Genomic DNA, 51288 nt, shown 5'->3' on the forward strand with positions numbered 1-51288 from the left:
TATATCGGTATCGCCGACTCTCCAAGGACTATGAATGCCTCACCCTATCCAGCGAAACATTTATTCATATCGCCATGATCAATTTGATGCTCAACAGATTGGAAAAATAACTTTTAAAACACGCTATTAGTGGTGTCGGTATCTTCTATGCAGATGCCTAGCATCTTGGGGGCAAGGCGATGAATACAGACTTCAAATGACGGCACTTCGAAGGAGAAATCATTCTCTGGGCCGTCCGCTGGTATTGCCGTTACGGGATCAGCTAGCGCGAACGCCAGGACATGCTGGCTGAACGCGGTGTCCATGTTGATCACACAACCCTTCTATCGCTGGGTCTAGCGTTACGCATCTGAGATCGAGAAACGGTTGCGCTGGTCTTTGCGGTTGGCATTCGTGGCGCGTGTAATATCAGGGAGATGCGGTCAACGCATAGGGCTTCAGAATATTAGCGACTTCACCTGATTGCTTCATTTCTTCCAACGTCTTAAAGAAGCGAGTGAGCGTCTCCGAATCGACGCTTTTCTTAGAGAAGAGATTGGAGAGCTGCAGAACATCGGTCGTCAGGATGGGCTCGACTTCGATACCGAGTTTCTTGGCTTCAAACTCTAACGTTGAAATCACTCCAAAAATTGCACCCTTCTCGCCATAACGCCCTGCTGCCAACTTCTTCAGTGTTGTAACGATGTCTGTTTCTTCGTCAATCGTCAATTTTTCGATAGCGGAGGTATGGTTCTGAACCATCTTCAAGGAAGTTGATCCTCGCACTACACCAATTTCGTAACCGCTAAGATTGGAGAGGTTGGTCATCTTAGTGGCCCCTTTCAATCTTAAGTACCCAAATTGCACAGTGATCAATGCAGGACTTAACACTGAAAAAGCCTCCCTATCCTTATTTGGCGCAAGGGCAAGGAATCCATCAATATGTCCAAGCTCTAGTTCCCGCATGCCGCGAACCACAGGCGCCATGTTAAACCTGCACTTGATATTTTGCTTTTGGCATGCAGCGACCATAATATCGTACATGCCTCCCCTCACGACGTTGTTCTCCTCCCAAGTGATAGGAGGCAACTCCTGCCACATGAAGAACAAGTCCTTGGCGGATACGGAAACACTAAAAAATGTCAGAATAATGAGTAAAACACGCACTCTGGGCTCCTCCTTCGGTTCCATTAATAAAGGGTATGCCGCTTTCAGATGCACGTCGACTTTGCACATTGACGCAGTTTTGGCGCGCTGTTTTGAAGCGAAATAACCAGACCGACTGACGCCCAATAACCGGCATGCCTGCATGATGGACGCCTTCTGTTGCCACTGATCAACCAAGGCGTAAGTCATTTTAGTTCGTGGGCAAAGAAGGCCGATGCTTTTTTTTAACAGGGCATTATCCGATTTGAGCTGAGAAACCTCCGCCTCTAGCTGGCGAATGCGTTGCTGTTCAGCAGTCAGTAGTTGGCCAATGCCGGCGCCATTTGGGAATCGCAGCATAAATTAGTCCAAGTTTTCTGCCGCCCCCACGTTTTGAATGCGGCAAAATCCTGCGCTTTGTCCAGCCATGGTGAGCCAATGTAACACCCCCGACAAAACAGAGATTATGCGTTTCGGAGTCGTCAGCCCTCGCGCCGCACCTCCGGTCGAAGCCGGCATTTTACCGCGGCCAGTCGGCGACCTGTCGTGGGTTCGTGGAAGCGGTGCTGTGGGTTCTCCGAGTCGGTGGGCAATGGCGCTCACCCCCGGGAGATCGGGGCAACTGAAACAGTGTTTTCAAGCGATCGAGCTTGCCAGGCTGTGACCTCCGCCATGACCTCATCGGTAACCGAACTGATGAACGCCGGCGAGACTTCCGTGCCATATTGCTCGCGCAGGAAGCCTTGAATGTCACGTACGGTTATACCTCGGGCATACATGGCGACAATCTTATCGTCGAAGCCAGTAAAACGGCGTTCATGCTTGGGAATCAGCCGCGGTTCAAAACTGCTGTCGCGATCGCGAGGGATTTCGATTCGGATTGGACCATCCTCAGTCAGGATATGCCCAGAACAAGAAATTACTGACAGGCGCCTTCGCTTGGCTATATCGGTATCGCCGACTTTCCAAGGACTATGAATGCCTCACCCAATCCAGCGAAACATTCATTCAAATCGCCATGATCAATTTGATGCTCAACAGACTGGGATAGCAACTTTTAAAACACGCTCTAAGGGCGCTGACGATGAAGTGGAAATACGCAGGGAACTGGCAGAAACTAAGTTGGCCTTGGAAAAATCAGAGCAGCAACGCCAAGAGCTTTCAACCGCGATGGCCGCTTTGCAATTGCCATCCCAGGCCAGGCTGTCGTGGTGACCAACAAGATCAGCCATGCGAGACGAAAAGCAGAACGAGCAGCTCGTCGCAAAGGCAAGCGGGTAAGTGTTTATCGGCTTGTTCTGGCGGGGATAGCGGCACCTAGTGCACGCTGGCATGACACTCAAAGCGTCTTACTATAAGGAATCATTCGGAACGCAATAGACACCAAGGTCCACAAGATACCTAGGGCAATTTCTTGTCGGGGCATTTGTCGGGGCATTTTGGCGTTATGTGTCAAAAAAACAAAAAAGGCTTACAGCAAAAATACCGTAAGCCTTTGATGTTTTTGGTCGGAGCGAGAGGATTCGAACCTCCGACCCCTTGCACCCCATGCAAGTGCGCTACCAGGCTGCGCCACGCTCCGACTCGAAGGAGGCCGGATTATACCCGACTTTCCCCACCTGACAAGTGATTGTTAACTCGCCAGAAAGTCTCTTAACGCCTCCAACTCTTGCCGTATAACAACAAAGCTCGGCAACCCACGACCATCCGCCATCAATTCAGCAGGGGCCGTGTGTCCATGCTCCACAGCATCGAGCGCATGATGCTCAAGGCGATTACGCGCTCCACTAATCGTGAAGCCTTCGTCATACAACAGAGTACGGATACGCCGCACCAACAGCACCTCGTGGTGCTGGTAGTAACGGCGGTTGCCACGCCGTTTCACTGGCCGCAACTGGGTAAATTCCTGCTCCCAGTAACGCAATACGTGAGGCTTGACGCCACACAGTTCACTTACCTCACCAATAGTGAAGTAGCGCTTGGCTGGGATGGGTGGCAGCTCAGGCCTCGGCAACGAGCTTTCCATCTGCATAATTGTCTTCCACCATGCCCTTCAGTTTTTGGCTGGCGTGGAAAGTCACCACGCGACGAGCTGAAATCGGGATCTCTTCACCGGTTTTAGGGTTGCGGCCAGGACGTTGCGGTTTGTCACGCAACTGGAAGTTGCCGAAACCAGAAAGCTTGACGCTCTCTCCGGCTTCCAAAGATTGGCGGATTTCCTCGAAGAAGGCTTCCACCATGTCCTTCGCTTCGCGTTTATTGAGACCGACCTTGTCGAATAACAAGTCGGCCAGTTCAGCTTTGGTCAGTGTCATAAGTCGGTATTCTTGGTGCAGATTTTTGTCGCGGAATATGCCTAGTTACGCAGCTGGGCATCGTGGCGTTGTTGCAGCGCAGCGACAAGCTGGGAGACTGCCAGATCAATCTCGGCGTCCGAAAGCGTTTTCTGAGTATCTTGTAATATCACCTTGAATGCAAGGCTCTTTTTCCCTTCAGGCACCCCTTTACCACGGTAAACATCGAAACCTTCAATTGTCGTAATGAAAGGAGATTTAGCGGTCTCCATCGCATTCAACACATCTTGATATTGCACGGCATCATCGACAACAAAAGCAAGATCACGCCGAACAGGCTGGAACTTGGAAACAGGCTTGGCGGCAATCAAATCACGCTCACACAGCACCGCCACATCCATCTCAAACAAGACTGGTGCGGCAGGCAAGTCGTAATCCTGCACCCACTTCGGATGCAACTCACCAAGCACCCCGATTACCTGATCACCCAAAACAACCTGCGCACAACGTCCAGGGTGGAATGCCGGATGCTCTGCTTTCTCGAAACGGGCTTGGCGTGGTGCAAGCAGTGCTTCCACATCCGCTTTCACATCGTAGAAATCGACTTTGGCCGCACCATTGCCCCACTGCTCATGCAGGCGAGCACCATAGGCCAAACCGGCAAGCTTCTCCGGCTGCTGGTCAGCCTCTACACCGTGGAATACACGCGCCAACTCGAAAAGGCGCACGCGCTCCTGCTTCCGATTCAGATTTGCAACCAGCGCGCTAACCAAACCACCAATCAGGGTAGAACGCATAACGCTCATCTGGCTGGCAATCGGGTTCAGCAACTTGACCGGTGCATTGTTGGCGGCAAAGTCTGCTTCCCATTTGGCTTCAACGAAGGCGTAACTGACTATCTCCTGATAGTCCCGCGCTACCAACGCCTGCTTCACCATCATGGCAGGGCGCAACTTGCCATCCTGCTTAAGCATCGACTGCGCCGACAACGGTGATCTGGTTGGCACGTTATCGTAGCCATAAAGGCGCGCCACTTCTTCAATCAGATCCTCTTCGATATTAATATCAAAGCGGTAACTTGGCGGCACCACACGTAGCAAGTCGCCATTACGCGTTACCTGCAGACCCAGCTTCTCCAACATCGCGACAATCTCGTCTGCACCCAACTGAATACCCAGCAGACGCGCCACCCGTGCTACGCGTAAATCAACTGGCGCACGGTCCGGCAATGAGGCCAATGTTTCAGTAACTGGGCCAGCCTTACCGCCACAAATGGCCAATACCAGTTCAGTAGCTCGTTCCAAGGCTTGGCGGCAGTTACCGAAGTCTACGCCGCGCTCATAACGGTAACTGGAGTCAGAACTAAAGCCCAGGCGACGTGGTTTGCCACTGATCACGCTTGGCGCAAAGAAAGCAGACTCAAGGAAGACATCACTTGTTTGGCCTACCTGAACCGAAGTCGGCATGCCACCCATGATGCCAGCCAACGCAACAGGACCGCTGGCGTCCGCAATCACCAGCATGTCAGCCTCCAGCGGCAGTTGCTTACCGTTGAGTAGCTCCAACTGCTCCCCAGACTTGGCCATGCGCACTTCAATGCTGCCTTGCAGTTTGGCATCATCAAATGCGTGCATAGGCTGGCCCAGTTCCATCAGGACATAATTGGTGATATCCACCAAGGCTGATATCGAACGGACACCGCTACGCTCCAGACGACGCTTCATCCAAGCTGGTGTTGCCGCAGCGGCATTGACGCCATGAATTGCACGGCCTACATACCGCGGGCAAGCGCTCCCGGCATCCAGCTTCACAATACGCCGGGCTTCAATCTGCGTTGCCGCGGGGACAATAGAGATTGGTTTAAGAGGGCTCCCTGTCAATGCGGCCACTTCACGGGCAATACCGGTCACGCTTAAGCAGTCCGCACGATTCGGCGTCAACTTTAGGGTGAGGATACGATCATCCAGCTGATAGTAATCGCGGAAACTGGTGCCAACTGGTGCATCGTGCGGTAGCAGCAGCAGACCGTCGCTATCTTCGTTAACGCCGAGCTCACGGGCCGAACAAAGCATGCCAAAGCTTTCAACACCACGCAGCTTTGCTTCTTTGATCTTGAAGTCACCCGGTAAATTGGCGCCCACCAGCGCACAAGGCACCTTCACACCGGGCGCCACATTGGGTGCACCGCAGACGATTTGCAATGGCTCCCCACCCAGGCCTGCATCAACCTTGCAGACATTCAGCTTTTCGGCGTTTTCGTGCTTACGCACTTCCAATACCTGTGCCACGACAACCTGATCGAAAGCAGGCGCAGCAGGGTCGTTCTCTTCCACTTCCAAACCAGCCATAGTCAACAACTCGGCCAGCTGAGCATTATCCAAGGCTGGGTTCACCAGCTCGCGTAGCCAGGATTCTGAAAACTTCATGGCTTGATTCCTTGTATTTTCAAGTGCCCAAGGCACCCGACTGTTGCTTCAAGCATTAAGCAGGGCAACTTACCCAGCTCTCGGTTCAACACGGTTGCTTTAATGGAATTGACTCAGAAACGCCTGATCATTCTCAAAAAACAGCCGCAGATCGTTCACGCCGTAATACAGCATGGCGAAACGGTCCAGACCGAAACCAAATGCGAAACCGGTATAGATTTCAGGATCGATGCCTACATTGCGCAGTACATTCGGGTGCACCATGCCACAACCGCCAATCTCCAACCAACCGCGCTCACCTAGCACATCCACTTCCGCCGATGGCTCGGTAAACGGGAAGAATGAGGGGCGGAAACGCACTTGCAGATCGTCACGCTCAAAGAAGTTACGCAACCAATCGGTAACCGTTGCCTTCAAGTCAGCAAAGCTCACCCCTTCCTCAACCCATAATCCCTCCATCTGGTGGAACATCGGCGAATGGGTTGCATCGGAATCAACACGATAGACACGACCTGGCGCAACAATCTTGATAGGCGGCTTATGGCTTTGCATATACCGCACCTGGATAGGGCTGGTATGCGTGCGCAGGACCAATGTTTCATCGGTCTGACCGGCGACATAGAAGGTGTCCTGCATAGCGCGGGCAGGATGATCCTTGGGAATATTCAGCGCCTCGAAGTTGTGCCAGTCCCCTTCGATTTCCGGCCCATCCGCCACCTCAAACCCAATAGACTGGAACAATGCGACGATGCGCTCTTTAACCAGCGTAACGGGATGCAAACCTCCAGAACCATTCCCTCGCCCGGGCAACGTAACATCCAGTGCCTCTGCAGCCAGCTGCTGATTTAGCTTTTCGGTTGCCAGCGCATCACGCCTGCCATTTAGTGCAACCTCAAATGCCTGTTTGGCCTGATTGATGATCGCCCCCTGGCTGCGCTTCTCTTCTGGAGGCAGTGCACCCAACTGCTTGAGCAGCTCAGTCAATGCACCGGACTTACCCAGGTAGCGCGCTTTAACGTTTTCAAGCTCGACCGGGTCCGCCGTAGCAGCAAGAGCCAACAGGCCCTCGTCGAGAAGGATTTGAACATTGCTCATCGTGCATCGCTCCTAATAACGCTGGCAATACGGTCTTATCTAACCGGGCTTAGTTTTACCGTGTATTCAATACTGAAGGAGTTGGTCCTGCTTAAGGCCTCATGCACCAACGTACATAACCGGCACAAATCCTCACTACAGATACATCTGAGACTTAACAAAGAACCCAACCAAAACCGCATTGCCAGCACCCCGTTTACACAGGCACAGACTGGACAAAAAAAGGGAGGCTTACGCCTCCCTTTTTCAACTTCCTAAAGCTCAGGCTGCGAGGCTAGCCTTAGCTTGCGCAACAATTTGCGCAAACGCAGCTTTATCAAACACAGCCAGATCGGCCAGCACCTTACGATCGACATTGATCGAAGCACGCTTGAGACCGTTCATGAACTTGCTGTAGCTCAGACCCAACTCACGCGCAGCGGCGTTGATACGAGCGATCCACAGTTGACGGAACTGACGCTTCCGCTGACGACGGTCACGGTAGGCGTATTGACCGGCCTTCATCACCGCCTGTTTGGCGATGCGATAGACGTTTTTACGACGACCGCGATAGCCCTTAGCAAGAGCGAGAACTTTCTTATGACGAGCGCGGGCTGTTACACCACGTTTGACGCGAGGCATGGACTATTCCTTTCCGAGAAGATTAAGCGTACGGCAACATCGCGCGAACGGAGGCCATATTGGTCGGGTGGACCATGGTCGTACCGCGCAGCTGACGCTTGTTCTTGGTGGTCTTCTTGGTCAGGATATGGCGCTTGAACGCCTTGGAGCGCTTAACGCCACCATTACCCAACACCTTGAGGCGTTTCTTAGCACTCGATTTGGTTTTCATCTTCGGCATGACGTACTCCGTTTAGCCTAGTTATATCCGGCGGAGGGTGGTGGATAACTCCACACTTAATGCCCAACACCACGTTTTTTAAGACAAGTGTGACACCATTTGCACAGTGCCGAGGCTTGTCATCACCTCATATAACTTGATGCTCAGGCCTTTCGCTTCGGAGCCAGCATCATCACCATCTGACGGCCTTCCAGCTTAGGAAACTGCTCAACCACAGCCAATTCGCCGAGGTCAGTCTCCACCCGCTTGAGCTGGGCCATACCGATTTCCTGGTGGGCCATCTCGCGGCCACGAAAGCGTAAGGTCAGTTTGACTTTATCGCCTTCTTCCAAGAATCGGGTCACATTGCGCAATTTAACCTGGAAATCATTCTCGTCGGTACCCGGACGAAACTTCACTTCCTTGATTTGCACCTGCTTGATCTTCAGCTTTTGTTCGTGCCGCTTCTTGCTCTCACGGTACTTGAACTTACCGTAATCCATAAGGCGACATACAGGCGGTACAGCATTCGGTGCAATCTCTACCAGATCGACTTCACGCTCTTCAGCCATACGCATGGCTTCGGCCAAGCTGACAATCCCTAATTGCTCGCCGTCGTCACCAGACAGACGGACTTCGCGGGCGGTGATTTCACCATTGATCCGCGGCTCTTTATCCTGAGCGATAGCTATTACTCCCAAGTAAAAAACGAAAACCGCGCGTCCCGGTAACAACAGCCCTGCTGATTACAGGGCTATCGGGCTTAGACCTTGATGGACTCTGCGTTCCAACGCTGCATCAGCGTTTCCAACGACATCTGTCCTAGATCTTCGCCACCGCGGGATCGCACGGCAACCAAGTTTGCATCCTTCTCCTTATCGCCGATAACGAGTTGATAAGGAACCTTCCGCAAGCTATGTTCGCGTATTTTAAAACCTATTTTGTCACTTCTCAAGTCCGACTCGACCCTAAAGCCTGCCTGCTTGAGTCGAACCACCACATTCGACGCATAGTCTGCCTGATGTTCACTGATACTCATCACCACCGCCTGAGTAGGCGCAAGCCAGAATGGGAAAGCACCGGCATGGTTTTCGATAAGAATACCCAGGAAACGTTCGAGTGACCCTAAAACTGCTCGGTGCAACATTGCTGGCCGCTTACGCGCACTCTCTTCCGAGCTGACGTATTCTGCGCCAAGGCGCTCCGGCAACACAAAATCGAGCTGAAGCGTACCACATTGCCACGAACGGCCGAGCGCATCCTTGATATGGTACTCAACCTTGGGACCATAGAATGCGCCCTCGCCTGGCAACTCTTCCCACTCAATACCGCAGGCACGCAAGGCCTCTCGCAAACCGTTTTCAGCCCTATCCCACGTTTCGTCCGAACCCGCACGCTTCTCAGGGCGCAAGCTCAGCTTGACCGCCACTTTCTCAAAACCAAAGTCCTCATATACCGACATGGCCAGTTCATTGAAGGCTTTCGATTCCGAAACAATTTGATCCTCTGTGCAGAAGATATGCGCATCGTCCTGCACGAACCCACGAACCCTCATAATGCCGTGCAGCGCACCCGAAGGCTCATTGCGGTGGCACGCACCAAACTCCGCAAGCCGCATAGGCAGGTCACGATAGGAACGCAGGCTACTGTTGAATACCTGTACATGGCCAGGACAATTCATCGGCTTGACAGCGTAGTCACGCTTTTCCGACTCTGTCGTGAACATATTCTCGCGGTAATTCTCCCAATGCCCGGACTTCTCCCACAGAACCCGGTCCATCACCATCGGCGTACGGATCTCCTGATACCCTGCATGCGCCAAACGCTTACGCATGTATTGCTCAACCGACTGCCACAGACTCCAGCCCTTAGGGTGCCAAAACACCATACCTGGCGCTTCATCCTGCAAATGGAACAGATCGAGTTGCTTACCCAACTTCCGATGATCGCGCTTCTCGGCCTCTTCCAACATATGCAGGTATTGGTCGAGATCCTCCTTCTTCGCCCAAGCCGTACCGTAGATACGCTGCAGCATTTCGTTACGGCTATCACCACGCCAATAGGCACCCGCCAACTTCATCAGCTTGAATACTTTCAGCTTACCCGTAGACGGCACATGGGGACCGCGGCACAGGTCCGTAAACTCCCCCTCACGATAAAGCGACAGCGCTTGGTCAGCCGGAATGCTTTCGATAATCTCAGCCTTGTACTGCTCACCAATGCTCTTGAAGTAAGCAACCGCCTCATCACGGCTCAATTCATAACGCTCGACCGGTATATCGCGCTTAGCCAGTTCCGCCATCTTCTTCTCGATCGCAATCAAGTCTTCCGGCGTAAATGGGCGCTTATAGCTGAAGTCGTAATAAAAGCCGTTTTCGATCACAGGACCAATCGTCACCTGCGCATCCGGAAACAGTTCTTTGACCGCATAGGCCAACAGGTGCGCCGTAGAGTGACGAATCACCTCCAGACCATCCGCATCCTTGTCAGTCACGATAGCCAGCTGTACATCACGATCAATCAGATAGGAGGTATCGACCAACTTGCCATCCACCTTGCCAGCCAAAGCGGCACGAGCAAGACCAGCACCTATGCTGGCAGCTACGTCAGCGACGCGCAGGGGTTGATCGAAACTACGTTGAGATCCGTCGGGAAGCGTGATGATGGGCATTTCAGTTCCACCTTTGCGATTGGTAATGCATTACGGCCAGGGCCGCGTATCAGGCAAATATCTGCCTATTGTGTCCTTAGAACATCTTGAACAGGTCCTTAGAACCCATTCACATCCTGCTGTGCGGCTGTGACCAGGTTCTTGCTGTGCCGACAGCACAGCCAGTTAACCAAAGTCATCCAACAACTTGCCACGCACGCGATGGCAATGGACGAAAAAAAAGTGCGACCTAAGTCGCACTTTTTTTGAATAAACGAACTTCCGAAAGCCGACTCAGCCCAGATTGAGAGTGCCGGTAGTGGTAGTTCGGAAGGACATCTTCGTTTACTCCTATGTTGGTAGGCGCGATTGGACTCGAACCAACGACCCCCACCATGTCAAGGTGGTGCTCTAACCAGCTGAGCTACGCGCCTGAAGAGCTGCGCATTCTATGGACTTAAGCCAAAATTGACAAGCCCAAAATACAAAATATTTCACATACCTCGCTTGCGCCAAAAATAGCGAAGTACAAAACCAGGGTACGCAGCAACAACAAACAATGCAAATGTTGTCACGTAAAACTGCCACCGCTGGGTATGTACAGGCCCCATGCGGCATTCCAGCCAAAGCCCCAGACCACCCAGCAATACGTAGAGAACGATCAGCTCCAACAACCGCCAACCGAAGGCTTTGACTTTACCGTCCTTGGGCGGCCAAATAAACATGGCACGCTCAACCATAAACGGCAAATTGGCGGCCAAAGCCGCCAATCCGATGAATGCATATAACGCAGGGCTCACGGCATGCCCAGGCTGTGGCGAATTGACTCAACACAAAGCTGCAACAAGCTGTTAGGCATCAGGCCCAATACAAGCACAGCCAAACAGTTGACGGACAACAACACCTGCATATCCGGCTTCACAACAATTGGGCTGTTATCCACCGGGTCATCCATAAACATCAACTTCACCACACGCAGGTAGTAGAAAGCACCGATCAGTGAGAAGAGAACCGCCACCACTGCAAGCCATACCAAGCCCAAATCCACAATCGCCTGGATCACTGCCAGCTTGGCAAAGAAGCCCACAAAGACCGGAATACCCGCCATGGAGAACATCACCAACAGGAACATCCAGGCGAACCACGGACTACGTTGCGCCAACCCTTTAAGATCAGCAAGGCGCTCTGCCTCAAAGCCAGCACGCGACAACAACAACACCACACCAAAACCGGCGACAGCCATGATGGCGTAGACGATGGCATAGAACATCCCTGCCGCGTAACCCTGCGTCGTACCCGCCAGAATACCCAGCAACATGAAGCCCATATGCGAAATAGTCGAATAAGCCAGCATGCGCTTCAGATTGGTCTGTGCAATAGCAACCAGATTACCAACCCCGATAGACAGTACAGACAATACGACCAGCATACCCTGCCAGTCAGCAATCAACCCCGGCAAGGCTTGAACCAGGAGGCGCATCACAAAAGCAAAGGCAGCAAGCTTCGGTGCAGAACCGATCAACAAGGTCACTGCGGTAGGAGAACCCTGGTATACGTCCGGCACCCACATGTGAAACGGCACGTTACCCAGCTTGAAACCAATACCAGTAACGATGAAGACCAGTCCAAACACCAGCAAGGTACGGCTGGCCGTACCATTGGCAACCTTGGCAGCAATAGCATGAATATCAAGGCTACCCGTCGCGCCATAGATCATCGACATACCATACAGCAACATGCCCGAAGCCAGCGCGCCCAGCACAAAATACTTCATGGCTGCTTCTGTAGCTGGCTTAGAATCACGCGGCAGCGCAACCAAGGCGTACAGAGACAGCGATAACAGCTCCAAACCCACATAGAGTGTCAACAGGTTGGTTGCCGACGCCATCACCATCATGCCCAACAAGGCAAACAAGGACAGTGTAAACAGCTCTCCACGGTACATCTGCCTGTCTGCAGCGTAGGCTCGGCTATAGGCCAGCATCAGTCCGACAGCGGCGTACATGCCCAGCTTGAGCACATCCGACATCGCATCGGCGACGAACATGCCGGAAAAAGCCGTGCGAGAAGTCCAGGAGAATCCCTGCAACGTCAGCACTGCGCTACCCAAAAGCGCAAGCATCGACAATGCGTAAGTGAAATCGCGCTGATCATCCTTGATGAACAGATCGATCAGAAGCACGGCTGAGACCGCACACAACAGCCAGATTTCCGGCAGGGCGGTGACCAGATTCAAACTAGCGAGCGTCATTCTTGTTTAATCCCGGTTCGTCTCAAGGCAACTTGGATTGCTTAACTTGCATGATCAGCGTATCGACGCTGGCGTGCATCTTTTCGGTAAACGCCTGCGGATAAAGACCCATACCCAACACCGTAATGGCCAACACAGCCAGCACAGCAAATTCGCGCAGATTCACGTCTTTCAGTTCAGCAACATGCTCATTGGCCACGTCACCAAAAATCACCCGCTTGTACATCCACAAGGTATAGGCAGCACCGAAAATAAGCGTGGTCGCTGCAGCAAAGGCGTACCAGAAGTTGACCTTCACCGCGCCGATGATGACCATGAACTCACCGACAAAGCCGGAAGTAGCCGGCAAACCGGAGTTGGCCATGGCAAACAGTAGGAAAAACGCAGCAAACTTCGGCATGGTATTGGCTACACCACCGTAGTCGGCAATCTTGCGGCTGTGTACACGGTCGTACATGACACCAATACAGAAGAACATCGCGGCGGATACAAAACCGTGGGAAATCATCTGCACCAGCGCGCCTTCGACACCGTAGGTAGTCGGCGCACCATCAGTGAACATGTAGAAACCCAGCGTGACGAATCCCATGTGCGAAATGGACGAATAAGCCACCAGCTTCTTCATGTCCGACTGCACAAGTGCCACCAAGCCGATGTACACGACGGCAACCAAGGACAGCGCGATGATGATCCAACCCCATTCGCGCGCAGCATCCGGCGCAATCGGCAATGCGAAACGCAGGAAACCATAAGCACCCAGCTTCAGCGTGATCGCGGCCAACACCATCGAGCCGCCTGTTGGCGCTTCAACGTGGGCATCTGGCAACCAGGTATGCACAGGGAACATCGGCACCTTCACCGCAAACGCGAAGAAGAAGGCGATCATCATGAAACCCTGCGCGGTCAGCGGTAACAGGACACGCTGGAACTCGGCGATTTCAAAGGTCTTGCCGGCATGGAAGTAGAGGTAGATGAACGTGACCAACAGCAACAAGGAACCCATCAGCGTGTACAGGAACAGCTTGATCGCCGCATAGACACGATTCTGGCCGCCCCAAACCCCTACGATCAGGTACAACGGCACCAGCATCGCCTCAAAGAATACGTAGAACAGCATCGCATCCATCGCAGCAAAAGCACCATTGATCAAACCGGACATGATCAGGAACGCTGCCAGATATTGGGCAACCCGCTTCTGGATCACTTCCCAACCCGCCACGACGACCAATAAAGTAGTGAATGCGTTCAGGATGACGAAGAACATCGACAGGCCATCAACACCGAGGTGGTAGTTGATGTTGAATGCCGGAATCCACGGCATCTTTTCCACGAACTGCATGCCACCATGCAGAAGCTCAAATTCAGTATAGAGCGGAAGAGTGACGAGGAAGCCTAACAAGGCGCCTACCAAGGCAATCCCGCGCGCCAAGCCGGCACGGCTGTCGCCACCAGTCATTAGCACGAAGAGACCGGCCACGATCGGCACCCAGATCGCCAGACTCAACAGATGTTCAGACATATCCACCCTTACCTACTGAATGTGTTTTCTTTAAACGTGTACTGCGCACGATTATTGTGGATTAAGGAGACGACCCAGCCAAAAGTAACTGCCTAACCAAAAGGTCAGCAATACCAGGGCCCCGATGATCATGGCAAAAGCGTAGTGATAGATGTACCCGGTCTGGATGCGACGCACCGCACCAGCCACGAGACCCACCAACTTGGCAGCGCCATTGACCAGCAAACCGTCGATCAACACTGTGTCACCCGCCTTCCAGAACACCTTACCCAGCTTGCGGCCAAAGGTCGCAAAGCCCTGGATGTAGAGGTGATCCATGTAGTACTTGTTTTCCAACAAAGTATTCAACGGGCCGGTTTTAGCTTTGATGGCTGCCGGAATGTCCGGCCGCTTCATGTAGAAGAACCATGACAACACAACACCCGCTAATGCCAGCCAGAACGGCGCTGTAGTAAGAGAATGCAGACCCATCGCTACCGCGCCATGGAATTCCTCTTTCAACTCACTCATCACATGGTGATGACTGGTATTGATCACCCCATCGAAGAAACCGCCGTAAAGCATCGGTTCGATGGCGATGAAGCCAATCACCACTGATGGAATCGCCAACAACACCAACGGCAAAGTCACAACCCAAGGGGTCTCGTGCGGCTTGTCATTGGGGCCAAGGCCGTGATGATGTTCGTCTGCGTGTTCGTCATCGTGGTGATCGTGACCGTGGTCATGCTTGGCTTCCATCCAACGTTCCTTGCCATGGAAAACCAGGAAGTACATACGGAAGGAATAGAAAGCCGTAACAAACACACCGATAACCACTGCGGCATAGGCGAATGACGCAGCAGGCAGATGTGATGCATGCACCGCTTCAATAATCGAATCCTTGGAATAAAAGCCAGACAGGAACGGCGTGCCGATCAAGGCAAGCGAACCAATCAAGGAAGTAATCCAGGTGATGGGCATGTACTTACGCAAGCCACCCATGTTGCGGATGTCCTGATCGTGATGCATACCGATGATGACTGAACCCGCGGCAAGGAATAGCAAGGCCTTGAAGAACGCGTGGGTCATCAAGTGGAACACAGCAACCGAGTAAGCCGAGGCACCTAGCGCAACCGTCATATAGCCGAGCTGCGACAAGGTCGAGTAAGCCACAACCCGCTTGATGTCGTTCTGGATAATACCCAGAAAGCCCATGAACAACGCTGTGATTGCACCGATCACCAGGATGAAATTCAACGCGGTATCGGAGAGCTCAAACAAGGGCGACATCCGGGCAACCATGAAGATACCCGCGGTCACCATCGTAGCGGCGTGGATCAGCGCAGAAATCGGGGTCGGGCCTTCCATGGAGTCTGGCAACCAGACATGCAATGGGAACTGGGCAGACTTACCCATGGCGCCCACAAACAACAGAATGCACGCCACGCTCAGCAAGGACCACTGCGTACCAGGCAACAAGCTGATCGTTGCATCCTTCATTGCAGGTGCAGCAGCAAAGACATCGGCGTAATAGAAGGAACCGAAGTGCGCCAACACCAGGCCGATCCCGAGCAGGAAACCAAAGTCACCCACACGGTTAACCAAGAAGGCTTTCAGATTGGCGAAAATGGCCGTAGGACGCTTGAACCAGAAACCAATCAACAAATACGAGACCAGGCCAACTGCTTCCCAGCCAAAGAACAACTGGACGAAGTTGTTCGCCATCACCAACATCAGCATCGAAAAGGTGAACAGCGAGATATAGCTGAAGAAACGCTGGTAACCGGGGTCTTCTTCCATGTAGCCAATGGTGTAGATATGCACCATCAAGGACACAAAAGTCACCACCACCATCATCATGGCGGTCAGCTTGTCCACGAGGAAACCAACAGACACATCAATGCCATCAACGGTCAACCAGGTGTAAAGATTGCCGTTATAGGCTTCGCCACCATTGAGTTGGTCATATAGCACCGAAAAAGAGCCAACACAGGCGGCTGCCACACCGAGAATGGTTACCCAGTGCGCACCGGCACGGCCTACGTAACGGCCAAACAGGCCCGCGACAATAGCGCCGAAAAGCGGCAACAGGGGAATCAGCAGATAGAGCGTCGGTTTATCCATAGCGCAGTCTTGTTCTGTATTGCTTTGTTAGGTCGTCAAATTTGCTGTTATCAAATTGACTGCGATCAACCATTCAGGCTGTCGAGGTCTTCCACATTAATTGATCGGGTATTACGGAACAGCACGACCAGAATTGCCAGACCAATAGCCGATTCAGCAGCGGCCACAGTCAGAATGAAAAACACGAAAATCTGTCCACCGGTATCGCCGAGATATTTGGAGAAAGCAATAAAGTTCATATTAACGGCCAGTAACATCAACTCGATTGCCATTAACAGAACAATAATGTTCTTGCGATTCATGAAAATGCCGAATACCGAAATCGCGAACAGGATCGCGGCCAGCACGAGGTAATGGGTCAGCGTCATAGCTTATAAACTCGTCTTGTTTTCGGTTCAGGCGGCCGGTTTATCGGCTGCTTCATCTGTAACAGGTGCTTGGGGCTGTTCTACTACGGCATCCATCTTGACGATGCGCAGGCGATCATTACGCTTCACTTTAATCTGGTCAGATGGATTCACATATTTGGTGTTTTTACGGCGGCGCAATGTCAAAGACACCGCAGCAATCATAGCCACCAGGAGTAGAACTGCAGCCAATTCAAAAGGGAGCAGATATTCGGTATAGATGGGCACACCCAGTTGCTTGATATTCGATACGCCATCTGGCAACGGCGTAACTTCAAAATAAGCAACCAATCCGGTATCAGGTGCTACAAGCACCATTACCATTTCGACAGCCATGATGATCGCGACCAAAGCCGCAAACGGAAAGTAATTCCAGAAGCCTTTGCGTAACTCTTCAAAGTTGATGTCGAGCATCATCACCACGAAGAGAAAGAGCACCATCACCGCGCCGACATAAACCAGCACCAGCGAGATGGCGAGAAACTCGGCTTCGATCAGCATCCACAGTACCGCACCGGTAAAGAAAGACAGCACCAGACTGAGCGCTGCGTGTACCGGGTTCTTGGCAGTGATCACCCGAAGTGCAGAAGCAATCAGGATGGCCGAGAAAATATAAAAAATGACAGTAGTCAGGGTCATGGCTGCCGGTTCAAAGATGGACGTTTAGCGATACTTGGCATCGGCTTCGCGACTCTTCGCGATTTCAGCTTCGTACTTGTCACCCACTGCCAGCAGCATGGGTTTGGTGAAATACAGGTCGCCGCGCTTTTCACCGTGGTATTCCAATACATGGGTTTCCACGATGGCATCCACTGGGCAAGCTTCTTCACAGAAGCCGCAGAAAATGCACTTGGTCAAATCGATGTCGTAACGCGAGGTACGGCGGGTACCATCATCCCGGACTTCCGACTCGATGGTAATGGCCATGGCGGGACAGACCGCTTCACACAACTTACAAGCGATGCAACGCTCCTCACCATTGGCGTAACGACGTTGCGCGTGAAGGCCCCGAAAACGCGGTGAATACGGCGTCTTTTCTTCAGGGAACTGCACAGTGATTTTACGTTGGAAGAAATGACGGCCAGTGAGCGCCAAGCCCTTGACCAATTCAACCAACAGGAAGGTTTTGAAGAAATTCTGAATCTTTTCCATGGTGCTCAACTCACCAGAGCGAATACGGGGTTTGCATCCAGGCGGCAACCAGGACGATCCAAATAAGGGTTACCGGGATGAAAATCTTCCAACCCAGGCGCATCAGCTGGTCATAGCGATAACGCGGGAAGGTGGCACGGAACCAGAGGAAGCAGAACAGGATGAATGCGGTCTTCAATCCCAGCCAATGAAAGCCTTCGGCCCCAAAGAAAGGTATCGAGGACGGGAAGGGAGACAACCAGCCACCCAAGAACATGATTGAGGTCATGATCGAAATCAGGATCATGTTGGCGTACTCACCCAGGAAGAACAGGGCGAAGCTCATGCCTGAATATTCAATCATATGACCGGCTACAATTTCCGACTCGCCTTCAGTCACATCAAACGGTGCACGGTTGGTTTCCGCCACACCCGAGATCAGGTAGACCAGAAACAATGGGAACAGCGGGATCAGGTTCCAGGACAAGATAGAGCCGCCAGCAATACCTTGGCCTTGCTGATTAACGATATCGGTGAGGTTCAAACTGCCAGACACCATCAACACACCGACCAGGGCGAAACCCATGGCCAGCTCGTAAGAAATCACCTGGGCTGAGGCACGCATAGCGCCAAGGAAGGCATATTTGGAATTTGATGCCCAACCGGCCACGATAATGCCGTACACACCCAATGAGGTAATCGCCATCACGTAGAGCAGGCCGGCATTCACATTGGCCAACACCACACCCGGGGAAAACGGCACCACTGCCCAGGCAGCCAACGAAGGCGCCAGGACCATGATAGGGGCAAAGAAGAACAAGCCTGTCGACGCAGCGCTTGGGGAAATGATTTCCTTCAACAGCAGTTTGACGCCGTCGGCAATCGGTTGCAGCAAACCAAATGGACCCACGCGATTCGGACCGATACGGATCTGCATATAACCGATAACTTTACGCTCGGCCAAAGTCAGGTAAGCCACCGCACCAAAAAGCGGGGCAACAATCAGCACAATCTTGAGTAGGGTCCAGGCTACCAGACCCGTGGTATCACCCAGCACAGAGAGGAAACCGTTATACAGCGCGTCGATCATGGTTGCTCTCCTCTCAGGCGCGCGTCAGTTGAACAGGGGCGAACATCGCACCCAACATGGCTGTAGTCGGATGCGCAACCGGCAATCTGACCACTCCATCCGCCAGGCCCGCATCGATGGCGACAGTAAACCGTGCCTGTGCATCACCCTGCTTGACCTGTACAGCATCACCTACTGCTACAGCCAGCTGTGCCGCAGTCGCCACCGACAAACCAACTGACGGTGCAACAGCATCACGTGTCTTCTGCAATGAAGGCGCACGACGTACCAATGCATCGCTTTGATAAATCGGCACTTCACCCAACCGTACCAAGCCGGTTCCAGCAGCCTGCAACGCTACAGTTACACCATTGACTGCGTTATTCAATTTCGCAGTGACACCCGCATCGCCCTGTGGCAACGCTGCTTTACGTACTGCTTCAGCACTGTCGAAATCAAAGCCTTCGAAGCCAAGCAGATTACCCAGTACGCGCAACACCTTCCAACCAGGCCGGCTATCGCCCAGCGGCTTAACCACGCCATTGAAAGTCTGCAGCTTGCCTTCCATATTCACAAAGCTGCCTGCGGTTTCCGAGAACGGCGTGATTGGAAGCAAAACATCCGCGTACTCGATACCAGCATGCTTGAAGGCCGAAAAAGCAACGACCATCTCTGCCTGTTTGACTGTTGCCAACGCAACTTGTGCGTCATGGCTGTCAAATTCTACTTCGGTATTGAACAACAGCACGGCTTTGCGCGGCTTGACCAAGGCATTCTCGGCCTTCAGGCCCAATACCTGCGCGCCTACCGTATTCGACGCTTCGCTCATCCAACCCAAAGTAGCGCCAGTCATAGCGGCGAGCTGATTCGCCAATGCTGCAATCTCGGCAGCGCGTGGATTATGGGCAGCCAGATTGCCCAGCAATACACTGGCGCGACCGCCTTCCTCTGCCGTTGCGGCGATGAGCTGTTCGGCAATACCACGTGCAGCGTCATCCACCACCACAGCCGCCACATCAGCAGGCACTGCCTGCTGCTTAAGTTCAGCAGCGGCTTTCAATACAGCAGCCAAAGCCTCGGCCAACTGGTCGGGCCGTACAATCTTACGACCACCCAACTTGGTGAATAGCTCATCATCCATAGGATTGATGACGGATAGCTTAAGGCCACGCTTAACAGCTTGACGCAGGCGCTGCGCCAACAATGGCTGTTCTTTACGAATGGTCGACCCAACCACCAACACCGCCTTGGATTGGGCTACATCGGCAATGCCTTGCCCCAACCAGGTTGCGCCCAGCTGGTTCTGAGCCAGGCGGACATCCGCATAGCGCCCACCAAAGGTAGCGGCACCCGCACCCAGCGCGCCGCTTAGCTTGTTAAGCAGGAACAGCTCTTCCACCGTTGAATGCGGTGTACCCACAATGGCTACGGAATCTGCACCATGTTCCCGTGAAATCGACTTCAGACCATTGCCCACATACTCAAGCGCAGTCTGCCAATCAGTTTCAATCCATTGCCCGCCCTGCTTGAGCATGGGCTTGGTCAAACGTTGTTCGCTATTCAGCGCTTCATAAGCAAAGCGGTCGCGGTCGGCAATCCAGCATTCATTGATCGCTTCATTCTCCAGCGGCAACACGCGCATTACGCGGTCGCTCTTGACCTGCACAATCAGGTTGGAGCCCAGACCATCATGCGGGCTGACACTCTTACGCCGCGACAACTCCCAAGTACGGGCGGTATAGCGGAAGGGCTTTGAAGTCAGCGCACCAACAGGGCAAAGGTCGATCACGTTGCCTGAAATTTCCGAGTCGACCGTCATGCCGATAAAAGACATGATTTCGGAATGTTCGCCACGGCCAGCCATGCCAATTTCCTGCATGCCGGCGACTTCTTCGGTGAAACGGACACAACGGGTGCAGTGAATGCAGCGCGTCATGTCGGTAGAGATCAACGGCCCCAAGTCCTTGTTTGGCACCACGCGCTTCTCTTCTTCATAGCGCGAGTTGGAACCGCCGTAACCAACAGCCAGATCCTGCAACTGACACTCACCGCCCTGGTCGCAAATCGGGCAATCCAGCGGGTGGTTGATCAGCAGAAACTCCATCACACCCTGCTGCGCCTTGACAGCCATATCAGAGTGCGTAAACACCTTCATACCGTCGTTAACTGGCGTAGCGCAGGCAGGCAAGGGCTTGGGTGCCTTTTCCACCTGAACCAGACACATACGACAGTTGGCCGCGATGGACAGCTTCTTGTGATAACAGAAGTGCGGGATATGCGTACCAATAGACCGGGCCGCCTCAATGACCGTAGTGCCATTGGGGACTGTCAGTTTGGTACCGTCAATTTCTATTTCAAGCATGGTCGGGCTGCCCGAACTTTCGTTTGTTACCGCTGGCGGATGCTAGGCACCGAAACCAGCTGAATAAGGGTCTGTCAGCAAACCTGATTAGGGGGTTACCGATCAATACCCAGGCACGATGCATTTCTTGTGCTCAATATGGTGCAGGAACTCATCACGGAAGTGCTTGAGCATGCCTTGCACTGGCATCACGGCAGCATCACCCAACGCACAAATAGTACGGCCCGCGATGTTTTTACCTACCGAGTCAAGCAGGTCAAGATCTTCCGGACGGCCAAGGCCGCGCTCGATACGATCAACCACGCGATAGAGCCAACCCGTACCTTCACGGCATGGAGTGCACTGACCGCAAGATTCTTCAAAATAAAAGTAGGATAGCCGGCGCAATGCCTTGACCATACAGACAGTCTCGTCCATCACAATCACCGCACCAGAACCCAGCATGGAACCCGCCTTGGCAATGGTGTCGTAATCCATGGTGGTGTCCATCATGATGTTGCCGGGCAGCACGGGCGCCGAAGAACCGCCAGGAATAACGGCTTTGATCTTCTTACCGCCACGCATACCACCTGCCATCTCGAGCAATTCGCTGAAAGGCGTGCCGAGCGGGATCTCGAAATTGCCGGGTCGATTCACATGGCCGGACACCGAAAACAATTTGGTGCCGCCATTATTGGGCTTACCCAACTCCAGAAACTTCTGGCCGCCTTCACGAACGATGTAGGGCACCGACGCAAAGGTCTCGGTGTTGTTAATCGTTGTTGGCTTACCGTACAAACCATAACTGGCAGGGAAAGGCGGCTTGAAACGTGGCTGGCCCTTCTTGCCCTCAAGAGACTCCAACAACGCCGTCTCTTCGCCACAAATATAAGCGCCATATCCATGATGGGCGTGCAGCTGGAAGCAAAAGTCGCTACCCAGGATGTTGTCACCCAGGAAGCCTGCCCTGCGTGCCTCTTCCAAAGCAGCCTCGAAGCGCTGATAAGCTTCAAATACTTCGCCATGGATATAGTTGTAACCGACAGTGATTCCCATCGCATACCCGCCGATGATCATGCCTTCAATCAACGCGTGCGGATTATTGACGATGATATCCAGGTCCTTGAATGTACCCGGTTCGCCTTCGTCGGTATTACATACCAGATACTTCTGCCCCGGGAAGCTGCGCGGCATGAATGACCACTTCAGTCCGGTTGGGAAACCTGCACCGCCACGACCACGCAGCGAGGAGGTTTTCAATTCGGCAATGATGGCGTCCTGGGTAATACCTTCGGCAATGATCTTCTTCAGCGCTGCATAGCCACCGCGCTGCATGTAAGCGTCGATGCTCCATGAGTTCGGATCATCAAAGTCGACGCCGTCGAACACAACGCCTTTGACGTAAACGGTCATTCGCTTCGTCCCTGGCCTTAGTTAAGTTCAGCCAGCTTGCGATCGATCGCATCTGGCGTCATGTGGTTGCACATGGTGTGATTGTTCACCAGCAAAACCGGGGCATAACCGCAGGCACCCATACACTCGCCTTCCTTGAGTGTGAATTTGCCGTCCGCCGTGGTTTCGTTGTAATGAATGCCAAGCTTCTTCTGCAGGTACTCACCTGCATCAGCACCGCCCGATAGCGCGCAAGGCAGATTGGTGCAGACGGTAAGTTTGTGTCTGCCAACAGGGCTGCGATCGTACATATTGTAGAAAGTCGCTACCTCATGAGCTGCCATGGGGGCGATGCCGAGATAGTCCGCCACAAACTTGATGGTATCGGCGGATAACCAGCCCTTTTCAACCTGGGCAATACGTAAGGCACCCATGACTGCCGAACGCTTCTGGTCAGCGGGGTACTTGGCAACTTCGCGATCAATTTGCGCGAGGGAATCCGGGCTCAGCCCAACATTGAGATCACTCACCGGTCAATCTCCCCAAACACGATGTCCTGCGTACCGATAATCGCCACGACATCCGAAATCATATGGCCGCGCACCATTTCATCAAGCGCGGACAAATGCACGAAACCTGGCGCACGAATCTTCAAGCGATAAGGCTTATTGGCGCCATCGGATACAAGATAGATACCGAATTCACCTTTCGGATGCTCGACTGCAGCATAAGCCTCGCCTTCAGGTACATGCATACCTTCGGTAAAGAGCTTGAAGTGGTGAATCAGCTCTTCCATGTTGGATTTCATATCCAAACGGTTAGGTGGCGCGACCTTATGGTTATCAACAATGACCGGGCCAGGATTCTTACGCAACCAATCCACACACTGCTTAACAATACGGTTGGACTGGCGCATTTCTTCGACACGGCAAAGGTAACGGTCGTAACAATCGCCATTCACACCAACGGGAATGTCGAAATCAAGCTTGTCGTAGACTTCATACGGCTGCTTCTTACGCAGATCCCACTCCACACCCGAACCACGGAGCATTGGCCCAGTCAGACCGAGTTGCACTGCACGCTCTGGGGTGACAACGCCGATACCTACCGTGCGCTGCTTCCAAATGCGATTGTCCGTCAGCAAGGTTTCATATTCATCGACATAAGTCGGGAAACGCTTGGTAAAGTCTTCGATGAAGTCGAGCAGCGAACCCTGCCGATTCTGATTCAGATCACGGATTGCTGCGGCATTACGCACTTTGGAGGCTTGGTACTGCGGCATCGAATCCGGCAAATCGCGGTAGACACCACCAGGACGATAATAGGCAGCATGCATACGCGCGCCAGATACCGCCTCATAACAATCCATGAGGTCTTCCCGTTCGCGGAATGCGTACAGGAAGATGGTCATGGCACCGCAATCGAGGCCGTGCGCACCAATCCACATCAGATGGTTAAGAATCCGTGTGATTTCATCGAACATGACACGGATGTACTGCGCACGCACCGGCACTTCAATGCCCATCAACTTCTCGATGGCCATCACGTAGGCATGCTCATTACTCATCATCGACACATAGTCCAACCGATCCATATAGGGAACAGATTGGATAAAGGTCTTGTGCTCCGCCAGCTTTTCCGTGCCGCGATGCAATAAGCCAATATGTGGGTCGGCGCGCTGAACCACTTCACCATCCAACTCCAACACCAAGCGGAGTACGCCGTGAGCGGCGGGATGCTGTGGGCCGAAGTTCAGCGTGTAATTCTTGATCTCAGCCACCGTAATTCTCCTCGCGGATGATGCGCGGAGTGATTTCGCGCGGCTCGATAGTGACGGGCTGATAGATCACACGGCCCTGAGTCGGGTCGTAACGCATTTCCACATTGCCGGAAAGCGGGAAGTCTTTACGGAATGGATGACCAACAAAACCATAGTCTGTCAGGATACGGCGTAGATCTGGGTGATCAGTGAACACAATGCCATACAGATCAAATGCTTCACGTTCGAACCAATTCACACCAGGCCAAACGTCCAGTACCGAATTGATTACCGGCAATTCATCGTCTTCACAGAAAACACGAACCCGCAAGCGTGTATTCAAGGAAACGGAGAGCAGATGATAGACCACAGCAAAGCGGAAACCATCCCACCCGCTATCCTTATAACTGCTGTAGTCCATACCACAGACGTCAATACAAGTCCTGAACTGCAAAGCCTCATGATCACAAAGCATACGGGAAACAGCCGGCCATTCAGCCGACTTGACCACTAGAGTCAATTCACCCAATGCATTGATCAAGGAAACGGCCTTGTCACCCAAGGCCGTTTGCAGTGACTGTTGCAGTGCGTCGAGTTTGGTTGCCATGATGCGTATCTTGGTTAACGCGCGATGGTGTTGGTGCGCTTGATCTTGTTTTGCAGCTGGATAAGACCATAGAGCAAGGCCTCAGCTGTCGGAGGGCATCCCGGGACGTAAACATCAACCGGAACAATGCGGTCACAACCGCGAACAACAGAATAGGAGTAGTGATAGTACCCCCCGCCATTCGCACACGACCCCATCGACAGAACCCAACGCGGCTCCGGCATCTGGTCGTAGACTTTACGTAAGGCAGGCGCCATCTTGTTGCACAACGTACCAGCAACAATCATCAAATCAGATTGGCGAGGACTAGGGCGAAATACGATGCCGAAACGATCCAAGTCGTAACGCGCAGCACCCGCATGCATCATTTCTACCGCACAACAGGCCAAGCCAAATGTCATTGGCCACAAAGAACCCGTGCGCGTCCAGTTCACTACCGTATCGACGGTGGTAGTAATGAATCCTTTGTCCATTACGCCCTGGGTCAGGGTGTTTTCAGCTACTCCCATTCCAGCGCCCCCTTCATCCATTCATAAACGAAGCCAACCACCAGAATGCCCAGGAACACCATCATGGCGACAAACCCAGGAAAACCGACATCCTTAATTACTGCAGCCCACGGCAACAGAAAGGCGACTTCTAGATCAAATAGAATAAACAGGATGGCAACGAGGTAATACCGCACATCAAACTGCATGCGCGCATCCTCAAAAGCCTCGAACCCACACTCGTAAGGGGATAGCTTTTCCGGATCCGGGCGATTGGTCCCCAGCAATATGCTAACAGTCTTGCCCAGCGCCATAGGAGCAACACCAACCAACAAACCCACCACCATGAAAAGCAGGACAGGGAAGTAGTTCTCGAGCATGAAAGCTCCCCGGTACGATTTAGTTTATTAATATAGACGTGATTGGAAGTCTAGCTTCCATTGACATCGCCGCAAGTCTAATTCGGGAAAGACAAGCAACGATTTAGAATTTGGTGCCGACAGTGAGACTCGAACTCACACAGCTTGCGCCACTACCCCCTCAAGATAGCGTGTCTACCAATTTCACCATGTCGGCAGCGCACCAAATAATTTGAACGAGATCAGTTAGGAATACTGCTCTGATTTTCGTTTTTTGCCGGCTGAACCGGCGTGTCTTTTTGATTTTCAGCTGGCTTTGTCTTAACAACTTCAGACATTACACCCGCACCAGCGTTAGCTGCAGGCTGAGAATCTATATAGACCAAAGTAAAAAGACTACAGAAAAAAATTGTAGCACAAATAGCAGTGGAGGTACTCAAAAAATTTGCAGAACCTGACGCGCCAAATAAGCTACCTGACGAGCCACTTCCAAAGGCAGCACCCATGTCTGCACCTTTGCCATGCTGCAAAAGCACCAAGACAATCACCGCAAGGGCGGACAGCACATTGAGAACCTGAATCAAAACTTTAAATGCTTCCATTTTGCTCAACCAGACGCTCGGCAAACTCGGCCGAATTCTCTAACAAAGAGAAACGTAACTCAGCGCTACACTTCCACATTGCGACATAGGCTTCAGCCCACCTTATCCCCACTTCTTATCAAATCGGACACCCGATTCGATAACTTAAGCTGAATACAGCCAAATACTAAGCGGAAACACGGAAAAGCAAAGGCGTCGGATTCTATACGCTGCGCATCTCCCTAGTCAATCCGACCTACTGACCGCAAAGTCAGTCACAAAGTTGTCATGTTTCTGCAATATTCGATGATTACCATCTTTTGCATTTGTAGGGGCGCGCCGGGAAACCGTGGAATGGTAAGGCTTGCGCTACTCCTCTACCCGCAGTTTCGTAACACACTGGAGAATCGTATGTACTTCACGGGCCGCAAATTTCTCGCGACCATCACGTTGGGCTTAAGCTGCTACGCCACCGCCACAGATATCACCGGCGCCGGGGCCAGCTTCCCTTACCCACTCTATGCAAAATGGGCTGAAGTATATAAGCAGAAAACAGGCACTGGCTTGAACTACCAGTCAATTGGCTCTGGCGGGGGCATTAAACAGATTCAAGCAAAGACGGTGGACTTCGGCGCTTCAGACGCACCATTGAAGCCCGAAGAATTAGCTAAGAACGGCCTGCATCAGTTCCCCACCGTAATGGGCGGCGTAGTACCTGTTTTCAACCTTCCTGGTGTAGCAGCCGGCAAGCTTAAGCTGACACCAACAGTTCTTGCCGATATTTACCTCGGCAAGATTAAGAACTGGAATGACCCGGCGATTGCCGCATTGAACAAAGGCGTGTCGCTGCCTGATTTACGCGTAAACATCGTGCGGCGCGCAGATGGGTCAGGCACCACCTTTATCTTTACTAACTATCTGTCCAAAGTCAGCCCGGATTGGAAGACCAAGGTTGGCGAAGGTACCGCCGTCGCTTGGCCAGCAGGCATCGGAGGCAAAGGCAATGAGGGCGTCGCCGCTTATGTGCAGCGCTTGAAGGGTGCCGTAGGCTACGTCGAATACGCCTACGCGAAGAAGAACAAGCTGGCTTATGCCACGCTTCAGAACAAAGAAGGTGTATTCATCGAACCCAGTGAGGCAACCTTCAGAGCTGCAGCGACCTATGCGGACTGGAAAAATGCACCGGGCTTTTACGAGATTCTGACCAACCAACCAGGAAAGGACTCCTGGCCCATCGTAGGCGCTACTTTCATATTGATGCAAAAGAAGCAGGACAACGCCTCAAACGCACAGAACGTACTAAAGTTCTTTGAATGGGCTTACAGTGCCGATGGCGACAAGCTATCCCTGGATCTGGACTACATACCGATGCCCGACGAAGTCGTCGCCCAGATTAAGGCCTCTTGGAAACAAATGACCGATACCGCTGGCGCCCCCATTCTCAAGTAGAGTTTCTAACAGACCATAGAACTTGGCTTACAAATTTCACTTAGGTACCGACCACGATATGCAGCAACAGTTGTAATCCGGAACTGAAGGCCCGGCTTACAGCTGTGCCGCATAACAAGGTAGATACCATCATCAGGTGCTTCATCCCTCATACGGCAGGCATCAATCCCTGTCGTGTAGTTAAGTAACGAGCCGTGAGTAAAGCATGTCTGCCCCAGTTCGCCCGGCATATAACCATCTCGCCGATATCCTGTTCCTGAATTTGACTCGTGGCGCTGCGTTACTGGTTTTGGCGCTACTCACCGCCATCATCATCTCGCTTATTCATGGCAGCTGGGATTCAATCCACCATTTTGGTGCAAGCTTCCTGTTCTCATCGTCATGGGACCCTGTCGGCCAAACCTTTGGCGCTTGGCGTCCTATTCAGGGAACACTGATTACTTCATTCATCGCTTTGTTGATTGGTGTCCCCATCAGCTTTGGCATCGCACTTTTTCTAACGGAGCTCTCCCCCCTCTGGCTACGCCGACCACTCGGCATTGCAATTGAGCTGCTGGCGGGTATTCCCTCGATCATCTACGGCATCTGGGGTTTGTTTGTGGTCGCCCCAATTCTGATGGAAGGAAAAAAGTTAGACGCACTGGGTATTACCATTCCAGCCATTCAGCCGTGGCTTACCGATATAACCAGCGGCATTCCCATTATCGGTCGGCTTTTTGACGGCCCACCGTTTGGCATCGGCATGTTCACTGCGGGTTTGATCCTCGCCATCATGGTGATTCCCTACATCGCCTCAGTGATGCGCGATGTTTTCGAAGTCGTCCCCCCCATGTTGAAAGAGTCCGCCTATGGCTTGGGGGCGACGACCTGGGAAGTTGTTTGGAATGTGGTATTGCCTTACACAAGAACCGGCGTGGTCGGCGGCATCATGCTCGGGCTGGGGCGTGCACTCGGTGAAACCATGGCGGTCACCTTCGTCATTGGCAACTCCTACGACGCCATCGACTCGTTATTTCATGCGGGAAATTCAATCGCTTCCATCCTGGCTAACGAATTTGCAGAAGCCAGCGACGCACTTCATTACGGGGCGTTGATTGAAATGGGGCTGATTTTGTTCCTGATCACATTTGTCGTGCTGGCCTGCTCGAAACTGCTGTTACTACAGCTGAAGAAAGGCGAAGGCCGCAATGCCTGAAGCGTATGACCACTATGAGTAACAATATTTATCTACGCCGCCGCATCATTAATGCTTTCAACCTGACCATGTCCACGTTGGCCATGCTGTTCGGCCTGTTCTGGTTGGGGTGGATTCTATTTACGCTATTCAGCAATGGCTTGGCAGCTATCAGCTTGGCAACCTTTACGCAGGACACCCCCGGTCCAGATAGCGTCGGTGGTGGTCTGCTGAATGCGATTGTCGGAAGCGCGCTAATGGCACTGACAGGAACGCTGATCGGTACCCCCATCGGCATCCTGGCCGGTATCTATCTGGCCGAATACGGCCAACGTGGCTGGTTAGCGCCTGTTGTTCGATTTATCAACGACATCCTGCTTTCCGCACCGTCCATTGTCATCGGCTTATTTGTGTGGATTGCCTTCGTTCAGTATGTCGGCCATTTTTCCGGTTGGGCTGGCAGCTTTGCTTTGGCACTACTCGTGATACCGGTGGTATTGCGTACAACCGAGAACATGCTGCGTCTTGTACCTCACTCGATGCGGGAGGCTGCTTATGCACTTGGTGCGCCGCGCTGGAAAGTAGTGCTGGCGGTAACGCTACGTGCATCAAAAGCAGGGGTCATTACCGGTGTCTTGCTGGCCGTCTCTCGAATTTCTGGTGAAACCGCGCCATTGTTGTTTACTGCCCTCAATAACCAATTCTTCAGCGCCAATATGAATCAGCCGATGGCCAACCTACCGGTCACCATCTTCAAGTTCGCCATGAGCCCCTACGAAAATTGGATTTCTCTGGCCTGGGCCGGCGCCCTTATCGTGACCATGGCTGTCCTGATACTGAATATCACTGCACGCAGCCTGCTGAAGAAAGAACAAGGCTGAGCGCAATTGGGATCTAAAACCATCTTGCACTACGCATTAATCCGCCTCGCAGCGGATCTCCCAGGGCAAGCCTTTGCATATCGCCCGAAAGTGACGACATGAATACGCAAACAGTACAGACCAAAATCACGGTACGTGACCTTAACTTCTACTACGGTAACTTCCACGCACTGAAAAATATCAACCTCGATATTGCCGAAAAGAAGGTCACCGCCTTTATCGGCCCATCTGGCTGCGGAAAGTCGACGCTGCTGCGTACGTTCAATCGCATGTACGACCTGTACCCCAAGCTGCGAGCCGAAGGACAGATACTGCTCAATGGCAAGAACGTACTGGACCACGGCGTAGACCTGAATATGCTGCGCGCCAAAGTTGGGATGGTGTTCCAGAAACCGACCCCCTTCCCTATGTCGATCTACGACAATATCGCCTTCGGCATAAAACTGTACGAACGCCTGAATCGGTCAGAAATGGATGACCGGATTGAATGGGCGCTGCAAAAAGCAGCCCTGTGGAATGAGGTGAAAGACAAGCTGAAACAATCTGGGCTCGGTCTTTCAGGCGGTCAACAACAGCGCTTGTGCATTGCCCGCGCTGTCGCAGTAAAGCCAGAAGTCGTCCTGCTCGATGAACCCACGTCAGCGCTGGACCCAATCTCTACCGCACATATTGAAGAGCTGGTCCACGAATTGAAACAGGACTACACCATCGCCATCGTTACCCATAACATGCAGCAAGCTGCCCGGGTCTCCGATGTCACTGCCTATATGTACCTGGGTGAACTGATGGAAGTCGGCCCAACCGATCAAATTTTTACCAAGCCTGCACGTAAAGAGACCGAGGACTACATTACCGGCAAGTTTGGCTAAGTTGTCCACAAATAAAAAAGCGGCAGTTAAAACTGCCGCTTTTTTATTTGCAATGGGAAATCAAACCACAGATGTTGCCGCTTCCGACACCACATCGACCAGACGACTTACCCAACGCTCGGTCAACGCAAGCTCATCCGCCTCGACCATGACACGCAATACCGGCTCTGTCCCAGACGGACGCAGCAATACTCGACCCCGGCCTGCCAACTCACACTCCGCTTCTACCAATGCCGCCTGAATCGTCAAACTGGCGCGGAAATCAAACTCCTTGCGGACTTTAACATTACGCAACAGCTGCGGATAAATCGGCAAATCCGCACACGCTTGCTCCAGCGACTGCCCAGATAGCTGCAGTGCCGCCAGCACCTGTAATGCCGAGACAATCGCATCACCGGTGGAGTGTTTATCCAGGCACAGCAAATGGCCAGAGCTCTCCCCGCCTAGAAGCCAGCCTTCCTGCTTCAGCATCTCAAGGACATAGCGGTCGCCTACTTTGGCTCGAGCGAACGGAATGCCGAGCTTGTTCAAAGCATGCTCAAAGCCCAGATTACTCATCAGGGTACCAACCACCCCACCATTGAGCTGGCCTTGTTGATGGCGGAACTTGGCAATGACGTAAAGCAGATGATCCCCGTCATACAGGACACCCTTGCCATCCACGATCATCAAACGGTCGCCATCTCCATCCAGCGCAATACCAAAGTCAGCCTTTTCGGCCAAAACACGCTCGCGCAAGGCTTCAGGTGCAGTGGCACCCACCTTGTCATTGATATTCATCCCATTGGGATGGTTACCCATCGCAACAACCGTCGCGCCCAACTCATCAAAAACATGCGGCGCGACTTGGTAACCGGCACCGTTTGCGCAGTCCACCACTATTTTAATGCCGCGCAGATTCAATTCATTTGGAAAGGTGCTCTTACAAAATTCGATATAGCGCCCAGCCGCATCGTTAACGCGCCATACACGTCCCAGCATTTCGGACGAGACACAGCCCATGGCTTTGTCCAACTCGGCTTCGATTTCCAACTCGACTGCATCATCGAGCTTGAGGCCACCCTCGCCAAAGAACTTGATACCGTTATCCTGGAACGGGTTATGAGAAGCAGATATGACTACACCGGCCGACAATCTCAATGCACGGGTCAGATAAGCGACCCCCGGTGTCGGTAACGGCCCGGTAAGGTGTACATCCACACCAGCAGCAGAAAGCCCAGCCTGCAGTGCGGCTTCCAACATGTAACCTGAGACTCGCGTATCTTTGCCAATGAGCACTGCTGCATGGGTACCATCGCCACGCCGGGCTGCCAGAACCTTACCTGCCGCATAACCCAGTCGCATTGCAAAATCGGGGGTGATTGGGTACTCCCCGACCATACCACGCACGCCATCGGTACCAAAATATTTGCGACTCATTTAGACATCCTTCCTCATCTATCTACCGCTGCCGTAGTCATACTTGTTTAATGCAGCGACTCTTAACCTCAGAACCTGTTTACGATCTGTCACGAGCAGCAGTCCGCAGGGTGCAGTGCAAAAACCGGAATGTACTTGGGTACATGAGGATTTCGAGCTGCACATAAGATCCCGATCACGGCTGCAATACCTGCCAAACCTTTAATGCATCCACCGTATCCCGGACTGCATGCACACGCAGCACCGCAGCCCCCGCTTGTGCTGCTAAAAGCGCTGCCGCAACGCTTGCCGGGTCACGTTCGTCAGCCAGCCGGCCATTTAAGATCTGACCCAGCATGGATTTGCGGGACACACCTATCAACATGGGGCCGGATTGGCGGCATAGTACTGGCAGTGCTTTAAATAGAGCAGCATTGTGCGCGAAGGTTTTACCAAAACCAAAGCCGGGGTCGAGCAAAATGCGTTCCGTTGCTATCCCTGCCACAATGGCTTGCTCTCGGCGCTGATCAAGGTAGCTACCCACCTCGGTCACCACATCTTCATAGTGTGGCTCGGCCTGCATCGATTGCGGCACCCCTTGCTTGTGCATTAGGCAGACAGCAGCCTCACTATCTGCCACAGCCTCCAATGCGCCAGACGCCTCCAGTGCGGCGATATCGTTGACCAGATCAATGCCGATATCCAAAGCAGCCCGCATGACATCTGTCTTGCAGGTATCGATCGACAGCGGCACTTGCCAGCTTACCAACTCCCGCAATACAGGCATTACTCTGGCCAGTTCCTCCTCAACACTCACAGTTATCGCACCTGGCCGGGTCGACTCACCGCCAATATCAAGCACATCCGCTCCCTCATCCAGCAAGCGGCAAGCATGGGCCAAAGCCGCATCCAGATGGGCATAACGACCACCATCTGAAAATGAATCCGGCGTGACATTTACAATACCCATCACCAAAGGACGAGCCAGTGATAGTCGAAAACGGCCTGCGTGAAGCATAGTTTGCATACTAGAGCTGAAAAATAAAGCGACAGCGGCCAAGGCCGCTGTCGCTCATTAAGTAAGATCAGAGTTCCTGTGCCGGTGTCGTGCTGGGCTCAGGGGCCGGTCCACTTGGCGTATCGCTAGGCGGCGGACTGATTGAGCCGCTCGGCTTTGGTGGACGTGGCGGCTTGCCTTGCATGATGTCATCAATCTGCTCAGCGTCGATCGTCTCCCACTCCAGCAACGCCGCTGTCATGGCCTCCACCTTGTCTCGATTTTCCTCAAGCAGCTTACGAGCCAACGCATATTGCTGGTCGATGATGCGGCGAATCTCTGCATCAACCTGCTGCATGGTCGCTTCAGACATCGACTTATGCGTCGTCACGGACCTGCCGAGGAAAACCTCGCCTTCGCTCTCGCCATAGACCATTGGACCGAGGGCATCCGACATACCGTAACGTGTCACCATGTCGCGCGCCATCTGAGTAGCGCGTTCGAAGTCGTTCGACGCTCCGGTTGTCATCTGATTCATGAACAACTCTTCAGCAATACGGCCACCGAAGAGAATCGCAATACGATCGAGCAGGTAGACCCGGTCGTAAGCGTAACGGTCGCCTTCCGGCAACTGCATCGTGACACCCAATGCACGGCCACGTGGAATGATGGTCACTTTATGAACCGGGTCGGCTTTAGGCAAAAGCTTGGCAATCACGGCATGGCCTGACTCGTGGTAAGCCGTATTCTGCTTTTCCTCTTCACTCATAACGATGGAACGCCGTTCAGCACCCATCATGATCTTGTCTTTGGCCTTCTCAAAATCCTGCATATCCACAAGACGCTTGTTGGCACGGGCTGCAAACAACGCTGCCTCATTGACCAGATTGGCCAAGTCCGCACCGGAGAAACCTGGTGTACCACGTGCAATGATGTCTGCCTTCACATCGTTGGCGATAGGCACCTTACGCATGTGGACATTCAGGATTTGCTCACGCCCACGGATATCGGGCAATGAGACCACAACCTGACGGTCAAAACGACCAGGACGCAGCAGAGCAGGATCAAGCACGTCAGGACGGTTGGTCGCAGCAATCACAATCACGCCAACGTTACCCTCAAACCCATCCATCTCAACCAGCATCTGGTTCAGCGTCTGTTCGCGCTCATCATTACCACCGCCGAGACCCGCACCACGTTGGCGGCCTACAGCATCGATTTCATCGATGAAGATAATGCAAGGCGCGTTCTTCTTGGCATTCTCGAACATATCGCGGACACGGGCGGCACCCACACCTACAAACATTTCAACGAAATCAGAACCCGAGATCGAGAAGAACGGCACTTTCGCTTCACCAGCAATTGCGCGAGCCAGCAAGGTCTTACCGGTACCAGGCGAACCCACCATCAAGATACCGCGTGGAATCCGACCACCCAGCTTCTGGAATTTGCTTGGGTCACGCAGGAAGTCGACCACTTCGGTCACTTCTTCTTTCGCTTCATCGCAACCAGCAACATCAGCAAAGGTTACGGTGTTGTTGTTCTCGTCCAGCATGCGCGCACGCGACTTGCCAAAGGAGAAGGCACCGCCTTTGCCGCCGCCCTGCATCTGACGCATGAAGAAAATCCAGACGCCAATCAACAACAACATGGGGAACCAGTTGATGAAGATACTCATCAACAGCGAAGGCTCATCCTCAGGTTTGCCACTGAATTTGACGTTGTGCTTGATCAGCGTATCGACAAGACGGAAATCAAACGGTGCAAACGATGAAAAGCTCGAACCATCATTCCGCTTACCACGAATCCATTGCCCACGTAGCGGATGGCCTTCAATTTCGACAGACGCGACACGCCCTTCCTGCACCTCACTCATAAATTGCGAGTAAGGGACCTGGATCTGCGATTCCTGGCGTTTGGAAAACTGGGTGAACACGGTCATTAAAACCAGACCGATGATCACCCAAATGGCGATATTCTTGCCCAGATTATTCACGGGACGACTCCTTAAACCGGCAAAATTAAGTATGGCTGCACCGGCTACAGCCTATTCAAATGTGAATTCTATCGACTCAAGCCAATCCGCGTCAGGGCTTTTTTCCCTTGCCCAGAAGATAAATCTCGCTGGACCGGTCACGCGAGGCCGCAGGTTTACGGGTAATAACACTCGTAAAACAATTACGCATCTGCTGTAAATATTCGCTGTAACCCGACCCTTGAAACGTCTTGACCAGAAAATGGCCACCGGGTTTCAAATGATCATGGCAAAAATCCAGCGCCAACTCGCACAAATGGTAACTGCGCCCTTGGTCAATCACTGCCATACCGCTGATATTGGGGGCCATATCACAAATCGCAAGGTCTATCTGACGACCGCCAAGCAATTCTGTGAATTGCGCCAATACTGCCTCCTCCCGAAAATCACCTTGGACGAACTCAACTCCATGAATGGGCGTCATTTCGAGAATATCAAGCGCAAACACCCTTCCCGACTCACCGATACGGCGGCGCGCAACCTGTGACCAACTACCCGGCGCCGCACCCAGATCTGCTACCCATAGGCTCGGTTTGAGTAATTTGTCCTTGTCGTCGATTTCCAGCAGCTTATAGGCGGCGCGTGAGCGATATCCATCCTTTTGTGCTTGGTGAACATAATGGTCATTGACGTGTTCTTGCAGCCACGCCTTACTGGTTCTGGATCGTGCCATACGCATTACATAAGAAAGATTGGTGCCGTCATTGCACCGATACAGGCAATGAAAGCAAAGAGACTTCTATCAGTCTAGCCGACCAACCAGCATTGAAGGCAGACAATGATTGTTAATATATATGTACCGACCTGTGGCTCATTCAACATCCGAATATGCAATCTATCGCTCTAGAAGCGTGTGAATCAGCTAGAATTCTTCGCTTTTTCACGGAGTTAGATCAATGGAATTAAGCCGAGACGAGCGTCTTTACCTACGCACCCAAGCCCACCAGCTCAGTCCGGTGGTCATGATAGGCAACAACGGATTGAGCGACGCCGTGATCCGCGAAATCGCCGTCAATCTCGATGCACACGAACTGATCAAGGTTCGAGTACTCGGTGACGATCGCGAACAACGCGAGAACTGGATGACGGAAATCTGTACCAGCCTAGGCTGCGCAGCTGTTCAGCACATCGGTAAGCTGCTGATTCTGTATCGCCCCACCCAAGATGGCAAACCACGCTACGCACTGCCTAAACCAGGTCTTAAAACCCCTTCAAAAACCATCGACAAGCCATTAAAGAAACCTGCCGAAAAGGTGGCAACTGGTCGCGCCGGCAAACCTGCAAACAGCAAGGGCCGTACCGCAGTCCGTACCAAAGCGAAGTAAACAGGCCGGCTTATGCCGGCTTTGTCTTATCCACCAAGACTTATTTACTACTTGCCAGAACCGCGCGTGATATAGACCAGACCCAGCACACTCTGCGCAAGGTAGATCAAGCTGGAAATCGTCTGCCAGTTATGGAAGCCCCCACCAAACACGCCCTCAGCCGCGGTATGCATTGTAGGTTTGACCTCGCCAAGACCAGGGAATACAGCGAACTGGTTCACCAGCGTCAATACCAGCATCAGTACAATCAGCCAAAACTCCAGTGCCTGAAAGGCGCGAAGACCCTCCACCCAAAGCATGCGGATAAAGATATAAAGACCCGCAACAATCCCTACCCAAGCCATAGCACGAAACATGACCGCCACCATTTTAACGGCTACGCCATTATCAAAATGGTGAAACAACAGCGGGCCGACCAATAGGCCAATCACCCATAGCCCGCCTATCCAAAAGACCGTCAGTATCGAACGCAGCGCATCGGGAAAGGTTTGCATCCGCTTTCTCGCTTGGTTGTCAGATGTACTTCACATCCAGTACTTCATATTCTCGAATGCCGCCTGGTGCTTGCACTTCCGCCATATCGCCGGCCGACTTTCCGATCAACGCGCGGGCAATCGGACTCGAAACCGAAATCTTGCCCATCTTGATATCGGCCTCATCATCTCCAACGATCTGGTAGGTCACAGTATCGCCAGACTCGCAGTCTTCCAGATCAACGGTAGTGCCAAACACGATACGGCCTTCGGCATCGATTTCGGCAGGATTAATGATAACAGCGTTGGAAAGCTTACCTTCCAGATCAGCAATCCGCCCTTCAACAAATCCCTGCCGCTCTTTCGCAGCATCGTATTCTGCATTTTCCGACAAATCGCCGTGAGAGCGTGCTTCTGCAATTGCAGCAATCACACTGGGCCGCTCCACACTTTTCAGCCGTTGCAGTTCAGCACGCAATTGCTCAGCACCCACGACAGTTAACGGAACCTTGATCATTTTATCCTCCAGCCCGGCGCGCGCTTTCTCGCCCGCCGACGTCAAAAACAAACCCGACGGTCATGCCGTCGGGGAAAAGATCGCAATGCCATTGGCACTGCGACAAATATTACAAACCAAATTAAGCAACAACCAAGCGCTGGTGGAGATCCTGGACGGAATACACCGTCCATTCCTTCATATGCTTGATACCGTAAGCTGCTGCACGCCCACCTGCTACTGTGGTGTAGATAGGAACACGCCCTTTGAGCGCTTCGTAACGAATCGAGTAGGAATCCTGAATCGACGCACGCCGCTCGTCAACCGTGTTGATGATCAGCGCGATTTCGCCGTTCTTGATCATATCAACAATATGGGGACGGCCTTCCTTCACCTTATTCACCGGCACAACAGCAACACCCGCAGCCTGCAACACCGCGGCCGTCCCCCGCGTTGCAACAATCTCAAAGCCGGCATCGACCAACATACTGCCGAGCTCTGCCAACTGCGACTTATCGCCATCACGCACCGAGATGAATACCTTACCTGAAGTAGGTAGACGCTCACCAGCACCAAGTTGTGATTTCACATAAGCTTCGGCAAATGTATCGCCCACGCCCATTACTTCCCCGGTCGACTTCATCTCAGGACCAAGAATGCTGTCCACACCTGGGAATTTGATGAAGGGGAAAACCGCTTCCTTAACCGAGTAATAAGGCGGAATCACTTCACCGACAATGCCTTGGTCCGGAAGGCTCTGACCGACCATGCAACGCGCAGCGATCTTGGCCAATGGCCGGCTGGTTGCTTTGGAAACATAGGGTACGGTACGCGAAGCACGCGGATTCACTTCCAATACAAACACCGTCTCGCCTTGAATAGCGAACTGGACGTTCATCAGGCCGACAACATTCAGCCCCCGCGCCATCGCAACCGTCTGGCGACGCAGTTCATCCTGCAAAGCATCGCTCAACGAATAAGGAGGCAACGAGCAGGCTGAATCACCCGAATGCACCCCAGCCTGCTCAATGTGCTCCATGATGCCGCCAATGATGACATTCTCACCATCGGAGATAGCATCGACATCCACCTCAATAGCATCATTAAGGAAGCGATCAAGCAGTACCGGGCTGTCGTTGGATACCTTGACGGCCTCGCGCATATAGCGGGTCAGATCATCCTCGCTGTGAACGATCTGCATAGCGCGGCCGCCCAGTACATAGGATGGCCGCACCACCAGCGGATAGCCGATTTCCGCCGCCAACACCAACGCGTCTCTCTCATTACGGGCTGTGGCATTAGGCGGCTGGCGTAAACCCAGATCCTGCAGCAGCTTCTGAAAACGCTCGCGGTCTTCCGCGGCATCGATCATATCGGGGCTGGTGCCGACGATAGGAACACCGTTCGCTTCCAGTGCACGCGCCAACTTCAGCGGCGTCTGGCCACCGTACTGAACAATTACGCCAGCCGGCTTCTCAACGTGCACGATCTCCAGCACGTCTTCCAAAGTCAGTGGCTCGAAATAAAGACGATCGGATGTATCGTAATCGGTCGAAACAGTTTCCGGGTTGCAGTTGACCATGATGGTCTCATAGCCATCTTCCCGCAGCGCCAACGCAGCATGCACACAGCAGTAGTCAAACTCGATACCCTGGCCGATCCGGTTCGGGCCGCCGCCCAGGATCATGATTTTCTTCTTGCCCGTCGGCATCGCCTCGCACTCTTCTTCATAGGTCGAGTACATATAAGCGGTGTTGCTGGCAAATTCCGCCGCGCAAGTGTCGACACGCTTATAGACCGGCCGCACGCCCAAAGCATGGCGACGATTACGTACTGCAGCGGCTTCTGCACCGATCATGGTGCCAATACGACGGTCAGAGAAACCTTTACGCTTGAGGCGACGCAGCTCTGCCGCATCCAAGCCATCCAGCGTTAGGCTTTGCAGTGCTTTCTCATCGAGGACGATGTCTTCGATCTGAGCCAGGAACCAAGGATCAATCTTGGTGTGGCTGAACACATCGTCCAGGCTCATGCCAAGACGGAAAGCATCCGCCACATACAGAATCCGCTCCGGTCCAGGCGCACCCAGCTCGGCAGCCAACTCATCCATATCCGTCGTGCGCTCGTCAAACCCAGCAAGGCCGGTTTCAAGGCCACGCAGCGCCTTCTGCATGGATTCCTGCAGGGTACGACCGATCGCCATCACCTCACCAACCGACTTCATCTGGGTTGTCAGACGGCTATTTGCTTGCGGGAATTTCTCGAACGCAAAGCGCGGTATCTTGGTGACCACGTAATCGATGGAAGGCTCGAACGAAGCTGGCGTCAAGCCACCGGTAATATCGTTCTTGAGTTCATCAAGCGTGTAACCCACAGCCAGTTTGGCAGCCACCTTGGCGATCGGGAAACCTGTTGCCTTGGATGCCAAAGCCGAGGAACGCGACACACGCGGATTCATCTCGATGACAATCAGACGGCCATCCTTCGGGTTGACCGAGAACTGCACATTCGAACCACCGGTATCAACGCCGATCTCACGCAGTACCGCCAACGAGGCGTTACGCATGATCTGATATTCCTTGTCGGTCAACGTCTGAGCGGGCGCGACCGTAATCGAGTCGCCAGTGTGTACGCCCATCGGGTCGAAGTTTTCAATCGAGCAGACGATGATGCAATTGTCGTTGCGGTCACGCACGACTTCCATCTCGTACTCTTTCCAACCAAGCAGCGATTCTTCAATCAGCAGTTCGTGAGTTGGCGAAAGGTCGAGCCCACGGGTACAAATCTCGACAAACTCTTCGATATTGTAAGCGATACCGCCACCGGTACCGCCCATGGTAAAGCTGGGGCGGATAATGGCGGGGAAACCCACCTTGGCCTGCACTGCCAACGCGTCATCCAAGGAATGGGCGATACCGGACCGCGCCGAGCCCAAGCCGATCTTGTCCATTGCGAGCTTGAACTTCTGCCGGTCTTCCGCCTTGTCGATCGCTTCCGGTGTCGCACCGATCAGCTCGACATCGAACTTATCGAGCACCCCATTACGCCAAAGGTCGAGCGCACAGTTCAGCGCGGTCTGGCCACCCATGGTGGGCAGCACCACGTCCGGGCGTTCCTTTTCAATGATCTTGGCAACAACTTCCCAGGTAATCGGCTCGATATAGGTCACATCGGCCATGTTGGGGTCGGTCATGATGGTGGCAGGGTTGCTGTTCACCAGAATGACCTTGTATCCCTCTTCACGTAGCGCTTTACAGGCCTGTGCGCCGGAATAGTCGAATTCGCACGCTTGGCCGATGATGATCGGGCCCGCGCCAATGATGAGGATGCTTTGAATGTCTGTACGCTTAGGCATCGCTATCTATATCCAAAAATCAAACTGGTTAATTCGCACTCGCAGTGGCGAGCTTGGCACTGAAGCCGAGAAACAGAGCACCAACAGATCCGCCCAGCGAGGCTGACAGGCGCTGTCGGGACCGGAAGGCATCCGCCACACGTGCGCCGATCAGGATCACCGCACTCAAGTAGAGCATGCTGCAGCTCTGGGCGATCAGGCCCAGCATCGTAAAGGTCAGGGCCGGGTAGGCATAAGCCGGGTCAACAAACTGCACAAAGAATGAGATAAAAAACAGTATCGCCTTTGGGTTCAAGAGACTGATCAACAGCGCCTTGCGAAACGGATGACTATCGTCGACCTGCGCCACCTGACTGCTTAAAGTGTCGGTCTGGCGCCATCGCCGCCAGGAACTGACCAGCATCTGCACGCCAAGCCAGGCCAGATACACCGCCCCAACATACTTGAGCAGCAAGAACAACAGCGGCGTGGTCTTCAATACCGAGGCTACCCCCATAGCCGACAAAAGCATCAGCACTGCATCCCCGACAAACACACCGCACGCACCCTGGAAGCCGCGCCGCATACCACGCTGGGCGGCGACTGACAGTACATAAATCGAGTTGGGGCCGGGCAGCAATATGATGAAGATCGTGCCCAGCACATAGGTCATTAGGTCTGTGATGCCAAACATGGGTTTGCTCCTGACAATTTGCGGGCGTGCTGCTCCATGGCCGTGGTAAAGCGGTCAAACAGGTAGGCCACATCATGCGGGCCGGGACTCGCTTCCGGATGACCCTGGAAGCTGAAGGCTGGGCGGTCGGTCAACGCAATGCCTTGCACAGTGCCGTCAAACAAAGAACGGTGCGTTACACGCACATTGGCTGGCAGGCTGGTTTCGTCCGCCTGGAAACCATGGTTCTGGCTGGTAATCAGCACACAGCGGTCGTCCAGGTCTTGCACGGGATGATTCGCACCATGGTGGCCGAACTTCATCTTGCTGGTCTTGCCGCCAGCAGCCAATGCAAGCAACTGATGCCCGAGGCAGATACCAAACACCGGCAGCTTCTTGTCCAGAAAAGCCCGGATCGCCACAATCGCATAGTCGCAAGGCTCAGGATCACCAGGCCCGTTGCTGAGGAACACGCCATCCGGATTCAGCTTGAACACGTCTTCGGCAGGCGTCTGCGCTGGCACAACGGTAAGCTTGCAACCGCGGTCGGCCAACATACGCAAGATGTTGTGCTTGACGCCGAAGTCGTAGGCCACCACATGGAAACTGCTTTGCGTCTGCGTGGCGTACCCCATCCCAAGCTGCCATTCGCGGGTTGTCCAGGCATACGGCTGTTTGCAGCTCACCACCTTGGCAAGATCCTGGCCGGCCATGCTGCCAAAACCCCTGGCCAGTTCAACCGCCTTCGCCGGATCAATATCGCCCGCCATGATGCAACCAGGCTGTGCGCCCTTTTCGCGCAGGATACGTGTCAGCTTACGGGTATCGATATCTGCGATGGCTACGGTGTTATTGCGTACCAGATAGGCATCCAGCGTCTCTTCCTGCCGGAAATTCGAAGAACGCAGGGGCAGGTCGCGGATAATCAAACCAGCAGCAAATACGCCGTTCGATTCGCAATCCTCCTTGTTCACACCGACATTGCCGATGTGAGGGTAGGTCAGGGTAACGATTTGGCGGCAGTAGGACGGGTCGGTCAGGATTTCCTGATAACCGGTCAGCGCAGTATTGAAGACGACTTCACCGACCGTATGGCCGGCAGCGCCGATGCTGCTGCCGTAGAACAGCGTGCCATCGGCAAGAGCGAGCAAGGCTTGGGGACGTTGTTGGGACACCAGCGACTCCTAAAACTTGGGGGCAACGCGCCCCCTAGACGTAAGAAAACGGGATAGGCGCGCCTATCCCGTTCCCTCTCGTAGATCAGTGATTTTCGGGCCGGAGTCTAGCCGAAACCGCCTTTTCGAGCAATCTCGGCTGGCTGAAAATCCTATTAAACAATCGCTTATGTGTAGGTCTACACGTAAATTAAAGCGCAGCCTCGATCTGTTTAGCCAACTCTTCAGGTTTGGTCGTCGGTGCAAACCTGTCAGTCACCTGGCCATCCCGCCCTACAAGAAACTTGGTGAAGTTCCACTTGATCGCCTCTGTGCCCAATACCCCTTTGGCCGACGATTTCAAATAACCATACAGCGGATGGGCCTCGTCGCCATTGACATCGATCTTGGCGAACATGGGAAATGCCACTCCATAGTTCTTCTCGCAGAACGTTCCGATCTGAGCACTATCTCCAGGCTCCTGCCCGCCAAACTGGTTACAGGGAAAACCGAGCACCACAAATCCCTTGTCTTTATATTGGGCATACAACGACTGCAGACCCGCGTACTGCGGCGTAAAACCGCATTCACTGGCTGTATTGACCACCAATACGACCTGGCCACGATAGTCAGCCAGGCTTTGAGGGGAGCCATCCAGACGGTTGGCGGAAAAATCATAAATAGATGCCGACATGAACAACCTTTCTTGTGGGAATGGAGGTGTGCATCTTCATCATACCCCGCCCCATCAAGCACACGGAATTCGGCCAATTTGGCGGATCAGAGATAAACTTGGTTACATGACCTCTGCTTATGCCTCCGGCCTCAGCCACGCAACCCGCGCCACACCACAACTGGCAGTCGATGCCGTTACCCAAGCTCTGGAACGATTGGACACCACCCGTGCTGCCCGCGTTCTGCTCTTCCTCTCCGCCGATTTCGCCCACGACCCGCGCCCGGCGCTGGTTGCTGCTGCACGTGCCGCACAGACGACAGCCGTAGCCGGCTGTACAGCGCTGGGCGTCATGAACGAAGACGATTGGTTGCTCGATACTCCCGCCGCCTGTGCGTTGGTACTCACCGATCATTCCCACCTGGAAGACCGACGAAGCGAACGCCTTACGCTGGCAGCGCCCAACACACTGGAAACACAGTGGCTGCAACAGGAACCGATTCGTTACGGCGGTATAGCGGGCGATGCGACCGGTCTGGGCCCCTATAAAGTCTGGCAACAAGGGCAGATACAAAGCGATGGAGTATGCGAGCTTCCTCTTACCACACGTCAAATAGGCATCTCACGTGGGTTACAACCAATAGGTGATGTTCACCTTGTCAGCGCTGTCGATGGTTTTGACCTGCACACACTCGATGGCCGTATGGCCATAGCCACCTTGCGGCGTCTGGTGCTCCACCTCCCCCCTCTGCACAACATCGCTTTAGCCGTGCTGGATACAGACAATCAGCTCCAACATGTCCTACCCATTGTTTCGGTCAATCTCGACAGCGGTGTCACCATCCCCGCCCAGTTGAACCCGGGTGACAAGGTCCAGTGGATGCAACGCTCGGCAGACTATGCGCTTTGCGAAGTATCGGCTTTTACCCGCCAACCAGCCCCCAAGGCTGCGCTGTTATTTTCTTGCGCAGGCCGAGGGGCCGCTTTGCACGGCGGGCTGGACCGGGAATGGGAAACCCTGCGGGATGCATGGCCAGATACGCCCATTGCCGGTTTTTATGGCAATGGCCAGATCGCACATGTTGGTGGCGGCAACCAAATATTGCATCAAAGTCTGGTTATGGCTGCCCTGGGGTAAAATCAGCCATCGCTCCCGACTTGCAAGATGCAACAACATGTTTAATCCCTCCCGCGACCAAGCCCGTCGTTTTTTGTTCGACACCTGGGCCAAGCACAAGCAAAACGCTCCGCTGACTGATCTGGAACGCATGGCGTTTGCCGTGCTTGCACGCCATCCTGAATACCAAGTTATTGTCGACACCCCCGATCGCTACCTGGACAAGGACTATCTTCCCGAATTCGGCGAGACCAATCCGTTCCTGCATATGAATATGCATCTGGCCATTGAGGAACAACTTTCCATCGACCAACCCACTGGTGTACGCGATTTGTACCGGCGTCTTTGTGAATACACGGGTGACGAACATAGTGCACAACACGAGATGATGGATTGCCTGGCCGAAATGATCTGGCAGGCCCAGCGCAGCGGTACAGGGCCAGATGGTTCGCTTTATCTGGCATGTATGCGTCGCAAAGCAGGCTTGGCCGAAAATTAGTGCCCGTTCTCAGCCAGGGCGAAAGTACGATCTACTTTTTGCCGCCTTCGTCCACTTTCTCACGCAGTTCACGAATCCGCGCTTCAATAGACGACATTTGATAAAAGTCCCCACCAGCACGTCGGGCTATCTGCAATTGCTCGATTGCGGCGGTAGGTTCATCCATCAATGCATAGTATTCAGCCTGAGCACGATGAGCAGGCCCCGTCTGATTAAGCCGCTGATGCGCTTCAGCCAGCCGCTTGTACAAACCCGCGTCGCTGTTGCGATAAGTCAAGCCGGCTTCAGCTAACGCAATCACTTCCGCAGGCTTATTCTGACGCAGCAACACATCCAACTCGCCATACTGCAAGGCAATAGCGCTGGGATAACGTTCAAGGCCGGCACTGAAAATAGCCGCGGCCTCAGCATATTGTCCTTGTTCCAAACGGATATTCCCGGCCAAAGAGTCCAGCATGGCATGCCCAGCCGGCAAGGCTTTACGCGCCAGCGCCAATCTGTCCCACGCTGCATCGAAACGCCCTGCCTGTAACAACGCCACGGCATAACCATATTGTTGGGCAGCCTCGCTGGCATATTTCTTCTGGCTGGTTGTCCCCGCATAGTAGTCCACCGCCGGCGTACCCATCTGGCGGGCGCGTGTCTTTTCACGGACCAGCAGGTAATCGAGGCTATCAACCCACTGCTTGTAACTCTGCTGGACAACCCTCGCCTCGCTGTCACTGATACGCTCGCTCGTCACCGGGTGGGTGCGCAGAAAAGCAAACGCGCCATCATCCACATTGCGGTAGAACTTCTGCATCCGGTCAAAAAAAGCTGGCATGGCGCGTACGTCAAATCCAGCATTCTGCAATGTCTGCATGCCTACGCGGTCGGCTTCGCGTTCAAAATCGCGCGAAAAATCCAGGTAGCGCTGCGTCTGATACCCCTGACTTGCCGCCACCGCAGCAATGGGGGCGTCCCCCGAACCGCCGCGCGATGCCGCCAGAATAGCCAGCGCCATTGCCCCCAGCGTCATGAAACCCGACCCTTTTTGCGACTCGACCATCCGTGCGTAATGATGTTGCGTGACGTGAGCAATTTCATGCGCCAACACCGCAGCCAACTCAGACTCATGTTGCGACAAAACCAAGAGGCCCGAATTGACGCCAATTACACCACCGGGCACAGCCCAGGCGTTGATGCTGGGCGCAAGTAGTGGGAAAAAACGGAATTGAATGCGATTTTCATTGCTTGCGGACACCAGCTTGTAGCCGATGCGATTGAGATAATCGGCGATTTCAACATCGTCCAGCACCTCGCCGGAACGACGCAGCTCGCGTATGGTCATCTCGGAAATACGCTTTTCCTCGTGTGGCGGCAAATTGGCCACCGAAGAGTCCCCAAGATCGGGCAGCTCATTGGCGGTAATACTGAAACTGATGACTGCGGTTAGCAGCCCAAGAAAAAGGGAGCGTGGTGGCATAGCTGTATGATAAGCATGCTGTGTAATGGGTTCCATCTTGAAAATTAGCGGGAGCGTATTTACCAGACTGACGCGTACCGCTTTGACCGAAACCTCAACGAGCCCGATAATTAGGGCTCTTGTCTCTGATAACCGCTTCAACCATGCGTTTTCTGTTTGCTCTTCTTGCCAGCAGCACATTGCTGGCAGCACCGCCGCCCGATTGCCAGACCGTCGTGCGCGACCTCAACAGCCAAGCCAAAGGCAAACTCAACAGCAGCGAACTGGTTGAGGTGCTTGGTGCACTCAACACCAATGCTCGGTTACCAGAGCGGTTCATCACCAAAAAGACTGCGCGCGAACTCGGCTGGCGTCCGGGCCGTTCGTTATGGGCAACGCCTGCGCTACAGGGGAAAAGCCTTGGAGGTGATGTTTTCCGTAACCTGGAACGCCAATTGCCCGAGGGTAACTGGCGTGAAGCCGACCTGAACTATCAAGGTGGCAAGCGTGGCGCCCAACGCCTCGTTTTTGAACCACGCGCCGATGGTCGGCGCTTCATCACTACCGATCATTACAACCACTTTATGGAAGCACCTGCATGTCGCTGACCCGAATCGAATTTGTGAACGTTGCCAGCGTTGATGATTTTTACGAACAACTCGAAGGCCAATTGGAGCTGGAATACCCGCTCGGCCGCAGCCTCGACGCTGTATACGATGTGCTCTCCAATGATGTGGAAGGCCCGGTGGAAATAGTCTGGCACGACGTCGGTTTTTCGCGTGTCGCGCTGGGCGACTGGTTTTCCCGTGTCATGGATGTACTCAACATCGTCTCGTCCGAGCGAGACGACCTCAGCGTAAGCCAGGACTGACCACCTATGCTGGTGCTTGGTCTGGAGTCCTCCTGCGATGAGACCGGCGTCGCGCTGTATGACACGGAAGCAGGCCTGCTGGCTCATCATCTGCATACACAGATGGCCATGCATGCGGAATATGGTGGCGTGGTACCCGAGTTGGCCTCGCGCGACCATATCCGCCGCGTACTCCCCTTGACCGAAGCCTGCCTGCAAGAAGCGGGCAAGACCCGCCAGGATATCGATGCTATCGCTTATACCCAGGGGCCAGGTCTGGCAGGAGCCTTGCTGACTGCAGCAGCTGTCGCCAATGGCCTGGGTGTCGCGCTGGGTAAGCCGGTAATCGGTGTACATCACCTCGAAGGCCATCTTCTCTCGCCACTGCTAGCTGACCCCACACCCAACTTCCCCTTTTTGGCTTTACTGGTTTCAGGCGGGCATACCCAGTTGATGGCCGTCCATGGCGTGGGCGACTACACCCTGCTCGGTGAAACGCTGGATGACGCTGCCGGCGAAGCTTTTGACAAAACCGCCAAATTGCTAGGTCTGGGTTATCCTGGTGGGCCTGCATTGTCCAAGCTGGCAGACAGCGGCGATGCCCAACGTTTTACACTGCCCCGCCCTATGCAGCATTCTGGGGACCTGGACTTCAGCTTTGCCGGGCTGAAAACCGCCGTGCTTACGCTGGTGAAAAAACAGGGTGATATCGATGAACAAACCCGTGCCGATATTTGCGCCGCTTTTCAGGCCGCCATTGTCGACGTCATCAGCAGCAAGTGCATTGCCGCCATGAAACAGACCGGTATGAAACAGTTGGTCGTTGCAGGTGGCGTGGGTGCCAACCGACAACTGCGCGCCGGGCTCGATCAGATGGCAGCCAGACGTAAATTCAAGGTCTACTACCCACCACTGGATTTGTGTACCGACAATGGAGCGATGATCGCCTTTGCGGGTGCTCAACGCCTACAACACAGCCAGGAAGCCGGGCCGTTCTCCGTTAAGCCGCGTTGGGACTTAGCGAGCCTACAAAAAGCTTAAAGCCGCTCAAAGTCTGCTACGCATCGGCGATACGGCGTTGCAAACCCCTTCGGAATGCTCATTTACCATTAGTAAACTCCGCTTCCTCGGTTGTTTTCGCCTTGTCGCGCTCTAGCTCACGAGAGACTTTGAACAGATTCTATCTAAAACCTGCTCACGGTCTGTCACGAGCAGCTGTCAGCAGGGTGAAGCGCAGCGCAGAAACCGGAATGTACTTGAGTACATGAGGCTTTCGAGCAGCACATGAGGCCCGATCACAGCTGCGCAGTAAGAACGTGGACAGGTTCTAACGCCAACGCCCCATTTGCCCACGCGTCCATCGCCATCCCAGCGGAAACTGGCATACGACAAAAATAAGAAAGCCCGTTTCCATGCCTGGCTTGCCGCCCTCGCCTATCCAACCCCAAAAATACAACCAGAACAGCACAATGCCGCACAACGCCAACTGCTTACACCAGGGCGGTACAGGCTCGGCTGACGGCAGAATTCGATACTCGTCCTCTTCCTCGTCGGCCCAGCGTGACTTCAACTGAATACGCATGCGGCGGCGCATATCAGGCCACCGTAAACTGTGCTTGCAACTTATCCAGAAGACCCATTTTCACCACATCACCAGACTGAAGCGCCCCCACCCCGGCTGGCGTACCGGTATATATGAGGTCCCCCACCTGCAAAGCGAACCGGCTTGATAGGTATTCAATGATGCATGGCAGGTCATAAATCATCAGCATGCAATCACCATCCTGACGCCTTACCCCATTCAAATCGAGCCAGAAGCTCGCAGCAAGAGGCTGGGGAATCATTTCAGCAGACAAGAACCTGCTCACACAGGCAGCACCATCAAAACCTTTCGCCACAGCCCAAGGCAAGCCCTTCTCCTTGGCTGAGCTTTGCAAGTCACGCGCTGTCAGGTCCAGTCCAAGTCCATAACCGGCGATATGCGACAACGCCGCTTCTCGATGAATATTTTTACCGGCAGTCCCCACAACCAGCACCAGCTCACCCTCATAGTGCACATCACGCGAATGTGCCGGCAGGACAACCTTCTGCTCTTCATGAAGCAGCGCCGAAGTTGGCTTAAGGAAGACAACCGGTTCCGGTTCAACCTTATTACCCAATTCGGCAGCATGGGCGGCGTAATTACGGCCGATACAAAAAATGTTGGCTACCGGGAGCTCCCGGTGATCGGTAAAGCGAATGGCGGGCATGGCATCACTCAGCAACAAATAGACAGGCTGATCTTAGCAAGCCGGACGCAAAAAAGGACGGCTAAAGCCGTCCTTTGCGCGACATCCCGGGGAAGATGTGCAGTGAGCTATTTCAGGCTTTCGGGGCATCAGCCTTAACTTCGGCCTTCTTTTCATCCTTCTTCACAGCCTTCTTATGATGCTTAGCCTTCTTTTCCATCTTGGTAGCGGGCTTTGCATCAGTAGCATGTGCGCCAACTGCGGCAAAACCAAAAGCGGCGGTAATCAGGGCAAGAATCAACTTGTTCATGGTGTGCTCCATCATCGGTGAAGGTAGAAAACTAATGAAAAGCGTCACTGCTTTGCGATGTCGGTCGTCAACTTCAGCGACGGTTGTAGATTGAAGCCACCAGCTTAAGCGAGGCTTAAATCCAAACCGATTTACACAACCACTTGATAAGCAGTTTCCCTAATCCACTGGCACAACACCGAAAATTTGTTCAAAACCTCGCGAGCTAAGAGCCTGTGCGATCATTGTGAGCAGTTGTCAGCAGGGCGCGAAGCCGCACATGAACCCTGATCACGACTGCACAGTAAGAACGTAAACGGGCTCTTAAAACAAAGCCGAAATCGTCACCACCAGCATCAACAACATCCAGCAAATCAAAGTACGCCAAACCAAGCCTACTGCGCTGTTGAGCATATTGGCATCCGCCTCTTCACCCACGCCAAGCTCGGGGCGGAACGTCACCGTGTAGTTCTGATGCAAGGGCATGCCCAAGCGCACACCAATTGCGCCAGCCCCTGCCGCCAGCAAAATGCCATAGGCTGCGCTGGTCCAGCGTTCCGCTTGCTGGCGCCAGCAAAACACCGCATCTTCGAAATCACCCACAATCGCGAAGCTGACGGCTGTTATACGAATCGGTAACCAATCAACCACGTCGCCGGCCTTGTCCGCGAAATTTCCGAATCGCTCACCACGCAGTCGATCTCGAGCACCCCATTTCAGCTGCAGGATGGTTGCAGAACGATAAGCCACCGCCCCTGCCGGACCCAGCACAATGAACCAAAACATCGGGCCAAATACATGCCGGTAGGCATCAATCAGCCCTTGCTCAATTGCCAGCCGAGCCACCTCGTTATCGCTCAACTCACTGCTTGGCTCACGCGTCCAACCAGCCAGTAGCTGACGCGCAGTCGTCAAATCCCCTTCTTTAAGGGCATCTGCCACACCGGTGAACGCCGAACTGAACTGGCGAAAGCCCATAGTGACATAGAGCACCGCAAGACCGAACAACCAAGCCAAGCCCCAATGCACCCAATACAGACCACCCCATACCAGCAGTACCAAAATGGTAGGCGTGATAACTGCAATCAGCCAGCCGATAACACCGTGGCGATACTCACCTGCGTTGAAATTACGTTCAACTACTTCAGCGAAGCCACGATAACCGGCATAGAGGACATTACCCCGTTCAAGCGGACGGAGCTGTTCAAGAATCAGTGCAAGGACAAGCGCAAGCCAGGTCATGGAGAAACATTCCAGTTCAAGACCGCACAATGATAGCGCAAAAGCTCCACTGGGCCGTTTGACCCGATGACATACCACTAATTTTCATTAGAACCTATCTAAAGTCTGCTGTGCGTCAGCAATACGGCGTTGAAAACACCCTCAGAAGGGTCTGTCAGTAATTTCGTGTTCAAGGCATATCATGCTCCCAAGGAGAATGTATGCCTCGCAAACCGAAAGCCAAGCCGGTGGAATTGCCGGCAATTCCCGCCGAGCTCCTAGCTCAGTTCGG

Annotated in this window: 50 protein-coding genes, 3 tRNA genes and 4 pseudogenes; 13 read left to right on the forward strand and 44 right to left on the reverse strand. The window is 53.4% G+C overall.

Annotated elements, in window-relative coordinates:
• Together ACUHMQ_RS10900 and ACUHMQ_RS10905 are read left to right on the forward strand one after the other, a co-directional pair.
• Nucleotides 1–110 (forward strand): annotated as a pseudogene (locus ACUHMQ_RS10900) (IS5/IS1182 family transposase); the annotation flags it as partial.
• Between the two features lie 108 nt (nt 111–218).
• A pseudogene (locus tag ACUHMQ_RS10905) lies at nt 219–336 on the forward strand (IS6 family transposase); the annotation flags it as partial.
• Between the two features lie 72 nt (nt 337–408).
• Here ACUHMQ_RS10905 and ACUHMQ_RS10910 read toward each other — a convergent pair.
• Nucleotides 409–1485: a substrate-binding periplasmic protein gene (locus ACUHMQ_RS10910; protein WP_445295495.1), complete on the reverse strand. Its 1077-nt coding sequence runs from the start codon at nt 1483–1485 to the stop codon at nt 409–411.
• A 275-nt stretch (nt 1486–1760) separates the two neighbouring features.
• Nucleotides 1761–2027, reverse strand: a pseudogene (locus ACUHMQ_RS10915) (transposase); the annotation flags it as partial.
• 32 nt (nt 2028–2059) lie between these two features.
• On the opposite strand from ACUHMQ_RS10915, the pseudogene ACUHMQ_RS10920 reads away from it, so the two are divergent.
• Nucleotides 2060–2176, forward strand: a pseudogene (locus ACUHMQ_RS10920) (IS5/IS1182 family transposase); the annotation flags it as partial.
• A gap of 454 nt (nt 2177–2630) precedes the next feature.
• Here the strand turns inward: ACUHMQ_RS10920 and ACUHMQ_RS10925 are convergent.
• The 27 genes from ACUHMQ_RS10925 to secG form a co-directional block, all read right to left on the reverse strand.
• Nucleotides 2631–2707, reverse strand: a tRNA-Pro gene (locus ACUHMQ_RS10925).
• Nucleotides 2708–2758: 51 nt separating this feature from the next.
• Complete coding sequence (locus ACUHMQ_RS10930) at nt 2759–3157, reverse strand: MerR family transcriptional regulator (RefSeq protein WP_445295496.1); 399 nt, start codon at nt 3155–3157, stop codon at nt 2759–2761.
• On the reverse strand, nt 3126–3440 hold the full coding sequence (locus ACUHMQ_RS10935) for an integration host factor subunit alpha (RefSeq protein ID WP_099407456.1): 315 nt from the start codon (nt 3438–3440) through the stop codon (nt 3126–3128). The genes ACUHMQ_RS10930 and ACUHMQ_RS10935 overlap by 32 nt, the downstream gene beginning before the upstream one ends.
• 41 nt (nt 3441–3481) lie before the next feature.
• Entirely contained in the window at nt 3482–5845 is a 2364-nt protein-coding gene (gene pheT / locus ACUHMQ_RS10940) for a phenylalanine--tRNA ligase subunit beta (RefSeq protein WP_445295497.1), read from the reverse strand.
• A 99-nt stretch (nt 5846–5944) separates the two neighbouring features.
• On the reverse strand, nt 5945–6940 hold the full coding sequence (pheS, locus tag ACUHMQ_RS10945) for a phenylalanine--tRNA ligase subunit alpha (RefSeq protein ID WP_445295498.1): 996 nt from the start codon (nt 6938–6940) through the stop codon (nt 5945–5947).
• Nucleotides 6941–7201: 261 nt separating this feature from the next.
• Entirely contained in the window at nt 7202–7561 is a 360-nt protein-coding gene (gene rplT / locus ACUHMQ_RS10950) for a 50S ribosomal protein L20 (RefSeq protein WP_072429376.1), read from the reverse strand.
• 22 nt (nt 7562–7583) lie between these two features.
• The gene (rpmI, locus tag ACUHMQ_RS10955; RefSeq protein WP_072429375.1) at nt 7584–7781 is read right to left on the reverse strand and encodes a 50S ribosomal protein L35; all 198 of its coding nucleotides are present in this window, start codon (nt 7779–7781) and stop codon (nt 7584–7586) included.
• A gap of 143 nt (nt 7782–7924) precedes the next feature.
• Nucleotides 7925–8461, reverse strand: a complete 537-nt coding sequence (gene infC, locus ACUHMQ_RS10960) for a translation initiation factor IF-3 (RefSeq protein WP_445295499.1) — start codon at nt 8459–8461, stop codon at nt 7925–7927.
• A 62-nt stretch (nt 8462–8523) separates the two neighbouring features.
• A complete protein-coding gene (thrS, locus tag ACUHMQ_RS10965; protein WP_445295500.1) occupies nt 8524–10431 on the reverse strand; it encodes a threonine--tRNA ligase in 1908 nt (635 codons plus the stop codon).
• A 336-nt stretch (nt 10432–10767) separates the two neighbouring features.
• A tRNA-Val gene (locus ACUHMQ_RS10970) sits at nt 10768–10844 on the reverse strand.
• A gap of 60 nt (nt 10845–10904) precedes the next feature.
• Complete coding sequence (locus tag ACUHMQ_RS10975; RefSeq protein WP_445295501.1) at nt 10905–11210, reverse strand: DUF2818 family protein; 306 nt, start codon at nt 11208–11210, stop codon at nt 10905–10907.
• The gene (nuoN, locus tag ACUHMQ_RS10980) at nt 11207–12661 is read right to left on the reverse strand and encodes an NADH-quinone oxidoreductase subunit NuoN (protein ID WP_445295502.1); all 1455 of its coding nucleotides are present in this window, start codon (nt 12659–12661) and stop codon (nt 11207–11209) included. The genes ACUHMQ_RS10975 and nuoN overlap by 4 nt, the downstream gene beginning before the upstream one ends.
• Before the next feature lie 22 nt (nt 12662–12683).
• The gene (locus ACUHMQ_RS10985; RefSeq protein WP_445295503.1) at nt 12684–14180 is read right to left on the reverse strand and encodes an NADH-quinone oxidoreductase subunit M; all 1497 of its coding nucleotides are present in this window, start codon (nt 14178–14180) and stop codon (nt 12684–12686) included.
• A 51-nt stretch (nt 14181–14231) separates the two neighbouring features.
• Nucleotides 14232–16283: an NADH-quinone oxidoreductase subunit L gene (gene nuoL / locus ACUHMQ_RS10990; protein WP_445295504.1), complete on the reverse strand. Its 2052-nt coding sequence runs from the start codon at nt 16281–16283 to the stop codon at nt 14232–14234.
• Between the two features lie 65 nt (nt 16284–16348).
• Complete coding sequence (nuoK, locus tag ACUHMQ_RS10995; RefSeq protein ID WP_445295505.1) at nt 16349–16651, reverse strand: NADH-quinone oxidoreductase subunit NuoK; 303 nt, start codon at nt 16649–16651, stop codon at nt 16349–16351.
• Between the two features lie 27 nt (nt 16652–16678).
• Nucleotides 16679–17329 carry an NADH-quinone oxidoreductase subunit J gene (locus tag ACUHMQ_RS11000; RefSeq protein WP_445295506.1) on the reverse strand — a complete coding sequence of 217 codons (651 nt, stop codon included), beginning with the start codon at nt 17327–17329 and terminating at the stop codon, nt 16679–16681.
• 24 nt (nt 17330–17353) lie between these two features.
• Nucleotides 17354–17833 (reverse strand): NADH-quinone oxidoreductase subunit NuoI, encoded by a 480-nt coding sequence (gene nuoI / locus ACUHMQ_RS11005; RefSeq protein ID WP_445295540.1) that lies wholly within the window; start codon nt 17831–17833, stop codon nt 17354–17356.
• Between the two features lie 19 nt (nt 17834–17852).
• Nucleotides 17853–18911: an NADH-quinone oxidoreductase subunit NuoH gene (gene nuoH, locus ACUHMQ_RS11010; RefSeq protein ID WP_445295507.1), complete on the reverse strand. Its 1059-nt coding sequence runs from the start codon at nt 18909–18911 to the stop codon at nt 17853–17855.
• A gap of 13 nt (nt 18912–18924) precedes the next feature.
• Complete coding sequence (gene nuoG, locus ACUHMQ_RS11015) at nt 18925–21252, reverse strand: NADH-quinone oxidoreductase subunit NuoG (protein ID WP_445295508.1); 2328 nt, start codon at nt 21250–21252, stop codon at nt 18925–18927.
• Nucleotides 21253–21354: 102 nt separating this feature from the next.
• The gene (nuoF, locus tag ACUHMQ_RS11020; RefSeq protein WP_445295509.1) at nt 21355–22644 is read right to left on the reverse strand and encodes an NADH-quinone oxidoreductase subunit NuoF; all 1290 of its coding nucleotides are present in this window, start codon (nt 22642–22644) and stop codon (nt 21355–21357) included.
• Nucleotides 22645–22661: 17 nt separating this feature from the next.
• A complete protein-coding gene (nuoE, locus tag ACUHMQ_RS11025) occupies nt 22662–23132 on the reverse strand; it encodes an NADH-quinone oxidoreductase subunit NuoE (RefSeq protein ID WP_445295541.1) in 471 nt (156 codons plus the stop codon).
• A 17-nt stretch (nt 23133–23149) separates the two neighbouring features.
• Complete coding sequence (locus ACUHMQ_RS11030) at nt 23150–24403, reverse strand: NADH-quinone oxidoreductase subunit D (protein WP_445295510.1); 1254 nt, start codon at nt 24401–24403, stop codon at nt 23150–23152.
• Nucleotides 24396–24989, reverse strand: coding sequence for an NADH-quinone oxidoreductase subunit C (locus tag ACUHMQ_RS11035; protein ID WP_445295511.1), 594 nt, complete (start codon nt 24987–24989; stop codon nt 24396–24398). The genes ACUHMQ_RS11030 and ACUHMQ_RS11035 overlap by 8 nt, the downstream gene beginning before the upstream one ends.
• Nucleotides 24990–25003: 14 nt before the next feature.
• Complete coding sequence (locus tag ACUHMQ_RS11040; RefSeq protein WP_445295512.1) at nt 25004–25498, reverse strand: NuoB/complex I 20 kDa subunit family protein; 495 nt, start codon at nt 25496–25498, stop codon at nt 25004–25006.
• Nucleotides 25489–25857, reverse strand: a complete 369-nt coding sequence (locus tag ACUHMQ_RS11045; RefSeq protein WP_445295513.1) for an NADH-quinone oxidoreductase subunit A — start codon at nt 25855–25857, stop codon at nt 25489–25491. Before ACUHMQ_RS11045 ends, ACUHMQ_RS11040 begins: the two co-directional genes overlap by 10 nt.
• Before the next feature lie 111 nt (nt 25858–25968).
• Nucleotides 25969–26053 (reverse strand) — tRNA-Leu (locus tag ACUHMQ_RS11050).
• 25 nt (nt 26054–26078) lie between these two features.
• Entirely contained in the window at nt 26079–26438 is a 360-nt protein-coding gene (gene secG, locus ACUHMQ_RS11055) for a preprotein translocase subunit SecG (protein WP_445295514.1), read from the reverse strand.
• 390 nt (nt 26439–26828) lie between these two features.
• Here secG and pstS point away from each other — a divergent pair, with 390 nt between their 5' ends.
• The 4 genes from pstS (at nt 26829) to pstB (ending at nt 30790) form a co-directional block, all read left to right on the forward strand.
• Complete coding sequence (pstS, locus tag ACUHMQ_RS11060; protein WP_445295515.1) at nt 26829–27866, forward strand: phosphate ABC transporter substrate-binding protein PstS; 1038 nt, start codon at nt 26829–26831, stop codon at nt 27864–27866.
• Nucleotides 27867–28071: 205 nt separating this feature from the next.
• On the forward strand, nt 28072–29061 hold the full coding sequence (gene pstC / locus ACUHMQ_RS11065; protein WP_445295516.1) for a phosphate ABC transporter permease subunit PstC: 990 nt from the start codon (nt 28072–28074) through the stop codon (nt 29059–29061).
• Nucleotides 29062–29075: 14 nt separating this feature from the next.
• Entirely contained in the window at nt 29076–29921 is an 846-nt protein-coding gene (pstA, locus tag ACUHMQ_RS11070) for a phosphate ABC transporter permease PstA (protein WP_445295517.1), read from the forward strand.
• A gap of 98 nt (nt 29922–30019) precedes the next feature.
• Nucleotides 30020–30790, forward strand: a complete 771-nt coding sequence (gene pstB / locus ACUHMQ_RS11075) for a phosphate ABC transporter ATP-binding protein PstB (protein WP_445295518.1) — start codon at nt 30020–30022, stop codon at nt 30788–30790.
• A gap of 60 nt (nt 30791–30850) precedes the next feature.
• On the opposite strand, the gene glmM is transcribed toward pstB, so the two are convergent.
• From glmM to rlmE, 4 genes are all read right to left on the reverse strand, one after another.
• On the reverse strand, nt 30851–32209 hold the full coding sequence (glmM, locus tag ACUHMQ_RS11080) for a phosphoglucosamine mutase (RefSeq protein WP_445295519.1): 1359 nt from the start codon (nt 32207–32209) through the stop codon (nt 30851–30853).
• Between the two features lie 175 nt (nt 32210–32384).
• Complete coding sequence (folP, locus tag ACUHMQ_RS11085; RefSeq protein ID WP_445295520.1) at nt 32385–33215, reverse strand: dihydropteroate synthase; 831 nt, start codon at nt 33213–33215, stop codon at nt 32385–32387.
• Nucleotides 33216–33273: 58 nt separating this feature from the next.
• Complete coding sequence (ftsH, locus tag ACUHMQ_RS11090; protein WP_445295521.1) at nt 33274–35181, reverse strand: ATP-dependent zinc metalloprotease FtsH; 1908 nt, start codon at nt 35179–35181, stop codon at nt 33274–33276.
• A gap of 91 nt (nt 35182–35272) precedes the next feature.
• Nucleotides 35273–35893, reverse strand: coding sequence for a 23S rRNA (uridine(2552)-2'-O)-methyltransferase RlmE (gene rlmE, locus ACUHMQ_RS11095; RefSeq protein ID WP_445295522.1), 621 nt, complete (start codon nt 35891–35893; stop codon nt 35273–35275).
• Nucleotides 35894–36116: 223 nt separating this feature from the next.
• Between rlmE and yhbY the strand changes: the two genes are divergently transcribed.
• Nucleotides 36117–36545 (forward strand): ribosome assembly RNA-binding protein YhbY, encoded by a 429-nt coding sequence (yhbY, locus tag ACUHMQ_RS11100; RefSeq protein ID WP_445295523.1) that lies wholly within the window; start codon nt 36117–36119, stop codon nt 36543–36545.
• Nucleotides 36546–36592: 47 nt separating this feature from the next.
• On the opposite strand, the gene ACUHMQ_RS11105 is transcribed toward yhbY, so the two are convergent.
• The 6 genes from ACUHMQ_RS11105 to ACUHMQ_RS11130 all read right to left on the reverse strand — a co-directional run bounded on the left by ACUHMQ_RS11105 (nt 36593) and on the right by ACUHMQ_RS11130 (nt 43369).
• Nucleotides 36593–37039 carry a DUF4149 domain-containing protein gene (locus ACUHMQ_RS11105; protein ID WP_445295524.1) on the reverse strand — a complete coding sequence of 149 codons (447 nt, stop codon included), beginning with the start codon at nt 37037–37039 and terminating at the stop codon, nt 36593–36595.
• A 19-nt stretch (nt 37040–37058) separates the two neighbouring features.
• Nucleotides 37059–37535 (reverse strand): transcription elongation factor GreA, encoded by a 477-nt coding sequence (greA, locus tag ACUHMQ_RS11110; protein ID WP_445295525.1) that lies wholly within the window; start codon nt 37533–37535, stop codon nt 37059–37061.
• 121 nt (nt 37536–37656) lie between these two features.
• Nucleotides 37657–40869: a carbamoyl-phosphate synthase large subunit gene (gene carB, locus ACUHMQ_RS11115; protein ID WP_445295526.1), complete on the reverse strand. Its 3213-nt coding sequence runs from the start codon at nt 40867–40869 to the stop codon at nt 37657–37659.
• 28 nt (nt 40870–40897) lie between these two features.
• The gene (gene leuE / locus ACUHMQ_RS11120; RefSeq protein WP_445295527.1) at nt 40898–41542 is read right to left on the reverse strand and encodes a leucine efflux protein LeuE; all 645 of its coding nucleotides are present in this window, start codon (nt 41540–41542) and stop codon (nt 40898–40900) included.
• Nucleotides 41521–42696, reverse strand: a complete 1176-nt coding sequence (carA, locus tag ACUHMQ_RS11125; protein ID WP_445295528.1) for a glutamine-hydrolyzing carbamoyl-phosphate synthase small subunit — start codon at nt 42694–42696, stop codon at nt 41521–41523. Before carA ends, leuE begins: the two co-directional genes overlap by 22 nt.
• Nucleotides 42697–42886: 190 nt before the next feature.
• Nucleotides 42887–43369, reverse strand: a complete 483-nt coding sequence (locus ACUHMQ_RS11130; RefSeq protein ID WP_445295529.1) for a glutathione peroxidase — start codon at nt 43367–43369, stop codon at nt 42887–42889.
• Nucleotides 43370–43475: 106 nt separating this feature from the next.
• On the opposite strand from ACUHMQ_RS11130, the gene ACUHMQ_RS11135 reads away from it, so the two are divergent.
• Both ACUHMQ_RS11135 and ACUHMQ_RS11140 read left to right on the forward strand, forming a co-directional pair.
• The gene (locus ACUHMQ_RS11135) at nt 43476–44486 is read left to right on the forward strand and encodes an FIST C-terminal domain-containing protein (RefSeq protein WP_445295530.1); all 1011 of its coding nucleotides are present in this window, start codon (nt 43476–43478) and stop codon (nt 44484–44486) included.
• Nucleotides 44487–44523: 37 nt separating this feature from the next.
• Nucleotides 44524–44964 carry a DUF1841 family protein gene (locus tag ACUHMQ_RS11140; protein WP_445295531.1) on the forward strand — a complete coding sequence of 147 codons (441 nt, stop codon included), beginning with the start codon at nt 44524–44526 and terminating at the stop codon, nt 44962–44964.
• 31 nt (nt 44965–44995) lie between these two features.
• Here the strand turns inward: ACUHMQ_RS11140 and ACUHMQ_RS11145 are convergent, their stop codons facing one another.
• Nucleotides 44996–46429 carry a M48 family metalloprotease gene (locus ACUHMQ_RS11145; protein WP_445295532.1) on the reverse strand — a complete coding sequence of 478 codons (1434 nt, stop codon included), beginning with the start codon at nt 46427–46429 and terminating at the stop codon, nt 44996–44998.
• Between the two features lie 143 nt (nt 46430–46572).
• On the opposite strand from ACUHMQ_RS11145, the gene ACUHMQ_RS11150 reads away from it, so the two are divergent.
• Genes ACUHMQ_RS11150 through tsaD form a run of 3 tightly spaced genes read left to right on the forward strand, consistent with a single transcriptional unit; the run spans nt 46573 to nt 48299 of the window.
• The gene (locus ACUHMQ_RS11150; RefSeq protein WP_445295533.1) at nt 46573–47016 is read left to right on the forward strand and encodes a ribonuclease domain-containing protein; all 444 of its coding nucleotides are present in this window, start codon (nt 46573–46575) and stop codon (nt 47014–47016) included.
• Entirely contained in the window at nt 47007–47279 is a 273-nt protein-coding gene (locus tag ACUHMQ_RS11155; RefSeq protein ID WP_445295534.1) for a barstar family protein, read from the forward strand. Before ACUHMQ_RS11150 ends, ACUHMQ_RS11155 begins: the two co-directional genes overlap by 10 nt.
• Before the next feature lie 6 nt (nt 47280–47285).
• Nucleotides 47286–48299 carry a tRNA (adenosine(37)-N6)-threonylcarbamoyltransferase complex transferase subunit TsaD gene (gene tsaD / locus ACUHMQ_RS11160; protein ID WP_445295535.1) on the forward strand — a complete coding sequence of 338 codons (1014 nt, stop codon included), beginning with the start codon at nt 47286–47288 and terminating at the stop codon, nt 48297–48299.
• A 286-nt stretch (nt 48300–48585) separates the two neighbouring features.
• On the opposite strand, the gene ACUHMQ_RS11165 is transcribed toward tsaD, so the two are convergent.
• The 4 genes from ACUHMQ_RS11165 to ACUHMQ_RS11180 all read right to left on the reverse strand — a co-directional run bounded on the left by ACUHMQ_RS11165 (nt 48586) and on the right by ACUHMQ_RS11180 (nt 51017).
• Nucleotides 48586–48852, reverse strand: coding sequence for a hypothetical protein (locus ACUHMQ_RS11165; protein ID WP_445295536.1), 267 nt, complete (start codon nt 48850–48852; stop codon nt 48586–48588).
• Between the two features lies 1 nt (nt 48853).
• A complete protein-coding gene (locus ACUHMQ_RS11170; protein WP_445295537.1) occupies nt 48854–49507 on the reverse strand; it encodes a fumarylacetoacetate hydrolase family protein in 654 nt (217 codons plus the stop codon).
• A 112-nt stretch (nt 49508–49619) separates the two neighbouring features.
• Nucleotides 49620–49796 carry a hypothetical protein gene (locus ACUHMQ_RS11175; protein ID WP_445295538.1) on the reverse strand — a complete coding sequence of 59 codons (177 nt, stop codon included), beginning with the start codon at nt 49794–49796 and terminating at the stop codon, nt 49620–49622.
• Between the two features lie 303 nt (nt 49797–50099).
• Complete coding sequence (locus ACUHMQ_RS11180; RefSeq protein ID WP_445295539.1) at nt 50100–51017, reverse strand: CobD/CbiB family protein; 918 nt, start codon at nt 51015–51017, stop codon at nt 50100–50102.
• Between the last annotated feature and the right edge of the window lie 271 nt (nt 51018–51288).

This window comes from Chitinimonas violaceus (assembly GCF_052601015.1).

Coding starts and splice junctions, on each gene's coding strand:
- rpmI (WP_072429375.1), bottom strand. CDS start 7,781: ATGCCGAAGATGAAAACCAAATCGAGTGCTAAGAAACGCCTCAAGGTG.
- nuoH (WP_445295507.1), bottom strand. CDS start 18,911: ATGATCGACGCGCTGTATAACGGTTTCCTCTCTGTGCTGGGTGATACC.
- greA (WP_445295525.1), bottom strand. CDS start 37,535: ATGATCAAGGTTCCGTTAACTGTCGTGGGTGCTGAGCAATTGCGTGCT.
- ACUHMQ_RS11105 (WP_445295524.1), bottom strand. CDS start 37,039: ATGCAAACCTTTCCCGATGCGCTGCGTTCGATACTGACGGTCTTTTGG.
- ACUHMQ_RS11040 (WP_445295512.1), bottom strand. CDS start 25,498: ATGGGAGTAGCTGAAAACACCCTGACCCAGGGCGTAATGGACAAAGGA.
- pheT (WP_445295497.1), bottom strand. CDS start 5,845: ATGAAGTTTTCAGAATCCTGGCTACGCGAGCTGGTGAACCCAGCCTTG.
- folP (WP_445295520.1), bottom strand. CDS start 33,215: ATGCAAACTATGCTTCACGCAGGCCGTTTTCGACTATCACTGGCTCGT.
- ACUHMQ_RS11140 (WP_445295531.1), top strand. CDS start 44,524: ATGTTTAATCCCTCCCGCGACCAAGCCCGTCGTTTTTTGTTCGACACC.
- ACUHMQ_RS11135 (WP_445295530.1), top strand. CDS start 43,476: ATGACCTCTGCTTATGCCTCCGGCCTCAGCCACGCAACCCGCGCCACA.
- nuoL (WP_445295504.1), bottom strand. CDS start 16,283: ATGGATAAACCGACGCTCTATCTGCTGATTCCCCTGTTGCCGCTTTTC.
- ACUHMQ_RS10930 (WP_445295496.1), bottom strand. CDS start 3,157: ATGCAGATGGAAAGCTCGTTGCCGAGGCCTGAGCTGCCACCCATCCCA.
- ACUHMQ_RS11155 (WP_445295534.1), top strand. CDS start 47,007: ATGTCGCTGACCCGAATCGAATTTGTGAACGTTGCCAGCGTTGATGAT.
- thrS (WP_445295500.1), bottom strand. CDS start 10,431: ATGCCCATCATCACGCTTCCCGACGGATCTCAACGTAGTTTCGATCAA.
- ACUHMQ_RS11180 (WP_445295539.1), bottom strand. CDS start 51,017: ATGACCTGGCTTGCGCTTGTCCTTGCACTGATTCTTGAACAGCTCCGT.
- secG (WP_445295514.1), bottom strand. CDS start 26,438: ATGGAAGCATTTAAAGTTTTGATTCAGGTTCTCAATGTGCTGTCCGCC.
- ACUHMQ_RS11045 (WP_445295513.1), bottom strand. CDS start 25,857: ATGCTCGAGAACTACTTCCCTGTCCTGCTTTTCATGGTGGTGGGTTTG.
- rlmE (WP_445295522.1), bottom strand. CDS start 35,893: ATGGCACGATCCAGAACCAGTAAGGCGTGGCTGCAAGAACACGTCAAT.
- pstC (WP_445295516.1), top strand. CDS start 28,072: ATGTCTGCCCCAGTTCGCCCGGCATATAACCATCTCGCCGATATCCTG.
- nuoK (WP_445295505.1), bottom strand. CDS start 16,651: ATGACGCTGACCCATTACCTCGTGCTGGCCGCGATCCTGTTCGCGATT.
- ACUHMQ_RS11150 (WP_445295533.1), top strand. CDS start 46,573: ATGCGTTTTCTGTTTGCTCTTCTTGCCAGCAGCACATTGCTGGCAGCA.
- ACUHMQ_RS11130 (WP_445295529.1), bottom strand. CDS start 43,369: ATGTCGGCATCTATTTATGATTTTTCCGCCAACCGTCTGGATGGCTCC.
- ACUHMQ_RS11035 (WP_445295511.1), bottom strand. CDS start 24,989: ATGGCAACCAAACTCGACGCACTGCAACAGTCACTGCAAACGGCCTTG.
- pstB (WP_445295518.1), top strand. CDS start 30,020: ATGAATACGCAAACAGTACAGACCAAAATCACGGTACGTGACCTTAAC.
- pstA (WP_445295517.1), top strand. CDS start 29,076: ATGAGTAACAATATTTATCTACGCCGCCGCATCATTAATGCTTTCAAC.
- carB (WP_445295526.1), bottom strand. CDS start 40,869: ATGCCTAAGCGTACAGACATTCAAAGCATCCTCATCATTGGCGCGGGC.
- ACUHMQ_RS11175 (WP_445295538.1), bottom strand. CDS start 49,796: ATGAACAAGTTGATTCTTGCCCTGATTACCGCCGCTTTTGGTTTTGCC.
- ACUHMQ_RS10935 (WP_099407456.1), bottom strand. CDS start 3,440: ATGACACTGACCAAAGCTGAACTGGCCGACTTGTTATTCGACAAGGTC.
- leuE (WP_445295527.1), bottom strand. CDS start 41,542: ATGTTTGGCATCACAGACCTAATGACCTATGTGCTGGGCACGATCTTC.
- pstS (WP_445295515.1), top strand. CDS start 26,829: ATGTACTTCACGGGCCGCAAATTTCTCGCGACCATCACGTTGGGCTTA.
- nuoF (WP_445295509.1), bottom strand. CDS start 22,644: ATGACCGTTTACGTCAAAGGCGTTGTGTTCGACGGCGTCGACTTTGAT.
- tsaD (WP_445295535.1), top strand. CDS start 47,286: ATGCTGGTGCTTGGTCTGGAGTCCTCCTGCGATGAGACCGGCGTCGCG.
- ACUHMQ_RS11000 (WP_445295506.1), bottom strand. CDS start 17,329: ATGACCCTGACTACTGTCATTTTTTATATTTTCTCGGCCATCCTGATT.
- pheS (WP_445295498.1), bottom strand. CDS start 6,940: ATGAGCAATGTTCAAATCCTTCTCGACGAGGGCCTGTTGGCTCTTGCT.
- ACUHMQ_RS11170 (WP_445295537.1), bottom strand. CDS start 49,507: ATGCCCGCCATTCGCTTTACCGATCACCGGGAGCTCCCGGTAGCCAAC.
- ACUHMQ_RS10985 (WP_445295503.1), bottom strand. CDS start 14,180: ATGTCTGAACATCTGTTGAGTCTGGCGATCTGGGTGCCGATCGTGGCC.
- ACUHMQ_RS11145 (WP_445295532.1), bottom strand. CDS start 46,429: ATGCCACCACGCTCCCTTTTTCTTGGGCTGCTAACCGCAGTCATCAGT.
- nuoG (WP_445295508.1), bottom strand. CDS start 21,252: ATGCTTGAAATAGAAATTGACGGTACCAAACTGACAGTCCCCAATGGC.
- nuoN (WP_445295502.1), bottom strand. CDS start 12,661: ATGACGCTCGCTAGTTTGAATCTGGTCACCGCCCTGCCGGAAATCTGG.
- glmM (WP_445295519.1), bottom strand. CDS start 32,209: ATGAGTCGCAAATATTTTGGTACCGATGGCGTGCGTGGTATGGTCGGG.
- rplT (WP_072429376.1), bottom strand. CDS start 7,561: ATGCCTCGCGTCAAACGTGGTGTAACAGCCCGCGCTCGTCATAAGAAA.
- ACUHMQ_RS10910 (WP_445295495.1), bottom strand. CDS start 1,485: ATGCTGCGATTCCCAAATGGCGCCGGCATTGGCCAACTACTGACTGCT.
- ACUHMQ_RS11165 (WP_445295536.1), bottom strand. CDS start 48,852: ATGCGCCGCCGCATGCGTATTCAGTTGAAGTCACGCTGGGCCGACGAG.
- yhbY (WP_445295523.1), top strand. CDS start 36,117: ATGGAATTAAGCCGAGACGAGCGTCTTTACCTACGCACCCAAGCCCAC.